This is a genomic window from Kitasatospora sp. CM 4170, from assembly GCF_032110285.1.
GTDB classification, from domain to species: Bacteria; Actinomycetota; Actinomycetes; order Streptomycetales; family Streptomycetaceae; genus Kitasatospora; species Kitasatospora aburaviensis.
In genome coordinates this window covers 4,119,959-4,174,341 of sequence record NZ_CP134877.1, presented here as the reverse complement: position 1 = coordinate 4,174,341, position 54,383 = coordinate 4,119,959, and the positions used below count along the sequence as shown (strand labels likewise).

The 54,383-nt window shown below is 73.0% G+C and carries 58 protein-coding genes (2 of these 58 running past the window's edge); 38 read left to right on the top strand and 20 right to left on the bottom strand.

All coding sequences use genetic code 11. From position 1 onward, the window contains the following. From RMN57_RS17580 to RMN57_RS17570, 3 genes are all read left to right on the top strand, one after another. Positions 1–271 carry the 3' portion of a cytochrome c biogenesis protein ResB gene (locus tag RMN57_RS17580; protein WP_313764307.1) on the top strand. Its footprint begins 1,541 nt before the window's first position, so 271 of the gene's 1,812 nt are visible here — the last part of the coding sequence; its start codon lies off the left edge, out of view; the stop codon is at positions 269–271. A 3-nt stretch (positions 272–274) separates the two neighbouring features. Further along, positions 275–1,411 carry a c-type cytochrome biogenesis protein CcsB gene (ccsB, locus tag RMN57_RS17575; RefSeq protein WP_313764306.1) on the top strand — a complete coding sequence of 379 codons (1,137 nt, stop codon included), beginning with the start codon at positions 275–277 and terminating at the stop codon, positions 1,409–1,411. Between the two features lie 141 nt (positions 1,412–1,552). Next, a complete protein-coding gene (locus tag RMN57_RS17570; RefSeq protein WP_238863710.1) occupies positions 1,553–1,939 on the top strand; it encodes a hypothetical protein in 387 nt (128 codons plus the stop codon). 22 nt (positions 1,940–1,961) lie between these two features. On the opposite strand, the gene RMN57_RS17565 is transcribed toward RMN57_RS17570, so the two are convergent. Continuing rightward, positions 1,962–3,002, bottom strand: a complete 1,041-nt coding sequence (locus RMN57_RS17565) for a ScbA/BarX family gamma-butyrolactone biosynthesis protein (protein WP_313764305.1) — start codon at positions 3,000–3,002, stop codon at positions 1,962–1,964. 349 nt (positions 3,003–3,351) lie between these two features. Between RMN57_RS17565 and RMN57_RS17560 the strand changes: the two genes are divergently transcribed. Then, positions 3,352–3,951, top strand: a complete 600-nt coding sequence (locus tag RMN57_RS17560) for a ScbR family autoregulator-binding transcription factor (RefSeq protein WP_313764304.1) — start codon at positions 3,352–3,354, stop codon at positions 3,949–3,951. Positions 3,952–4,021: 70 nt separating this feature from the next. Here RMN57_RS17560 and RMN57_RS17555 read toward each other — a convergent pair whose 3' ends face one another. The 4 genes from RMN57_RS17555 to RMN57_RS17540 all read right to left on the bottom strand — a co-directional run bounded on the left by RMN57_RS17555 (position 4,022) and on the right by RMN57_RS17540 (position 7,600). Further along, positions 4,022–4,684 (bottom strand): ScbR family autoregulator-binding transcription factor, encoded by a 663-nt coding sequence (locus RMN57_RS17555; protein ID WP_313764303.1) that lies wholly within the window; start codon positions 4,682–4,684, stop codon positions 4,022–4,024. 204 nt (positions 4,685–4,888) lie between these two features. Beyond that, positions 4,889–5,101: an acyl-CoA carboxylase subunit epsilon gene (locus RMN57_RS17550; protein WP_238863713.1), complete on the bottom strand. Its 213-nt coding sequence runs from the start codon at positions 5,099–5,101 to the stop codon at positions 4,889–4,891. A gap of 55 nt (positions 5,102–5,156) precedes the next feature. Beyond that, positions 5,157–6,758 (bottom strand): acyl-CoA carboxylase subunit beta, encoded by a 1,602-nt coding sequence (locus tag RMN57_RS17545; protein WP_238863714.1) that lies wholly within the window; start codon positions 6,756–6,758, stop codon positions 5,157–5,159. A gap of 437 nt (positions 6,759–7,195) precedes the next feature. Next, the gene (locus RMN57_RS17540; RefSeq protein ID WP_313764302.1) at positions 7,196–7,600 is read right to left on the bottom strand and encodes a PLD nuclease N-terminal domain-containing protein; all 405 of its coding nucleotides are present in this window, start codon (positions 7,598–7,600) and stop codon (positions 7,196–7,198) included. A 109-nt stretch (positions 7,601–7,709) separates the two neighbouring features. Between RMN57_RS17540 and RMN57_RS17535 the strand changes: the two genes are divergently transcribed. Both RMN57_RS17535 and mqnP read left to right on the top strand, forming a co-directional pair. Then, a complete protein-coding gene (locus RMN57_RS17535; RefSeq protein ID WP_313764301.1) occupies positions 7,710–9,167 on the top strand; it encodes a menaquinone biosynthesis decarboxylase in 1,458 nt (485 codons plus the stop codon). Further along, positions 9,164–10,072 (top strand): menaquinone biosynthesis prenyltransferase MqnP, encoded by a 909-nt coding sequence (gene mqnP, locus RMN57_RS17530; protein WP_313767866.1) that lies wholly within the window; start codon positions 9,164–9,166, stop codon positions 10,070–10,072. Before RMN57_RS17535 ends, mqnP begins: the two co-directional genes overlap by 4 nt. 14 nt (positions 10,073–10,086) lie before the next feature. Here mqnP and RMN57_RS17525 read toward each other — a convergent pair whose 3' ends face one another. Beyond that, positions 10,087–10,302: a DUF4287 domain-containing protein gene (locus tag RMN57_RS17525; RefSeq protein WP_313764300.1), complete on the bottom strand. Its 216-nt coding sequence runs from the start codon at positions 10,300–10,302 to the stop codon at positions 10,087–10,089. Positions 10,303–10,350: 48 nt separating this feature from the next. After that, on the bottom strand, positions 10,351–10,992 hold the full coding sequence (locus RMN57_RS17520; protein WP_380234370.1) for a DUF998 domain-containing protein: 642 nt from the start codon (positions 10,990–10,992) through the stop codon (positions 10,351–10,353). Positions 10,993–11,161: 169 nt separating this feature from the next. Between RMN57_RS17520 and RMN57_RS17515 the strand changes: the two genes are divergently transcribed. Together RMN57_RS17515 and RMN57_RS17510 are read left to right on the top strand one after the other, a co-directional pair. After that, on the top strand, positions 11,162–12,007 hold the full coding sequence (locus tag RMN57_RS17515) for a helix-turn-helix transcriptional regulator (protein ID WP_313764298.1): 846 nt from the start codon (positions 11,162–11,164) through the stop codon (positions 12,005–12,007). A 40-nt stretch (positions 12,008–12,047) separates the two neighbouring features. Next, positions 12,048–12,176 (top strand): DUF397 domain-containing protein, encoded by a 129-nt coding sequence (locus RMN57_RS17510; protein WP_313764297.1) that lies wholly within the window; start codon positions 12,048–12,050, stop codon positions 12,174–12,176. Between the two features lie 91 nt (positions 12,177–12,267). Here the strand turns inward: RMN57_RS17510 and RMN57_RS17505 are convergent, their stop codons facing one another. The 3 genes from RMN57_RS17505 to cpt all read right to left on the bottom strand — a co-directional run bounded on the left by RMN57_RS17505 (position 12,268) and on the right by cpt (position 13,576). Beyond that, entirely contained in the window at positions 12,268–12,573 is a 306-nt protein-coding gene (locus RMN57_RS17505) for an XRE family transcriptional regulator (RefSeq protein WP_313764296.1), read from the bottom strand. After that, positions 12,574–12,945: a type II toxin-antitoxin system RelE/ParE family toxin gene (locus RMN57_RS17500; protein WP_313764295.1), complete on the bottom strand. Its 372-nt coding sequence runs from the start codon at positions 12,943–12,945 to the stop codon at positions 12,574–12,576. It lies immediately after the preceding gene. A gap of 97 nt (positions 12,946–13,042) precedes the next feature. Beyond that, a complete protein-coding gene (gene cpt / locus RMN57_RS17495; RefSeq protein WP_313764294.1) occupies positions 13,043–13,576 on the bottom strand; it encodes a chloramphenicol phosphotransferase CPT in 534 nt (177 codons plus the stop codon). Between the two features lie 73 nt (positions 13,577–13,649). On the opposite strand from cpt, the gene RMN57_RS17490 reads away from it, so the two are divergent. From RMN57_RS17490 to RMN57_RS17480, 3 genes are all read left to right on the top strand, one after another. Beyond that, a complete protein-coding gene (locus RMN57_RS17490) occupies positions 13,650–14,129 on the top strand; it encodes a diadenosine tetraphosphate hydrolase (RefSeq protein ID WP_313764293.1) in 480 nt (159 codons plus the stop codon). Positions 14,130–14,477: 348 nt separating this feature from the next. Next, positions 14,478–15,329, top strand: coding sequence for a hypothetical protein (locus tag RMN57_RS17485; RefSeq protein ID WP_313764292.1), 852 nt, complete (start codon positions 14,478–14,480; stop codon positions 15,327–15,329). An 88-nt stretch (positions 15,330–15,417) separates the two neighbouring features. Further along, entirely contained in the window at positions 15,418–16,044 is a 627-nt protein-coding gene (locus RMN57_RS17480) for a DJ-1/PfpI family protein (RefSeq protein WP_313764291.1), read from the top strand. A gap of 6 nt (positions 16,045–16,050) precedes the next feature. On the opposite strand, the gene RMN57_RS17475 is transcribed toward RMN57_RS17480, so the two are convergent. Beyond that, a complete protein-coding gene (locus RMN57_RS17475) occupies positions 16,051–16,542 on the bottom strand; it encodes a GNAT family N-acetyltransferase (RefSeq protein ID WP_313764290.1) in 492 nt (163 codons plus the stop codon). 108 nt (positions 16,543–16,650) lie between these two features. Between RMN57_RS17475 and RMN57_RS17470 the strand changes: the two genes are divergently transcribed. Next, on the top strand, positions 16,651–16,932 hold the full coding sequence (locus tag RMN57_RS17470) for a type II toxin-antitoxin system Phd/YefM family antitoxin (protein ID WP_313764289.1): 282 nt from the start codon (positions 16,651–16,653) through the stop codon (positions 16,930–16,932). Between the two features lie 3 nt (positions 16,933–16,935). Then, a complete protein-coding gene (locus tag RMN57_RS17465) occupies positions 16,936–17,214 on the top strand; it encodes a type II toxin-antitoxin system RelE/ParE family toxin (protein WP_313764288.1) in 279 nt (92 codons plus the stop codon). A 69-nt stretch (positions 17,215–17,283) separates the two neighbouring features. Here RMN57_RS17465 and gcvH read toward each other — a convergent pair whose 3' ends face one another. Continuing rightward, entirely contained in the window at positions 17,284–17,679 is a 396-nt protein-coding gene (gcvH, locus tag RMN57_RS17460; protein WP_313764287.1) for a glycine cleavage system protein GcvH, read from the bottom strand. A 175-nt stretch (positions 17,680–17,854) separates the two neighbouring features. Here gcvH and RMN57_RS17455 point away from each other — a divergent pair, with 175 nt between their 5' ends. Both RMN57_RS17455 and RMN57_RS17450 read left to right on the top strand, forming a co-directional pair. Beyond that, positions 17,855–18,739, top strand: a complete 885-nt coding sequence (locus RMN57_RS17455; RefSeq protein ID WP_313764286.1) for a hypothetical protein — start codon at positions 17,855–17,857, stop codon at positions 18,737–18,739. Between the two features lie 49 nt (positions 18,740–18,788). Beyond that, entirely contained in the window at positions 18,789–19,157 is a 369-nt protein-coding gene (locus RMN57_RS17450) for a VOC family protein (protein WP_313764285.1), read from the top strand. Positions 19,158–19,264: 107 nt separating this feature from the next. Here the strand turns inward: RMN57_RS17450 and RMN57_RS17445 are convergent, their stop codons facing one another. The 3 genes from RMN57_RS17445 to RMN57_RS17435 all read right to left on the bottom strand — a co-directional run bounded on the left by RMN57_RS17445 (position 19,265) and on the right by RMN57_RS17435 (position 23,253). After that, on the bottom strand, positions 19,265–21,397 hold the full coding sequence (locus RMN57_RS17445) for an LPXTG cell wall anchor domain-containing protein (RefSeq protein ID WP_313764284.1): 2,133 nt from the start codon (positions 21,395–21,397) through the stop codon (positions 19,265–19,267). Positions 21,398–21,658: 261 nt separating this feature from the next. Further along, positions 21,659–22,369, bottom strand: coding sequence for an MOSC domain-containing protein (locus RMN57_RS17440; protein WP_313764283.1), 711 nt, complete (start codon positions 22,367–22,369; stop codon positions 21,659–21,661). A 140-nt stretch (positions 22,370–22,509) separates the two neighbouring features. After that, positions 22,510–23,253 carry a cyclase family protein gene (locus RMN57_RS17435; RefSeq protein ID WP_313764282.1) on the bottom strand — a complete coding sequence of 248 codons (744 nt, stop codon included), beginning with the start codon at positions 23,251–23,253 and terminating at the stop codon, positions 22,510–22,512. An 87-nt stretch (positions 23,254–23,340) separates the two neighbouring features. On the opposite strand from RMN57_RS17435, the gene RMN57_RS17430 reads away from it, so the two are divergent. From RMN57_RS17430 to RMN57_RS17405, 6 genes are all read left to right on the top strand, one after another. Continuing rightward, positions 23,341–23,997, top strand: a complete 657-nt coding sequence (locus tag RMN57_RS17430) for a UbiX family flavin prenyltransferase (protein ID WP_313764281.1) — start codon at positions 23,341–23,343, stop codon at positions 23,995–23,997. Between the two features lie 129 nt (positions 23,998–24,126). Then, a complete protein-coding gene (locus RMN57_RS17425) occupies positions 24,127–24,588 on the top strand; it encodes an Lrp/AsnC family transcriptional regulator (protein ID WP_313764280.1) in 462 nt (153 codons plus the stop codon). 5 nt (positions 24,589–24,593) lie between these two features. Then, on the top strand, positions 24,594–25,556 hold the full coding sequence (locus RMN57_RS17420) for a threonine/serine dehydratase (RefSeq protein WP_313764279.1): 963 nt from the start codon (positions 24,594–24,596) through the stop codon (positions 25,554–25,556). A 62-nt stretch (positions 25,557–25,618) separates the two neighbouring features. Further along, positions 25,619–26,782 (top strand): aminofutalosine synthase MqnE, encoded by a 1,164-nt coding sequence (gene mqnE, locus RMN57_RS17415; RefSeq protein WP_313764278.1) that lies wholly within the window; start codon positions 25,619–25,621, stop codon positions 26,780–26,782. Positions 26,783–26,930: 148 nt separating this feature from the next. Further along, positions 26,931–28,223, top strand: coding sequence for a L,D-transpeptidase family protein (locus RMN57_RS17410; RefSeq protein WP_313764277.1), 1,293 nt, complete (start codon positions 26,931–26,933; stop codon positions 28,221–28,223). Between the two features lie 173 nt (positions 28,224–28,396). Beyond that, positions 28,397–29,341, top strand: a complete 945-nt coding sequence (locus RMN57_RS17405) for a beta-ketoacyl-ACP synthase III (RefSeq protein WP_313764276.1) — start codon at positions 28,397–28,399, stop codon at positions 29,339–29,341. A 359-nt stretch (positions 29,342–29,700) separates the two neighbouring features. On the opposite strand, the gene RMN57_RS17400 is transcribed toward RMN57_RS17405, so the two are convergent. Continuing rightward, positions 29,701–30,348: a TetR family transcriptional regulator gene (locus RMN57_RS17400; protein WP_313764275.1), complete on the bottom strand. Its 648-nt coding sequence runs from the start codon at positions 30,346–30,348 to the stop codon at positions 29,701–29,703. A 430-nt stretch (positions 30,349–30,778) separates the two neighbouring features. Here RMN57_RS17400 and RMN57_RS17395 point away from each other — a divergent pair, with 430 nt between their 5' ends. Then, a complete protein-coding gene (locus RMN57_RS17395) occupies positions 30,779–33,157 on the top strand; it encodes a PQQ-binding-like beta-propeller repeat protein (protein WP_313764274.1) in 2,379 nt (792 codons plus the stop codon). A 154-nt stretch (positions 33,158–33,311) separates the two neighbouring features. Here RMN57_RS17395 and galE read toward each other — a convergent pair whose 3' ends face one another. Next, positions 33,312–34,298, bottom strand: a complete 987-nt coding sequence (galE, locus tag RMN57_RS17390) for a UDP-glucose 4-epimerase GalE (protein WP_313764273.1) — start codon at positions 34,296–34,298, stop codon at positions 33,312–33,314. A gap of 193 nt (positions 34,299–34,491) precedes the next feature. On the opposite strand from galE, the gene RMN57_RS17385 reads away from it, so the two are divergent. Next, on the top strand, positions 34,492–35,571 hold the full coding sequence (locus tag RMN57_RS17385) for a trypsin-like peptidase domain-containing protein (RefSeq protein WP_313767865.1): 1,080 nt from the start codon (positions 34,492–34,494) through the stop codon (positions 35,569–35,571). Positions 35,572–35,743: 172 nt separating this feature from the next. Here RMN57_RS17385 and RMN57_RS17380 read toward each other — a convergent pair whose 3' ends face one another. Next, positions 35,744–36,883, bottom strand: a complete 1,140-nt coding sequence (locus RMN57_RS17380; protein ID WP_313767864.1) for a sensor domain-containing protein — start codon at positions 36,881–36,883, stop codon at positions 35,744–35,746. Positions 36,884–37,324: 441 nt separating this feature from the next. On the opposite strand from RMN57_RS17380, the gene RMN57_RS17375 reads away from it, so the two are divergent. The 11 genes from RMN57_RS17375 (at position 37,325) to htpX (ending at position 48,571) form a co-directional block, all read left to right on the top strand. Next, a complete protein-coding gene (locus tag RMN57_RS17375) occupies positions 37,325–37,741 on the top strand; it encodes an NADH-quinone oxidoreductase subunit A (RefSeq protein WP_313764272.1) in 417 nt (138 codons plus the stop codon). Continuing rightward, a complete protein-coding gene (locus RMN57_RS17370) occupies positions 37,732–38,373 on the top strand; it encodes an NADH-quinone oxidoreductase subunit B family protein (protein ID WP_313764271.1) in 642 nt (213 codons plus the stop codon). The genes RMN57_RS17375 and RMN57_RS17370 overlap by 10 nt, the downstream gene beginning before the upstream one ends. After that, positions 38,370–39,596, top strand: coding sequence for an NADH-quinone oxidoreductase subunit C (locus tag RMN57_RS17365; RefSeq protein ID WP_313764270.1), 1,227 nt, complete (start codon positions 38,370–38,372; stop codon positions 39,594–39,596). The genes RMN57_RS17370 and RMN57_RS17365 overlap by 4 nt, the downstream gene beginning before the upstream one ends. 2 nt (positions 39,597–39,598) lie before the next feature. Then, positions 39,599–40,552: an NADH-quinone oxidoreductase subunit H gene (locus tag RMN57_RS17360; protein ID WP_380234374.1), complete on the top strand. Its 954-nt coding sequence runs from the start codon at positions 39,599–39,601 to the stop codon at positions 40,550–40,552. After that, complete coding sequence (locus RMN57_RS17355; RefSeq protein WP_313764268.1) at positions 40,549–41,121, top strand: NADH-quinone oxidoreductase subunit I; 573 nt, start codon at positions 40,549–40,551, stop codon at positions 41,119–41,121. Before RMN57_RS17360 ends, RMN57_RS17355 begins: the two co-directional genes overlap by 4 nt. Then, the gene (locus tag RMN57_RS17350) at positions 41,118–41,870 is read left to right on the top strand and encodes an NADH-quinone oxidoreductase subunit J (RefSeq protein ID WP_313764267.1); all 753 of its coding nucleotides are present in this window, start codon (positions 41,118–41,120) and stop codon (positions 41,868–41,870) included. The genes RMN57_RS17355 and RMN57_RS17350 overlap by 4 nt, the downstream gene beginning before the upstream one ends. Further along, positions 41,870–42,238: an NADH-quinone oxidoreductase subunit NuoK gene (gene nuoK / locus RMN57_RS17345; RefSeq protein WP_313764266.1), complete on the top strand. Its 369-nt coding sequence runs from the start codon at positions 41,870–41,872 to the stop codon at positions 42,236–42,238. Before RMN57_RS17350 ends, nuoK begins: the two co-directional genes overlap by 1 nt. Continuing rightward, the gene (locus RMN57_RS17340; RefSeq protein ID WP_313764265.1) at positions 42,235–44,283 is read left to right on the top strand and encodes an NADH-quinone oxidoreductase subunit L; all 2,049 of its coding nucleotides are present in this window, start codon (positions 42,235–42,237) and stop codon (positions 44,281–44,283) included. The genes nuoK and RMN57_RS17340 overlap by 4 nt, the downstream gene beginning before the upstream one ends. 81 nt (positions 44,284–44,364) lie before the next feature. Next, entirely contained in the window at positions 44,365–45,945 is a 1,581-nt protein-coding gene (locus RMN57_RS17335; protein ID WP_313764264.1) for an NADH-quinone oxidoreductase subunit M, read from the top strand. Between the two features lie 2 nt (positions 45,946–45,947). After that, on the top strand, positions 45,948–47,549 hold the full coding sequence (locus RMN57_RS17330; RefSeq protein ID WP_313764263.1) for an NADH-quinone oxidoreductase subunit N: 1,602 nt from the start codon (positions 45,948–45,950) through the stop codon (positions 47,547–47,549). 158 nt (positions 47,550–47,707) lie between these two features. Continuing rightward, the gene (gene htpX, locus RMN57_RS17325; protein ID WP_313764262.1) at positions 47,708–48,571 is read left to right on the top strand and encodes a zinc metalloprotease HtpX; all 864 of its coding nucleotides are present in this window, start codon (positions 47,708–47,710) and stop codon (positions 48,569–48,571) included. Positions 48,572–48,601: 30 nt separating this feature from the next. Here the strand turns inward: htpX and RMN57_RS17320 are convergent, their stop codons facing one another. After that, entirely contained in the window at positions 48,602–50,062 is a 1,461-nt protein-coding gene (locus RMN57_RS17320; protein ID WP_313764261.1) for a PLP-dependent aminotransferase family protein, read from the bottom strand. On the opposite strand from RMN57_RS17320, the gene RMN57_RS17315 reads away from it, so the two are divergent. After that, complete coding sequence (locus tag RMN57_RS17315) at positions 50,061–51,035, top strand: DMT family transporter (protein WP_313764260.1); 975 nt, start codon at positions 50,061–50,063, stop codon at positions 51,033–51,035. The genes RMN57_RS17320 and RMN57_RS17315 overlap by 2 nt on opposite strands. Positions 51,036–51,175: 140 nt before the next feature. On the opposite strand, the gene RMN57_RS17310 is transcribed toward RMN57_RS17315, so the two are convergent. Beyond that, positions 51,176–51,640: a hypothetical protein gene (locus RMN57_RS17310; RefSeq protein WP_313764259.1), complete on the bottom strand. Its 465-nt coding sequence runs from the start codon at positions 51,638–51,640 to the stop codon at positions 51,176–51,178. A gap of 336 nt (positions 51,641–51,976) precedes the next feature. Here RMN57_RS17310 and ctaD point away from each other — a divergent pair, with 336 nt between their 5' ends. The 3 genes from ctaD to RMN57_RS17295 form a co-directional block, all read left to right on the top strand. Then, positions 51,977–53,635, top strand: coding sequence for a cytochrome c oxidase subunit I (gene ctaD / locus RMN57_RS17305; protein ID WP_313767863.1), 1,659 nt, complete (start codon positions 51,977–51,979; stop codon positions 53,633–53,635). A gap of 139 nt (positions 53,636–53,774) precedes the next feature. Further along, positions 53,775–54,200: a BlaI/MecI/CopY family transcriptional regulator gene (locus RMN57_RS17300; RefSeq protein WP_313764258.1), complete on the top strand. Its 426-nt coding sequence runs from the start codon at positions 53,775–53,777 to the stop codon at positions 54,198–54,200. A gap of 3 nt (positions 54,201–54,203) precedes the next feature. Continuing rightward, positions 54,204–54,383, top strand: the start of a protein-coding gene (locus RMN57_RS17295) for a M56 family metallopeptidase (RefSeq protein ID WP_313764257.1). Its footprint extends 816 nt past the window's final position; the window shows 180 of its 996 coding nt (coding positions 1–180); its start codon is at positions 54,204–54,206; its stop codon lies off the right edge, out of view.

The window sequence follows — 54,383 nt, the reverse complement described above, 5'->3', positions numbered from 1 at the left end:
GGTGGAGCTGGCCGGTCTGGCCCGCAGCGAGTCGGCGAAGATCGCCGAGGAGCTGGCCGAACTGGCGGTGGACCTCCAGGACGACGCGCCCGCGGTCGACGACCCGGACGCGCCCGTCCCCGGGGACGAGCCCGTCACCGGGGACGCGCCCGCCGCCGAGGACGCGCCCGCCACCCCCGAGCCCGACGCGGCCCCGGCCGCCCCGGAGTCCGCGCAGCCCGCAGAGCCCGCACAGCCCGCAGTCCCCGCCGACCAGAAGTCCAAGGAGTAGACGGTGCAACTCGCCTCGGCGGTCGACCCCCAGCTGGCCGACCTCTCCAACAAGCTGATCTATTCGGCCATGGCCGTCTACCTGATCGCCATGTTCGCCCACATGTTCGAGTGGACGTTCGGCAGCAAGGGCGCCGTCGCCGTCCGCTCGACCGAGCAGGCCGGCCTGGCCGCGACGGTCGCCGCGGCCGGGGCCGCGAACGCCAAGAACGCCAAGAAGGTCACCGTCACGGTCGCCTCGGCGGGCGGGGGCACCACCACGCTCACCCGGACCGCCCTGGCGGGCGAGGGCGCGACCGTGGTCACCGGCGGCCGCGGCGAGGAGGAGACGGACGGCCCGGGTGCCGCCGGCACCAGCGAGCGGGCCGACCTGGCCGGCCGGATCGCGGTCTCGCTGACCGTGCTCGCGGTCATGCTGCACGCGGGCGGCGTGCTCACCCGCGGCCTCTCGGTCTCCCGCTGGCCGTGGGGCAACATGTACGAGTTCTCCTGCGCCTTCGCGCTGGCGATGGCCACCGCCTACCTCGGCCTGCTGGCCTCCCGGAAGAAGGTCCGCTGGCTCGGGCTGCCGGTCACCCTGGCCGTCCTGCTGACCCTCGGCGTCGCGGTCTCGGTGCTGTACACCGAGTCCGAGCAGCTCGTCCCGGCGCTGCACTCGTACTGGCTGGCGATCCACGTCTCCACCGCGATCGTCTGCGGCGGCGCCTTCTACGCGGCGTTCATCGCCACCCTGCTCTACCTGGGCAAGGACTCCTTCGACAAGCGGATGGCGGCCGGCCTGGCCACCGGCCCGCTGGGCACCTCGCCGTCCATCTGGCGCCGCCTGCCGGCCGCGTCGACCCTGGACAAGCTCTCCTACCGGATCAACGCGCTGGTCTTCCCGCTCTGGACCTTCACCATCATCGCGGGCGCGATCTGGGCCGAGGCCGCCTGGGGCAAGTACTGGGAGTGGGACCCGAAGGAGACCTGGTCGTTCATCACCTGGGTCGCCTACGCCTGCTACCTGCACGCCCGCGCCACCGCCGGCTGGAAGGGACGCAAGGCCGCCTACCTGGCGCTGGCCGCGTTCGCCTGCTGGCTCTTCAACTACTACGGCGTGAACATCTTCGTCACGGGAAAGCACTCCTACGCGGGGATCTGACCCGGGCACACCACGCTCCGGCCCGGCGCTCCGCAGATCGGAAGCCGGGCCGAGGTGTGACAGGGGTAGTTCGTGCCGGCCAACCCGAGCCGGCACGGGGAGGAACGAGGAGGAAATCGCGCAATGGAGTGCGACGAGGTCATGCTGACCGTCCGAATCACCGCCGCCGAGCGCACGCTGCTCCGCCGGCTCGCCCAGGGGCACCGCAGCGACGTCTCCGAGGTCGTGGCGGACGGCCTGCTGGACATCATCCCCACACTCAGTACGCAGGCGGACGCCTTCCGCCTGCTGGGCGCGCTCGCGGCCCCCGCGCCGTGCGCCCTGACGGTCTGGCTGCCGACGCCGCTGGCCGACCTGCTCGTCCCGGGCGCGGCCCGGATCGCCCAGGTCACCCAGGTCCGGGTCGGGTCGGCCAGCGCCATGCTCGGCGCCGCCCTGCGGCTCTGGCTGGCCCAGGACCCGAGCCGGCTGGCCGCCAACCTCAGCGTGATGCACGCCGGTCGGCCGGCCGCGCTGGTCGCGGCCTGACCCGGGCGGGGCTCCGTCGGTCTCAGCAGGCGAGCGGCAGGCCCGGATCGCGGTCCGGGCCTGCCGGCCGCCGGTCGGCGGCGCCGCCGTCGGCCGGGGCGGTCAGCAGCCGGCACTCGGCCACCGTCCGGCCTTCCTGCGTCAGCAGGACCCGGACCGGCACGGACGGGCCGTCCGCCCCGGCCCCGGCGGCGATCCGCGACTCCCGGACGGCCCGCACCAGGCACGGCCGGTCCAGCTCGATGAAGCCGCTGAACGACGACACCAGCTCCACCGGCACCACCGGATCGGGGTGGCGCAGCCGCTGGGCGGCCTGCCGGGCGGCCTCCAGGACGACCATGCCGGGTACGTGGTCCAGGGTCGGTTCGGAGAGCACCGGGTGGCCGGCGTCGGCGCGCAGCAGCCAGCTGCCCGGCACCGGCGACGGTCCGAGCACGACGTCGGCGGCCTGTTCGCGGCCGGCCATCTGGGGCTTGGTGCAGGCGGGCGGGAGCCAGGGCGCCGCCGGACGCCGGGCGGGCTCGCGCAGCCGGGCGTACGCGGCGGGGGAGAGCGCCCGGAGCTGGACGGCGGCACGGCCGACCGGGCGGCCGTCCCGCTCGACCTCGACGTGCACCCGCAGCGAGGCCAGCCGCCCGTGCCGCATCCGGACGTCCTGGCAGCTCGCCCGGAGCATCAGGGAGGCGGGGGCGCCGGCGATGGCGAGCCCGTCCAGCCCGTCCGGGCCGAGGGAGTAGCAGAGCTCGTCCAGTGCGAAGTGGTGCCCGCGGGGCACGCCGAAGCCGACGTGCCCGATCAGCAGCGCGGCCTGCCGGACGGTCTCGGCCATCAGCACCGGGTCGTGGTGGCGGTCGCCGGGCAGCCGGTAGAAGCCGTGCAGCCGGGGCCACTGGGCGCCGAGCAGGAAGTCGTAGGGGCCGGTGGACTGCCAGCCGGTGATGAGGACTTCAGAGACGGAGGAGCGGTGGACCAGGTGGCGGGAGACGGTCCGGTCGTGGAAGTCGTATCCGGCGACGGTATGAAAATACGGACCGTCAGCATCCGGTTCTGCGATCGCTGGCATGGCTGGCCCCACTCCCGGGTCTCGGTCGACCGGCCGCGCCGGCGGCCCCCTCACAAAACATACAAACCAACCGGTTTGCCTGTGGCGAGTGGGGTCCCCGCTGCCGGGACCTCGGCGTGATCACGTTACCCGCGCACCGGCCTGCGGGAACGTCCGGGCGGGCGATGCCGGACCTTGGGCGGGGGTCGATCCCCGCTGGACGGCGGGGGAGAGCGAGGAGCTAGATTAGATACCAACCATGCGGTTTCGGGCGGGCCGTCCGCATGCGAGGCGTCGCGCCACCGACGGCGGCGCCCTGACAGCAGCCGGGCGAGCCGGGATCTCGCCGAGGCCGAGGCCGGAGGGGCCAGTGGTCAAGCAGGAACGTGCGGGGAGGACGAGGCAGGCCGTGCTGCTCGCCGCGGCGGACGCGTTCGCGGAGGCCGGCTTCGAAGCGGCCAACCTGGTGGACATCAGCCGCCGGGCGGGCGTCAGCAAGGGCGCGCTCTACTTCCACTTCGTCTCCAAGCAGGCGCTGGCCGACGGCGTCCGCGCGGCGGCCGCGCGCGAGATCGGCTCGGCCGCGCTGCGCGCCCGGCGGGCCGGCGGCCCGGCCCTCCAGGGCCTGATCGACTTCTCGCACGAGCTGGCCCGGCTGCTGCGCGAGGACGTGCTGGTGCGGGCCGGCGTCCAGCTCGGCCAGGGCGCCCGGTTCGGGGCCGGGGCCGCCTGGCGGAGCCTCACCGAGGTGTTCCGCCGCCTGCTGGACCGCGCGGCGGACGCCGGTGAGCTGCACCCCGGGGTGGACCTGCGGCAGGCCGCCGACCTGCTCACCACCCTGGCGGCCGGCCTGGTGCTGTTCGCCCCCGAGGACGCCGGCCGGCTGCGGCCGGAGGCGGTACGCGGCCTCTGGGCCGCGGCCCTCCCCGCGCTGGTGCCGGCCGACCGCTGTTCCGCCTACCGCACCTGAGACCCGGTCGGCCGCACCCGAGTCCGGGCCTGCCGCACCCGAGGCCCGGCCGACCCCACCTGAGCCCGGCTCAGTCGCCGGTGCCCGCGGCCGGGGTGGGCGCCTGCCCGGGGCCGCCGCCCGGTGCCCGCTCGGCCACGCTGATCCGGGCCAGCGCGTGCGGCTGGACCAGCCCGGGCAGCAGCATCGTCCAGAGGTCGGCCATCCGCTGCAGCAGGTCGCGACGGCCGGTCAGCACCTGCGAGCTGAGCTGGATCCCGGTGACCGCGCCGGTGATCACCCCGGCGGCGGCCGCCGGGTCCAGACCGGGGTGCAGGTCGCCCGCGTCGCGGGCCTGCTCCAGCAGTGCGCGCGCCGCGTCCGACCAGCGCTGGTAGGCGGCGATCTGCGGCTGGGTGAAGCTGCCGTGCTCGATGGTCAGCCGGATGCTGCCGCGCACCATCGGGTCGTCCACCAGGGCGTGGGCGAACGCGTAGCCGAGGTCGATCAGGGTCTGCACCGGGCTGTCCGAGGTCGGCCGCCAGGTGGCGAGCCAGGCGCCCTGGCCCTCGATCACCGCGAGCGCGAGCTCCTCCTTGGAGCCGAAGTGGAAGTACAGCGCGCCCTTGGTGACGCCGGCCCGCTCCAGGATCTCCGACATGGTGGCGGCCGCGTAGCCGCGCTCGTCGAACACCTCGGCCGCGGCGAGGAGTACCGCCTGGCGCGTTGCCAGTGCCCGGGCCTGCCTGGCCATCGCAGCCTCCCTGGATTGCTCTCGTACTCGGCGGCGGCCGATCCTACGGGGGCCGACGGGGCGGGGAATCGCATACCGTCCAGTAGGTATTCTACCGAGCCGACCGTCACCGGACCGGTGTGCGAGGAGCCCGCCGGCGCCGGGAACGGCGACAGCCGGCCACCCGGAGGGGGTGGCCGGCCGTCGGTCGGATGCTGCGGGGCGTCAGGCGGCCTGCTGCCAGCTGACCGGCGAGAAGTACGCCGGACGGCGCTCCAGGCGGTGCCAGTTGGCGATCGGCTCGACCGGCGCCACGGCGGCTGCGGCCTGCTGGGCGGCCGCGGCACGGGCCATCAGCACGGCGGTCAGGGCGGCGAGCTCCTCGTCGGAGAGCGAGCCGCGGACGACGCGGACGAGAGGTTCGGCGGAAGCGGTCATGGTGTTGGTTTCTCCCCCGGCACGTTTCTGGTGAATGGTCAGCAGAACTGCGGTGCTACATGGGCGGGTTGCCGTGCTTGCGGCTCGGCAGGTCGGCGTGCTTGGTGCGGAGCATGGCGAGCGAGGAGGCCAGGACCTGGCGGGTCTCGGCGGGGTCGATGACGTCGTCCACGAGGCCGCGCTCGGCCGCGTAGTACGGGTGCATCAGCTCGGTCTTGTACTCCTTGATCTTCTGGGCGCGCATCGCCTCGGGGTCCTCGGCGCCGTTGATGTCGCGGCGGAAGATCACGTTGGCGGCGCCCTCGGCGCCCATGACGGCGATCTCGTTGGTCGGCCAGGCGAACGAGAGGTCCGCGCCGATCGAGCGGGAGTCCATCACGATGTACGCGCCGCCGTAGGCCTTGCGCAGGATCAGTTGGATCCGCGGCACGGTGGCGTTGCAGTACGCGTACAGCAGCTTGGCGCCGTGCCGGATGATGCCGTCGTGCTCCTGGTCGACGCCGGGCAGGAAGCCGGGGACGTCGAGCATGGTGACCAGCGGGATGTTGAAGGCGTCGCACATCTGGACGAAGCGCGCGGCCTTCTCGCTCGCGTTGATGTCGAGCACGCCGGCCAGCGACTGCGGCTGGTTGGCGATGATGCCGGTGACGTGCCCGTCGATCCGCGCCAGCACGCAGAGCACGTTGGTGGCCCAGCGCTCGTGGACCTCCAGGTACTCGCCGTGGTCGACGATCTCCTCGATCACCTTGCGCATGTCGTACGGGCGGTTGCCGTCGACCGGCACCAGGTCGAGCAGCGCGTCGTTGCGGCGGTCCACCGGGTCGTCGTTGACGACGGTCGGCGGCATCTCGCGGTTGTTCTGGGGCAGCAGCGAGAGGAGGTAGCGGACCTCCTCGATGCAGGACTGCTCGTCGTCGTAGGCGAAGTGCGAGACGCCGGAGACCCCGGAGTGGACGTCGGCGCCGCCGAGGCCGTTCTGGCTGATCTTCTCGCCGGTCACGGCCTGGACCACGTCCGGGCCGGTGATGAACATCTGCGAGGTCTCGCGGACCATGAACACGAAGTCGGTGAGGGCCGGCGAGTACGCGGCGCCGCCGGCGCACGGGCCGAGCATCACCGAGATCTGCGGGATGACGCCGGAGGCCCGGGTGTTGCGCTGGAAGATGCCGCCGTAGCCGGCCAGGGCGGTGACGCCCTCCTGGATGCGGGCGCCGGCGCCGTCGTTCAGCGAGACCAGCGGCGCACCGGCCGCGATGGCCATGTCCATGATCTTGTGGATCTTCTGCGCGTGGGCCTCGCCCAGCGCGCCGCCGAAGATCCGGAAGTCGTGCGCGTAGGTGAAGACCGTGCGGCCGTGCACGGTGCCCCAGCCGACGACGACGCCGTCGGTGTGCGGCTTCTTCGCCTCCAGGCCGAAGCCGGTGGCGCGGTGTCGCCGCAGCGGCTCCACCTCGCGGAACGAACCCTCGTCGAGCAGCAGCTCGATGCGCTCACGAGCGGTCAGCTTGCCCTTGGCGTGCTGGGCCTCGGTGGCCTTCTCGCTCGGGCCCCGGCGGACCTGGTCGCGCAGTTCGTGCAGCTCGGCGACCCGCCCGTGGGCGTCGGCCGGGATCTCGGGGATCTCGTCGCCGACCGGCGCCTCATGCACAACCGTCATCTCGAACCACTCCAAGGGTGAGGGAACTGTCCGACAGCCAACGTCTGCATTGCCCCCGGCTGCGAATCACTTCTTCACTTATGACTGTACGAGGGGCGCGGCGCTGGTTTCGGCGTCGATTCCGTACAAGGTCGCGTCCGTTTAGATGTCAGGGCTGCACAGAAACCGCGGGCGGGCGTCGTGATCGGACAGTGTCCGTTCGATTACCCGCAGCTGTCGCCCGAGTGGCGGTCCGATGATCTGAGCGGAAGGAAACGTGCAGGTCAGAGCGGGCGGGCGGGAGGCCGGACGGGGGGCCTCAAGGGGGTTGATAGCCGGACTTCAGCGGAGTGTGCTGGGCGGCCCGGAGCGGCTCCGGGCGCCGATCAGTCGTAGGGAAGCGCCAAAAACACCGAGGCCCACCCGGGAGCACCCGAGTGGGCCGTCCGAGGGAGGGCTCAGCTCTTGCGACCGTCCTCCGGCTCGTCCTTGCCCCGCAGCTCCTCCTCGCGGCGGCGCAGGTCGGCCTCCCACTGCTTGAGCATGTCCTCGTGCCTGTTGTTGTCCTTCTTCAACGAGGCGAGGAACTCCGGGTCGTCGTCCGGCGCGAGCGGCCGGCCGCCGCGCGGGCGCTCGTACTCGGGGTAGCCGGCGGTGCGGCCCGCCGGGCCGGCCTGCAGGGCGCCGCGCTGCTTGCCGGCCACCAGCCAGGCGATCGAGCCGACCAGCGGGAAGAGCAGCACGATGATCACCCAGACCACCTTGGGGAGGTGCTTCACCTCTTCTTCGGGCGTGGTCAGGCAGTCGATGAACGCCCAGACCCAGAGGGCGAGCGGGAGTACGAAGGTCAGAATCCTCAGCACGGCGGCGATCTCCCCCGGCGGCGGTGGCGGCGGGCGCCGCGAACCGGCGGACGGCTTCGACGGGGGCCCTTGACCGAGCCAGGCTATCGGGTGGCGGATACTGACTGGCATGGCATACGACGATCTCCGTTCGTTTCTGCGGGCCCTCGACCGCGAGGGCGATCTCAAGCGCATCAAGGCCGAGGTGGACCCTCATCTGGAGATCGGCGAGATCGTCGACCGGGTGCAGAAGGCCAAGGGCCCGGCCCTGCTGTTCGAGAACGTCAAGGGCTCCTCGATGCCGCTGGCGATGAACGTCTTCGGCACCGAGCAGCGGCTCGCCAAGGCGCTCGGCCTCAAGGGGCCGGACGACATCGCCGACAAGATCGCCGGGCTGCTGAAGCCCGAGCTGCCGCAGGGCTTCACCGGCTTCCGGGACGCCTTCGGCAAGCTCGCCTCGATGGCCCACGTGCCGCCGAAGCACGTGAAGTCCACCGACGCCCCGGTGCACGAGGTCGTGCTCACCGGCGAGGACGTCAACCTGGACGAGCTGCCGGCCCTCTTCACCTGGCCGCTGGACGGCGGCTCCTTCTTCAACCTCGGCCTCACCCACACCAAGGACCCGGACACCGGCGTCCGCAACCTCGGCCTGTACCGGCTCCAGCGGCACGACCGCCGGACCATCGGCATGCACTGGCAGATCCACAAGGACAGCCGCAACCACTACGCGGTCGCCGCCAAGCGCGGCGAGCGGCTGCCGGTCGCGATCGCCTTCGGCTGCCCGCCGGCCGTCACCTACGCCGCCACGGCCCCGCTGCCCGGCGACATCGACGAGTACCTCTTCGCCGGCTTCGTCGCGGGCGAGCGGGTGAAGATGGTCGACTGCAAGACCGTGCCGCTGCAGGTCCCGGCCGACGCCGAGGTGGTCCTGGAGGGCTGGCTGGAGCCCGGCGAGATGCTGCCCGAGGGGCCGTTCGGCGACCACACCGGCTTCTACACGCCGCAGGAGCCGTTCCCGGCGCTGAAGATCGACTGCGTGACGATGCGGCGCCGCCCGATCCTGCAGTCCATCGTGGTCGGCCGCCCGCCGACGGAGGACGGCCCGCTGGGCAAGTTCACCGAGCGGTTCTTCCTGCCGCTGCTGAAGGTGATCATCCCGGACATCGTCGACTACGACCTGCCCGAGGCCGGCGGCTTCCACAACTGCGTGATCGTCTCGATCGACAAGAAGTACCCCAAGCACGCCCAGAAGACGATGCACGCGATCTGGGGCGCGCACATGATGTCGCTGACCAAGCTGATCATCGTGGTGGACTCGGACTGCGACGTCCACGACTACCAGGAAGTTGCCTGGCGGGCGTTCGGCAACGTCGACTACAGCCGTGACCTCACCGTCGTCGAGGGCCCGGTCGACCACCTCGACCACGCCTCCTACCAGCAGTTCTGGGGCGGCAAGGCGGGCATCGACGCCACCCGCAAGCTGCCCGAGGAGGGCTACACCCGGGACGGCGGCTGGCCCGAGATGGTCTCCTCCGACCCGGCCACGGCCGCCCTGGTCGACCGCCGCTGGAAGGAGTACGGGCTCTGATGAGCACCGCCGCCGCCCTCCCCGAGGTCCCGCCCGGCAAGGTCAAGGCCTTCCTGCGGCTGGTGATGATCGAGCACTCGATCTTCGCCCTGCCCTTCGCCTACATCGCCGCGCTCACCGCGATGTACCTCGCCGACGAGCGGGTGCACTGGGGCGAGCTGTTCATCGTCACCGTCTGCATGGTCGGCCTGCGGACCTTCGCGATGGCCGCCAACCGGATCATCGACCGCGAGATCGACGCCCGGAACCCGCGCACCGCCGGGCGCGAGCTGGTGACCGGCGCCGTCGCGGTGAAGACCGCGTACGTCGGTTCGGCGATCGCGCTGGTCGTCTTCCTGGGCGCGGCCGCCCTGCTGAACCCGCTCTGCCTGGCGCTCGCGCCGGTCGCCGTGGTGCCGATGGTGGTCTACCCCTACGGCAAGCGGTTCACCGACTTCCCGCAGGCGATCCTCGGCCTGGCCCAGGCGATGGGCCCGGTCGGCGCCTGGCTGGCCGTCACCGGCTCGTGGTCCTGGGACGCGGTCGTGCTCGGCGCGGCGGTCGGGATCTGGATCGGCGGCTTCGACCTGATCTACGCCTGCCAGGACGTCGAGTCGGACCGCGAGGGCGGCGTGCGCTCGGTGCCGGCCCGCTTCGGCATCCCGGCGGCGGTGTGGGGAGCACGCGTCTGCCACGTGCTCACCACGCTGCTGCTCGGCTGGTACGCGGTGCTGACCGGCGCCGGCGTCGCGTTCTGGATCGGCCTCGCCGTCGTGGCCGGCGCCTTCGTCTACGAGCACACCATCGTGAAGCCGAACGACCTGTCGAAGCTGAACCGGGCGTTCTTCCAGACGAACGGGTTCGTCGGGATCTCGCTGTTCTTCTTCGCGCTGGTCGACCTGGTCGTGCGCGGCCTGGGGATCTGAGCCTCCCCGCGCGGCTACTTGGCGCCCTCGTCGAGCGTGTGCTTGACGAGGGCGTTCGCGTGTCCGTGGCCGAGGCCGTGCTCGGCCTTGAGCCAGGCCACGAGCTCCATGTGCTTGGTGAGCGGGGAGGAGCGGATCAGCTCCTTCCAGTGCGCGATCGGCTGGCCGTACTTCTTCTCGATGGACGGGAAGTAGCTGGCGGGGCCCTTGGCGGCGGCGTCGGTGCTCACGGTGGCGCTCCTGTCGGTTCGTCAGTTCGATCTTGCTGGGGGTGATTCTCACGCAGAGAGCCGGACGGCGACAGTGCTCAGCCAGGCGAGTCCGAGCGCCGCACCGGCGGTGAAGGCCATGACGGTGGCGCCGGAGCCGGCGAAGCCGGCCAGCACGCCGAGCGGCATCAGGCGGGAGGCGATCGCCCAGCCGCGGCGGCCGGTGGCCGCGAAGTGCCGGGCGAGGACGAGGAACGCGGCGCAGAGCGCGAGGTAGCCGACCGAGCCGCCGACCATGTGGACGGTGCCGTGGGCGCTCAGCTCGGTCACCCGGTCCTCGGGGGCGCCGACGGGGAAGCCGGCCCCGGGGTCGGCCTCGAAGGCCGAGCTGAGCAGGAACGACGCGCCGAACACCGCGATCAGCCGGGGCGCCCAGGTGCCGCCGGGGCGGTTGCGCAGGGCCTGGTGGAGGCCGGCGGCGCCGGCGAGGACCAGGATGCCGGCGAGGAGGAAGTTCGCGGTCTGGATCCAGCCGGCGTCCCCGAGGGCGAGCTGGCTGATGGCGTTGCGGGAGAAGTCGAAGCCCTCGCGGGCGAGGCCCTGGAGGAGGCCCGCGGTGAGGAACAGCGGGCCGGCGAGGGCGCCCGCGGTGAGGAGGGTCCGGGTCGCGGGGGCGGCGGCGAGCGGGGCGGCGGTGAGCGTGTTGGTCATGCCGGTAAGACCGGGGGAGTGGGCGGAACTCATCGGTGGCGAGGATGTGATCTGGGTCACGCACTGGTGTGACAAGCCCACTATCGCCGTTTGTGCTCCGAGCCTCGCGGGCGCTGGCTACTGTGGGCGGCCTGGAAGCCCAAACACCGGTTCCTTGAAGGAGCATGGCATGGCTGTCGAGCACGACCCCTCGCACTCGCCCCGCGCGTACTACGGCGCGGAGCTGCGGCGCCTCCGCGAGCTGGCCGGCCTGAGCCAGGAGGCTCTGGGGCAGCTGGTCTTCTGCTCGGGCGGCTACATCGGGCAGATGGAAGTGGCGGTGCGGAAGCCGCAGGAGGACCTGTCGAAGCGGTTGGACGAGGCGCTCAAGACGGACGGGCACTTCCTGCGGGTGTATCAGATGGTGCGGAAGGCGTCCCGCTACCCGGACTTCTTCGCGGACGCTGCCGAACTTCAGGCGTCGGCGCAGTCAATCAGCGAGTTCGGTCCGCTCCTCGTTCCGGGATTGCTGCAGACGCCGGACTACGCGCGGGCGGTCTTCGAGTCGGCCGACCCGCTTCGGAAGGCAGCGGACGCCGAGGCCCTGGTCGCTGCGCGAGTGGCGCGATCGGAGATCCTCGATCGCGCCAACGCTCCCTTGTACTGGGCTGTTCTCGATGAGTCGGTACTCCGCCGACCGGTCGGCGGGTCCGCTGTGATGTTCGGGCAGCTCAGGCACTTGGCCGAGCTGGTTCTGAGCAGAAAGGCCCTGATTCAGGTGGTCCCGTTCTCGGCTGGGGCACATGCCTTGATGGAGGGTTCGCTATGCCTGATGACGTTCGAAGAGGCGCCGCCCGTGGCGTACGTCGAAGGGCCTTACTCAGGGCAGTTGGTCGACAACCCGTCAACGGTGGCCGAATGCGCGCTGGCCTACGATCTCGTCAGGGCCGCCGCGCTGTCGCCGAAGGTGTCCCTGGCCCTGATCGACTCGGCGGCGGAGGACTACGCGAATGCACCGGACCGAGAAGTGGCGTAAGAGTAGTTACAGCGGCGGAAGTGGTGGCAACTGCATTGAGGTGGACGACGCCCGCCCGGGTTCGGTTCGTGACTCCAAGGACCCCGAGGGCCCGCGCCTCCGCTTCACCCCGGCCGCCTGGCAGGCTTTCGTGACCGCAGCCGTCGACGGCGAGTTCGGCACCGTCTGACCTGATAGCCCTTGCTCCGATCTTGAGGCGGCCGGTCGAACACAGGCCCCGCCCCGGCGAGCTGGGGCGGGGCCTGTCAGATGCGTTTGCGTTACTGGATGACGAGCTGGCGGTCGCCGAAATCGGCAACCAGGCGAAGCCTGCCTCCCAGGGCCTCCACGTAGGCGCGGATCGTGGCCAGCGCTGCGCTGTCGAGTTCGCCCTTCTCCAGCCGGGACACATTCGGCTGGGTCACGCCGATGATCGCGGCGACCTCAACCTGGGTGAGTGCCTGCTCCTTGCGGATCTCCGCGAGACGGTATGCGCGGACCTCGGCGTCGAGCTTGGCGCGGTGCGTGGCGACCCGGGCTTCATCAGTGACAACCTCGGGCCGGACCTCTTTCCAGGACCTGGCCATCTACTTCTCACCTTCGTTGAGTCTCTTGAGGTGCTCGTCGAATCGGGCGTCGGCGACTGGGACGTTCTCGTCGTACCACTTGTTCCAGGTGCCGGTCTTGTCGCCGGCCACCAAGAGGATGGCTTCGCGCTCAAGGTCGAAAGCGAACAGGATGCGGATCTCGGTCTCGCCGTCGGTGCGAGGCCGCAGCTCTTTCATGTTGTGGTGCTTCGACTGCTTGATCCGGTCGACCAGGGGGCGACCGAGGGTGGGGCCATCGGCTTCGAGCTTGTCGATGGCCGCTGCTACCTGGTCGGCGATCTCCGGCTCATCTTGGCTGAGTCGGACGAACCAGGAGTCGACTGCGTCGTGTAACGAGACTTCCCATGCCACGGGTCGATTATGCGCTACAAGCTATATGCGCTGCAAATTATTCCCTGGTGCTGTGGCACTGGCAAGGCGACTGCATCGAGCGCGTTGGCGTGTCTGCTCACCTCACCCGGGTGGCGATGGCTCGGGCGCAGTCCAGGGACTCGGTGTGGGTGGTGTCCACCTCCAGGTCGTAGACCACGCCCTCGTGGACGATCGGGGCCTGCTGGGCGGCCATGCCCGAGGTCCGGTCCCCGCGGGCGATCTCGCGGCCCGCGGCCACCGCGCTCTCGCACCGGACACCGACCCACAGCACGTCCAGGCCGTCGAGGACCTCCCGCCAGCGTGCCTGGGATTCCGCTCCGCCGAGGAACACGTCGTCGACGATGATCCGGGCGCCTGCCCGGGCCATCGCGGCGACCCCTGCCATCCAGGCGGCCTCCAGCTCGCGGAACGTCGATCCGACGGCCACAGCGCCGTCGTCGGCGATCTCGATCCCCAAGTCCGAGGCCTGCATGGAGGCCGGCATCATCTCGATCAGCGAGTCGATCGCCGCCGCGAGCCACGGATCCGGCAGGACTGCCTGGAGACACCGGACGATCCCGGACTTGCCGGAGCTCGATCCACCGTTCAGCACGATCACTTGAGTCGTCACCAGGTCACCGTAGAGGCGGGCGCCGGTCCGTCCGAAGCGGTTTTCGGAAAGCCGCGGCACTAGCATCGGCCGCATGATCGACAACACCACCGACTTCCGCTCGGACCGGATCGGCAGTGCCCTTCGCGGCGAGAACCCGACCGTCATGCGCCGCCTCGACGCCGGGTTCGCCGTGATCGGGGACGTCCAGTTCCTGCCCGGGTACTCGATCCTGCTCACCGACGAGCCCGGCGTCGAACGGCTCTCCGACCTGCCCCGCTCGCGCCGACTGGCCTACCTCGCGGACCTGGACCGGCTCGGCGAGGCCGTCGAACGCGCCTGCCGGGCCGCCGATCCGGCCTTCCGTCGGGTGAACCTGGAGATCCTCGGCAACAAGGACCCCTTCCTGCACGCCCACGTCTGGCCCCGCTTCGAGTGGGAGCCGGGGGACCTCGTGCAGATGCCGGTCTGGCTCTACTCGCCGGACCACTGGCGCGACGAGCAGTACGCCCTTGCCCCGCAGCACGACGCCATCCGCGCCGCCATCACCGCAGAGCTCGACGCCCTGCGCTGACGGGATCTCGACTGGCTGGGTCAGGAGGGGTTCGTCGGAGGCGTCGGACCTTTGGGGCCGAAGATCTCTGCGCGGGCCTGAGTCAGCTCTTCGTCGGTGAAGGCGCCGTGGTCGTCCTGGTAGTGGCGAAGATCCTCACCGAGAAGCTGACATCTGATCTGTCGAGTCGGATCCGCGGGACCGTTCGTGGCCACAATTTGCTGCCTTTGGCGAGGAGTTGACTGTTTCGCAGACCGACTACCGCGCTGCGTTATGGCCGTGTTACGGTCCGCGACGTAAGCAGAAAAGAAGAAGACCCCAGCGGTGCGCCAACACCCCGGGGTCTGGCATCAGGAGCGAACACTCCCCATGCAGATTCATCGTAGCGCGCACGCGCGCGGATTCTCCGTCCTTCCGAACGTCCTGCTGCAGGACCGCCGGCTCAGCTTCACCGCCCGCGGCCTCTTGGCCGACCTGCTCTCCCGGCCCGACGGCTGGCGCGAGGACGGACGGCAGATCGCCGACTCCAGCCCGCACGGGCGCGGGACCGTCCGACGGACCCTCAAGGAGCTCACCGAGGCGGGCTACTACCGCGTCGAGCTGATCCGGATGCCCGACGGCACCCTCCGCTCGGAGGCCCACGTCTACGACACGCCCCAGCCCCGCCGGTCGCCGGGTGACACCCCTCCGGACGTCGGTGGGCCGGAGGGTGGCGCCCCTGTCACCCCTCCCGTAAAGAACCCGGAACAAGAACCCACCCTCCCGGCCGAGTCGCCCGATCCGCAGACCGCCGCCGCGGTCGCCCTGCTGTTCCGGGTGATCCGCCCCGAGCCGCGCCTGCGGCTCGGGGCGCGCGAGGCGGCGGCCCTCGCGCCGCTCGTCGCCGAGTGGCTGCAGAGAGGCTCCACCGAGGCCGACTTGGCCCAGGCCCTGCTGCCCGGCCTGCCCCCGGCCGTGAGCTCCCCGGTCGGCCTGCTCCGCAGCCGCCTGGAGCGGAAGATGCCGCCCGAACGGGCGACCCCCGAGCCGCACCGGGCCGGGTACGCCGAATGCGCCAGGTGCCACGATCCGGTGCCCCGCCCCGGCATCTGCCGGGCCTGTGCGGGCCTGGCACCCAGGCCGCTCGCCGTCGGGCGCGGGGCCGCCGTGGTGGCTGCCGGGGTCGCCCGGGCCCGCCTCGCCCTGCGCGGTCCCCGGCCGGCCCCGGGAGTGCCGGGCTGAGGCGGCCCGGCACCCGTTCTCGTGAACTTGCCGCGCGTGCCCGGGCGTGCCCGGGCGTGTCCACGAACCCGCGCCTAGCCTCCCCGGCATGGACATTGTGATCCCACTCTTCAGGCTCTTCGAACCGCTCGACGCCGTCGGCCCGTACGAGCTCCTGGCGAACGTTCCCGGCGCCCGGGTGCACTTCGTCGCCCCCGAACCGGGGCGGGTCGCCGACGTGCTGGGCGCCATGAAAGTGGACGTGCGCACCCGGTACTCGGAGATCGAGTCCTGCGACGTGCTGCTCGTCCCGGGTGGTGCGGGGGCGCGACTGATGCTGAACGACACGGAGTTCATCGACTGGGTGCGCCGGATCCACGAGACGACCCGCTTCACCACCTCGGTCTGCACCGGGGCGCTCATCCTCGGGAAGGCGGGGCTGCTCAAGGGTCTCACCGCGACCACCCACTGGATGGCGATGGACGACCTGGAGACGTTCGGTGCCACCTACACCGCGGAACGCGTCGTCCGGCACGACAAGATCCTCACCTCGGCCGGGGTCTCCGCCGGTATCGACCTGGCCCTGGGGCTGTGCGCGCTGCTGAGCGACGAACTCACCGCCAGGGCCATTCAGCTCTTCACCGAGTACGACCCCCAGCCGCCGTACGACAGCGGATCCCTGGCCACCGCGACGCCCGAGGTCGTGGCCCGCGCCCGGGAGCTCGCCGCCGGCTGAGCCCGCTCAGCCGAGCAGGCCGCGCCGGTACCCGACACCCGGCCGGTCGTCGATCGTGACCTCGCCGACGGCGGTGAAGCCGGTGCGGCGGAGCACGGCCATGGAGGCCGGGTTGTCGAGGGTGGTCACGGCGGTGAGCGCGGAGAGCCCGTACTCGGCCGCCGCCAGCCGGCAGACCTCCAGCACGCCGGCCGTGGCCACGCCCCGGCCGGCGGCCCGTTCGCCGATCCGGTAGCCGAGTTCGGCCGAGCCGTCCTCGACGTCCACCAGGTTCACCCGGCCGAGCAGCGACCCGGCCTCGTCCAGGACGAGGTGGAAGTGGCACGTCCCGGCGTCCTGCTCGGCCAGCAGGGCGCGGTGCCGGTCGGCGAAGTACGCGAAGTACCCGTCTCCCCGGTCGGGCACCGAGCGGGCGAAGTACTCCCGGTTCGCGCGCTCGAACTCCAGCAGGGCGTCCGCATGGTCGGCCCGCAACCGCTCAATCCTGATCGCGATCATCCCGCCAGCATAGGAACACCACTGTCGTCCGGCTGCCTGTGGCCCCCGGCCATGGGACGACCGGGTGGTCCGGAGGCCGAACTGATGTACATCCCGTACATTGGTTGCATGAGCGAGCCCGTGATTGCCTCCATGGCCGAGGTCCGGAGCCACCTTGCGGACGTCATCGACCGCGCTCGTAGGGGCGAGACGCCGACCATCATCACCAGGCGGGGCAAGCAAGAGGCTGTGGTGATCGACATCGACGAGTACCGGCGTCTGAGCCGGCTCGCCGACGACGCCGAGGACGCCTGGCTCAACCAGCTGGCGGACGAGGCGGAGGCCGAGGGGACGGAAGGCTCGGTCTCGCTGGAAGAGATGGCCGCCATGCTGCGGGCGCAGCACGGCTGAGCCATGGGGTACGTCACGCGATTCACTCCGCACGGCCAGCGGGACCTCCTGAAGATCCCGCGCGCCGATGCACTTCGGATCATGTATCGCCTCACCGAACTCCAGCGGGCGCTGGACGCGGGTGATGTCGAAGCGTTCGACGTCAAGCCGCTCCAGGGGCACGATGCCCGGTGGCGGCTGCGGGTCGGCGACTACCGGATCGTCTACACGATCGAGGACGGCCGGCTCATCGTGTGGGTCCTCGCTGCCGGGCATCGCCGCGAGGTCTACCGGCGCTTCTGACCTGAGCCGGCCGGGCCGGGCCCGGGTCGGCCGGGTGGCGGCCGACCCGGGGCAGGGCGGGGAGTGCTGCTAATCGGCGCTCTGGGCGATGTACGCCTCGTACTGGGCGGCGGTGAGCAGGTCGTTCAGCTCGGCGGGCTTGGTGAACGTGATCTCGATCATCCAGCCGTCGCCGTACGGGTCGTCGTTGACCTGCTCGGGCTCGTCGTGCAGGCCCTCGTTCACGGTGGCGACGGTGCCCGTGAGCGGCATGTAGGTCTCGCTGACCGACTTGACCGACTCGATGCTGCCGAACGGCTCGGTGATCTCGAAGCGGTCCCCCTTCTTGGGGAGTTCCACGAAGACGATGTCGCCGAGCTGGCGCTGTGCGTAGTCGGTGATGCCCACGCGGGCCGTGTCCTTCCCCGAGGTCGCCACCCACTCGTGGTCCTTGGTGTACTTGCGGTCGGTCGGGATGTTCGCCATGGGGGCCTCCGGAGATCGCCGGGCGGGTCGGCTGACGGTGTGTCAGCTGCGAGAAAAGAGCCTGCCGCAGATTCCGGTCACCGGGCAGGATGTTCACCCGGACGTGTGAGCCCCCTGCTCACCACGGCCGTCCCCACACCGAGGATCCCCCGGGATCCGGACCCAGGAGAGTCGCGTGAGCACTGCCAGGATCGCCGTCGTGACCAGCCTCACCCACGCGGAGTACGACCCCGATCTCGCGCTGGTCGTCGAGGCGCTGCGCGCCGAGGGGCTGGCGGCCGAGCCGGTGGCCTGGGACGCGGACCGCCCGGGGTGGGAGGCGTTCGACCTGGCGGTCGTCCGCTCGACCTGGGACTACTCGGAGCGGCTCGGCGAGTTCCTGGCCTGGGCCGACGCGACGGCCCGCGCCACCCGGCTGTTCAACCCGGCGCCGGTGGTGCGCTGGAACAGCGACAAGCGCTACCTGCTGGAGCTGGCCGGGCGCGGTGTCCCCGTGGTGCCGACGCGGATCCTCGAACCGGGCGCCCCGCACGCCGAGGCCGACTTCGACCGGGCCGCGGGCGTGGTGGTCAAGCCCGCGGTCTCCGCGGGGGCCCGCGACACCGCGTGGTACCAGCCCGGCCGGTCCGCGGACGCCCTGCGCCACGCCCGGATGCTGCTGGACGAGGGCCGCACGGTGATGGTGCAGCCGTACCTCCCGCTGGTGGCGGAGGGCGAGCGCGCCCTGGTCTTCGTCGACGGCGCGTTCAGCCACGCGATCCGCAAGGGGCCGGTGCTGACCGAGCCGGGCGTCATCGACAACGACCGGGTCGCCCACCCGGGCATCGCCGCGTACCAGCCGACCGAGGCGGAGCTGCGCACCGCCCGGGCCGCCCTGGCGGCGGCCCCCGCCCCGGACGCCCTGCTCTTCGCCCGGGTCGACCTGGCCCTGGACGAGGCCCGGGAGCCGGTGGTGATGGAACTGGAGCTGATCGAGCCGAACCTCTTCCTCGGCCACACCCCGCAGGGCCTCCAGCGGCTCGCCGCCGCCGTCGCCGCCCGCGCTGCCACCGCCCGCTGACCGCCGGCCGACCGGGAGAATCGGCTCACCCGACTCTTGGAGGAGACACGTGATCGGCAAGCTGCAGTGCATCGTGCTCGACTGCCCGGACCCGGCCGCACTGGCCCGGTTCTACGCGGGGCTGCTGGGCGGTGAGGTGGACCGGCCGGACCGGCGCTGGTCACTGGACGCGGACTGGTCGACCCTGCACACGGAGGACGGGACGGTGATCTGCTTCCAGCGGGTGGCCGACCACCGGCCGCCGCGGTGGCCCGACCCGGCCCACCCGCAGCAGGTGCACCTGGACATCGACGTGGCCGACCTCGATGCGGCCGAGCGCGAGGTGCTCGCGCTCGGCGCCACCCGGTTGAGTGACGCCGGAGGCTGGCGGGTCTACGCGGACACCGCCGGCCACCCGTTCTGCCTGATCCCCGGCTGAACGACGGAGAGGCTGACGGCCCGGCCGCCGGCCCGTGCCCGGAAAGGGCCGAGCCCCGGCCTCCCGGGTGGGGGCCGGGGAGGCCGGGGCTCGGCATGGGGGGATCGTCAGGCGGAACGGCGGCGGCGCGAGGCGAACAGCGCACCGATGCCGGCCAGGAGGAGCGCGCCGGCACCCATCGCGGCCTTCTCCATGCCGTCCGAACCGGTGTGGGCCAGCTCGCCGCCGACCGCCGCCGAGGTGGTGCCACCGGTGGTGCTGGTGGTGAAGCCGGCGTTCCGGACGGTGCCGGTGGTGCCGTTGCCGGTGGTGCCGGTGGTGCCGGTGGCCTCCGGGGCGGAGGTGAGCTCGATCTGGCTGCCCTGCGGGCCCGCGGTGGTGGCGTGCGTGGTGCCCTCGTTGATGGCGGCGACCGGGTTGATGAAGGTCTTGCCGAGCTTGGCCTCGGCCGTGAACGCCAGGCGGACGTGCTTGGTGGTGCCCGCGTTGGCCGCCAGGTCGTCGTTGCCGACGCGGTAGCTCACCGGACCGCCGGACTGGCGGCTCGGGGTGGCGGTGACGTTCTCCCAGGTGCCGTCGGCCTTCTGCACCTGCAGGGTGCTGTGGGCGTCCGCGTACAGGAGGGTGGCGACCTTGGCGAAGGAAGAGGCACTCGGGTTGTTCACGGTGATGTCGAACTCGGCCGGGGCGCCGCCGGCGACGGCGGTGGTCGGCGCGTTCTTGAGCTGGACGGCCAGGGACTTCACGGTGACGTCCTTGGTGGTCTCGGCGAACACGGTGCTCTCCGCCGGGTCGACGACGGCCGAGTAGAGCTTGACCGGCTGGTTGTAGCCGCCGGCGTCGTTGTTGCCCACGGCGGCGAGCCGCAGCTGGACCGTCTTGGTGGTGTTGGCCGCGACGTCCAGGCCGGTGATCTTGCCGGAGAAGTCGAAGGCCCAGGCGGACTGGCTGTAGGTCAGCTCGACCGGCTTCCAGGTGCCGTCGGTGTCGCGGTACTCGATGGAGAACGCGTCGCGCACCCGGGCGTGGACGTTGCTCGCCTTGAGCTTCAGGGTGAACGGCACCGCGGTGCCGGTGGGGTTGTTGACGGTCTCGGTGAACTCGACGGGCGCGCCGCCGTAGCCGATCGACGACGGCTCCTTAACCGTCAGCTCCGGCTTGCCGGCGACCGGGGCCGCGGTGAGGTTGATCTCGACGTACTGCGGGCCGCGGGCGGCGTCCATGTAGCCCGGGATGTGCTGCACGGCCAGCGGATTGATGTAGGCCTTGCCGAGCGGGGCGTCGGCGGCGAAGGCGAGGCGGACGTGCCGGGTGTCGCTGCCGCCGGGGGCGAGGGTCTTGTCCTCGGTGAGGTGGTAGGTGACCTGCTTGGAGCCGGGCTGGCGGCTGGGCTCGCCGGTGATGTTCTCCCAGCTGCCGTCGGCCTTCTGCACCTGGAGCGTGCTGCGCCCGTCGGCCTCCACGACCTTGTCGACGTCGGTGTAGCGCGAGGCGCTGGCGTTCGTGAAGGTGATGTCGAACTCGGCCGGGGCGCCGCCGGCCACCATGCCGGTCGGCGCGTTCTTCGTCTGTACGGTGAGGGCCTTCGCCGTGAACTCCTTGGTGCTCTCGGCGAGGACGGTCTTCGCGGCCGGGTCGAGCACGGCGGAGCTGAGCGTGACGGGCGAGTCCCAGTTGCCCCAGTCGTTGTAGAGCGGTGCGGCGATGCGCAGCTGGACGGTCTTGGTGGCGCCGGCGGCGACGGTCACACCGGTGATCTCGCCGGTGAAGTGGGGCGAGGCGAAGGCCAGGGCGACGGGCTTCCAGGAGCCGTCCGCGGCGCGGTACTCGATGCTGATGCGGCCCGTCCCGCGGGCGCCGGGGGCACTCGCGTCGAGCTTCAGGGCGAAGGACGCCTCGGCGGTGCCGGGGTTGGTGATGGTCTCGGTGAACTCGACCGCCTGGCCGCCGTGGCCGATCGACGCCGGCGGGTTGACCGTCAGCTGCGGCTTGCCGGCCTCGTCCGCAGCCTTGCCGGCCTCGTCCGCAGCCTTGGCGGCCGGGGCGGCCGGGGCGGCCTTGGCAACCGGAGCGGCCGGAGCGGAAGGCGCGGTGGTGGCCGGGGCGGTGGCGGCCGGCGGGACCTCGGCGGCGAACGCGGCGGGGGCCGAGACGACCGCTCCGGTGGCCAGCAGCACGCCGAGGGTGGCGGCGGTCAGGACCGTGGAGCGGGAACGGCGGCTGCGCGCGGTGACAGACATTCTGATGATCCCCCAGGGTGGTTCCGGCTGCGGACGTGCGTCGGCAGCCGTGGTACGGATGCGGTGGCCGGACTCGCGGACTGAGCGCTGTCTCGGCGCCACGTGCGATCCCCGTCGGCGGGCGGGCTTCCCCGCCGCTCACTTACACAGACGTGTGGGGCCCGTGGGGGTTGCAGGTGGGTTCCAAACTTTTTCGAGAATCTTCTGCGACCGCTCTGACCTGCGGTTCTCTGTCTGCGGTTCGCTGTCTCCGGAGGTGGCCTACCCGAGCGAGAGGGCGTCCCCGACGCAGAGCCGCCCGGGTGCGGCCACCTCGGCGAGGGCGTCGAGCCGGCCGTCGTGGGCGTGGACGACGGCCTTGAGGATCTCCGGCGCGTGCGGCAGTCCGGGCTGGGCGGCGGCGGTCATCGCACAGCGCTCGCTGGCCCGGACGAAGGCGAGCCGGACCCCGGTGCCGCCGCGGCCCTCCCGGCCGAACCAGGTGTCCTCGACGAAGGGCGGGGTGCCGGGCGGGGTGCGGAGCAGGACGTTGGGGCGGAACCGGCGCTCGTCCACCACGGCGGACGGCACGGCCTCGCGCACCCAGTCCAGGGTGGCGGTGGTGAGCACGCTGACCGGCAGCTGGTCGAAGTGGGAGACGGCGTCCTCGCGGGCGAGCGCGACGTCCGGGCGCTGGAGGTAGGCGCGCAGGAAGGCGGTGGGATCGGCGACCGGTCGGCCGAGCGGGTCGAGGAGCTCGGGGCGGTCGAGCCGGTGGCCGAGCCGGGAGGAGAGGCGGAGCAGGCCGTCCATCCGGCGGAAGCGCCGGGTGTTCTTCCCGGAGCCGAGCTTGCCGGCTCCGTCGCGGACGGCGTAGAGGCGGTCGCCGGCCAGGCCGCGGTCGTCGACCTCGACGGAGTCGAGCCGCTCACCGCCGGTGGACTTCACGGGGTAGCGCCAGAGCTGCTCGACCACTCCGATGATCTCTGCCATGGGCTGACAGCGTAGCGGCGCCCGCCGGGGATGGTCTAGACCAAGTGCCGACGGGCCTTCAGCCCGGGCACGCCTTCGAGCCGGGCGCGCCATCGCTCCGGGCCCGCCTTCGAGCCGGGCGCCCCGGCCCGAGCACCCCCTCAGCCCAGCCGTGCCACCGCCCGGACCGGCGCGCCGTCGGCCGCCACCAGCCGCAGCGGGAAGAGCGAGACCTCCACCGGCCGTCCGGCCTGCTGGGCGTCCAGCAGCTCCCGCAGGTCGGTCAGGTTCTCCGCGATCACCCCGCCGCCGGGCGCCCCGAGCAGCACCCGGTGCGCGGCCAGCGTGGGCTCCGCAGCGCCCGGCTGGTCGTGCTCGTCGGTCAGGTCGGCCAGCAGCGCGGCCACCGCCGGGTCGCCCGGCCCCGGGTCGGGGGTGGGGTCGACGCTGAGCGCGTCCACCCCGACCGTCCGCACCCCGGCCGCGACGATCGCCTCGGCCGCCTCGGCGGTCAGGCTGGGGTGGGCGAGGTAGGCGTCGGTGCCCCAGTGCCGGGCCCAGCCGGTGGCCAGCAGCAGCACGGTGCCGGCCCCGGCCCGCTCCAGCGCGGGGGCGAGCAGCTCCGGTGTCAGCTCGGCGCGCGGCTCCAGGCCGCGCAGGTCGGCCACGACCGCAGGGCCGGTGAACCGCTCCAGCGGCAGGCCGTCCAGGGTGGGCCAGGTGACGTCCACGTGGTACGGCGCGTCCACGTGGGTGCCGGACTGTGAGCCGAGGTGCAGGGCCAGCACGTTCACCCCGGCCGTGGCGGTGGTCAGGGCCGGCTCCAGGAGGACGGCCGGGTCGCCGGGGTAGACCGGCATCGCGGTGGTCACCTGGTGGGTGAGGTCGACGAGGGTCGCTGCCATGCCGCCCATCCTCCCAGGGGTGACGCCGGATGGAGCCGCCGCGGGGCCCGCCGTATAGAAGCGGGGCCCGCCGTATAGAAAGGGGGCATGGGAACAGCGAAGCGTCAGCCGTGGGTGGTAGGGGTCTCGGGCGCGTCCGGAACGCCGTACGCCGCCTCCGTGATCCGGGCGCTGCTCGCCGCGGGGGAGGCGGTGGACCTCGTGGTCAGCCGGGCGGCCCGGCTCACCATCCTGGACGAGACCGGCATCTCCTTCCGCGACGCGCACTGGCGTGCCGACCTGGCCGCCTGGCTCGGCACCGACCCCGGTGAGCTCGACGACGTGCGGTACTGGTCGGCCGGGGACTTCGCGGCCGGCCCGTCCAGCGGCTCCTACCCGGCCAAGGGCATGCTGGTCGTGCCCGCCACCACCGGTGCGGTGGCCGGGATCGCGCTCGGCCTGAGCAAGGACCTGCTGCAGCGGGTCGCCAGCGTCACCCTCAAGGAGCGCCGCCCGCTGGTGGTCTGCGTCCGTGAGGCGCCGCTCAACGGGGTCACCCTGAAGCACCTGGTCGAGCTGGACGCGCAGGGCGCCGTCGTGCTCCCCGCCTCGCCCGGTTTCTACGCCGGCGGCTCCACCGTCCGCGAACTGGTCGATTTCGTGGCCGGCCGGGTGCTGGACGCCGTCGGCGTGCCGCACACGCTGTACCGCCGCTGGGAGGGCGAGTTGGGCGCGGCCGCGCGCGACGCCGCGCCACCGGAGTGAGGGGGCGTGAGCGGGCTGAAACCGGGAGAGTATGTTCTCTGCGATATCCGGGTTGTTCCGCGCATGGCGCCTTTGAATCCGGATAATGATCTGTGGGTCTGGTGAGGTTCGGAAGGACGCGGACGGTATATGGACACGGTGGACAGACAGCTCATCCAGGCGCTCCGGGAGAACGGCCGTGCGTCCTACGCCGAGCTGGGCCGACTGGTGGGCCTGTCGGGCCCCAGCGTCACGGACCGGATCAACCGGCTGGAGCAGGCCGGGGTCATCACCGGCTACCGGGCGACGGTCAACCCGGCCTCGCTCGGCTTCGGCGTCACGGCCCTGATCGGCCTTCAGCTCACGGACGCGGCCGACCACGAGGACGTCGCGTTCCGGCTGAAGGACCTCAGCGAGGTCGAGGACTGCTGGTTCATCGCCGGTGACGACTCGTACATGCTCAAGGTCCGGGTGGCCGACGTGGCCGGCCTGGAGTCGGTGGTGAAGCGGATCTCGGGCACGAAGGGCGTGGCCCGGACCCGCACCACCGTCGTACTCTCCACGAAGTGGGAGAACCGGGTCAGCGAACTCCCGCTCGTCGAAGGGGAGTGAACACGATGGCACTGGTCGGACTGGAGGAGCTGCGGGCGGCTCGGCAGCGGATCGCCGGGGTCGCCGTACGGACCCCGCTGGTCCCCGCCCCCTGGGCGGGCTCCGGGGAGCGCCGGCTCTGGCTCAAGCCGGAGAACCTCCAGCCGACCGGCGCCTTCAAGACCCGCGGCGCCTACAACCGGCTGGCCGCGCTCACCGAGCAGGAGCGGGCCCGCGGCGTGGTCGCCCAGTCCAGCGGCAACCACGCGCAGGCGGTGGCGTACGCGGCCGGGCTGCTCGGCATCAAGGCCGTCATCGTGATGCCGGACACCTCGCCGGCGGTGAAGGTCGACGCGACCCGCGCGTTCGGCGCCGAGGTGGTCGTCGTCGCGCCGGAGGAGCGGGACACGCTGCCGGTCGAGCTGGCCGAGCGGCACGGCTACGTCTGGGTGCCGCCGTACGACGACCCGTACATCATCGCGGGCCAGGGCACGGTCGGCCTGGAGATCGCCGAGGACGCCCCGGCCGAGCTGGACACCGTGCTGGTGCCGGTCAGCGGCGGCGGCCTGATCTCCGGGACGGCGGCCGCGCTCAAGCTCACCCGTCCGGGCGTCCGGGTGGTCGGCGTCGAGCCCGAGCTGGCCGCCGACGCCCAGGCCAGCCTGCGGGCCGGCGAGCGGCTCAGCTGGCCGGTCGCCGACACCTACCGGACCATCGCGGACGGCCTGCGCACGCCGTCCGTCGGCGAGCTGCCGTTCCAGCACCTCACCGCCTACGTGGACGACATCGTGACGGTCTCCGAGGAGGAGATCCGGGCCACGGTGGCGCTGCTGGCCCGGCGCGGCCGACTGGTCGCGGAGCCCTCCGGCGCGGTGGCGCCCGCCGCGTACTTCCACCGGTCGGCGGAGGTCGGCGGCCAGGTGGTGGCGGCGGTGGTCAGCGGCGGCAACATCGACCCGGCGTTGCTCTCGGAGCTGCTCGCAGTCTGAGCGGGGCATAGGCGTACGCTCGTTCCGGCATTGATTCGAAGTCGGAGGAGGCGGGGCACCGCATGGACGCAGGGCTCAAGCGCGAGCTGGAGGCGAAGGTCTACGCGGGTGAGCGGCTGACCCGTGAGGACGGGATCGCGCTCTACGAGAGCGACGACCTGGCGTGGCTGGGCGGGCTCGCCCACCACGTGCGGACGCAGAAGAACGGCGACGTCGTCCACTTCAACGTCAACCGCCACCTCAACATGACCAACGTGTGCAGCGCGTCCTGCGCGTACTGCTCGTTCCAGCGCAAGCCGGGCGAGAAGGACGCGTACACCATGCGCATCGAGGAGGCCGTCCGCCTGGCCAAGGCCATGGAGGTGGACTCGCTCACCGAGCTGCACATCGTCAACGGGCTGCACCCGACCCTGCCGTGGCGCTACTACCCGCGCTCGCTGCGGGAGCTGAAGGCGGCGCTGCCGAACGTCTCGCTGAAGGCCTTCACCGCCACCGAGATCCACTGGTTCGAGCGGATCAGCGGCATGCCGGCCGACGAGATCCTGGACGAGCTGATCGACGCCGGCCTGGAGTCGCTGACCGGCGGCGGCGCGGAGATCTTCGACTGGGAGGTCCGCCAGCACATCGTCGACCACGACACCCACTGGGAGGACTGGTCGCGGATCCACCGGCTCGCCCACAGCAAGGGCCTCAAGACGCCGTCGACGATGCTCTACGGCCACATCGAGGAGCCGCGCCACCGGGTCGACCACGTGCTGCGGCTGCGCGAGCTGCAGGACGAGACCGGCGGCTTCCAGGTCTTCATCCCGCTGCGCTACCAGCACGACTTCCACGACTCCAAGGACGGCGTCGTGCGCAACAAGCTGATGGCCCGCACGGAGATGGCCACCGGCGCCGAGGCGCTGAAGACCTTCGCGGTCTCCCGGCTGCTCTTCGACAACGTGCCGCACGTCAAGGTCTTCTGGGTGATGCACGGCGTCACCACCGCTCAGCTGGCGCTCAGCCACGGCGCGGACGACATGGACGGCTCGGTGGTCGAGTACAAGATCACCCACGACGCGGACAACTTCGGCACCCCGAACAAGCTCGGCCGCGACGACCTGCTCGGCCTGATCCGGGACGCCGGCTTCCGACCGGTCGAGCGGAACACCCGTTACGAGGTCATCCGGGAGTACGACGGCCCGGATCTGACGCGTCGGGAGACCCCGCAGGCCATGCGCCTCTGACCCGCTCCCACCAGCGCCTTCCACCGCCCCCCGGGCCCGCGTCGCGGCCCGGGGGGCGGTGCGTCTCCACGGTGTCGGCACAGCCTTCACCGCCCCCGCACAGGCCCCGGGTTTCCCTACGGGCCGTTGGTTTGGCAGGATCGGCCACATGTCCGGTTCCCATCGCGCCACCACGTACCCGCCGTACGAGCCGATGCACGAGCCGGGATACGAGGTGCCGCAGCCGTCCTACGGGGTGTACGAGCAGGCGTCGTACCCGGCGTACGACGCCTCGGAGCAGTACGGGACGGGCGGGAACCAGTCGTACGGCGCGTACCAGACGTACGACGGCCAGGCGGGCCACCAGGGCTACGGCGGTTACGAGAGCCACGACGCGTTCGACGCCTACGACCAGCCGTTCGGGCCGTACCCCGGCCGGGCGCCGGTGGACGCCCACGAACCGGACCCCGGCCACGAGCAGGGTCCCTCCTACGACCCGGACTCCGTCTTCGCGCCGGCCCCCGCCCCGGTGCCCGGGCCGTCCACCGCACCCGCCGCGCCGGACGCCCCGGCCCCGGTCGGCTCCCGGACGGCCGCCCGCGGCCACCGGCGCAAGCCCAAGAAGAAGCGCCACGGCAAGGCCATCACCGCCGGCACCGCGCTGCTGCTCGCGGCCGCCGCCGGCTGGTACACCGTCGGCCAGGACGGCGCCAAGCCCGGCGTCACGGCCGCCGACGGCCCCGGCCCCGAGGGCGTCTCCACCCCGGACCAGCCCGCCCCGCAGGCCGCGGCGCCCGCCGCCCAGGCCGCCGCCGACCGGCAGGCCGAGGCCCCCGCCGCCGCCCGCAGCGAGGCCCGGCCGGACGCCTCGGTGGCCGCGATACCCGGGCTCGGCGCCGCCTTCACCGCCCGGATACCCGCCGAGACCACCCAGGTGGTGCTGGCCTCCGGCGAGGACAAGAACGCCAACAAGAACACCGTCACCCTCTGGACCCGCACCCCCGAGGGCCGCTGGCTGGCCGGCGAGACCTGGCACGGCCACAACGGCAACAGCGGCTGGACGACCGATCACAAGGAGGGCGACCTGCGCAGCCCGATCGGTGTCTTCAGCCTCACCGACGCGGGCGGTCGCAAGGCCGACCCGGGGGGCAAGCTCCCGTACGACAAGGACCCGGCCTTCGTGGTCTCCGGGACGGGCTTCTTCGGCGACCAGCTGGAGGGCTCCTTCGACTACGTGGTCGCGATCAACTACAACCGCGTCGCCGGGAACTCGCCGCTGGACCCGCGCCGCCCGATGGGTTCGAAGAAGGGCGGCGGCATCTGGATCCACGTCGACCACGACGGCCCCACCCACGGCTGCGTCTCGATACCCGAGGACAAGATGGCCGAGCTGATCCGGACCCTCGACCCGGCCGCCCACCCGGTGATCGTGATGGGCGACGCGGCCTCGCTGGCCGCCTGAACGACCCGCCGGACGCCCTCCGGAGCCCTCCGGACGCCCGGCGCGCGCCCGCCGCGACCACCCCACGACCCGGGCGCCGCAACGCCTCTTGTGGGCCTCCTACAGCTTCCCGGGTCGGATCCTGTAGCCGGTCGCGCCCCGCTGACCAGCGGGTAACCCGGTTGAGTGGCTTTATGAGCGGTTCGCGCATTGTGGCACTCGGGCACTACCAGCCCCCCAAGGTCCTCACCAACGACGACCTGGCGGTGTTGGTCGACACGGACGACGAGTGGATCCGCAGCCGGGTCGGGATCCGGACCCGCCACATCGCCGAGGGCGAGACGCTGGTCGACCTCGCGACCGAGGCGGCCCAGAAGGCGCTGGCCAACAGCGGCCGCACCGCCGCCGACGTCGACCTCGTCGTGGTCGCCACCTGCACCGCGATCGAGCGCAGCCCCAACACGGCCGCCGCCGTGGCCGCCCGCCTGGGCGTGCGCGCGCCGGCCGCCTACGACATCAACACGGTCTGCTCGGGCTTCTCGTACGCGCTGGCCACCGCCGACCACGCGATCCGGGCCGGCGCGGCCCGCGTCGCGCTGGTGATCGGCGCCGAGCGGATGTCGGACACCATCGACTGGACCGACCGGTCCACCTGCGTGATCTTCGGCGACGGCGCCGGCGCCGCGGTGGTGGAGGCCCAGGAGGAGGGCGCCGAGCCCGGCATCGGCCCGGTGGTCTGGGGTTCGGAGCCGGAGCGGGGCGACGCCGTGGTGATCACCGGCTGGGACCCGGTCATCAGCCAGCAGGGCCAGTCGGTCTTCCGCTGGGCGACCACCCAGATCGCCCCGCTGGCCCGGCAGGCCTGCGAGAAGGCCGGGATCGATCCCGCCGAGCTCAAGGGCTTCGTGCCGCACCAGGCCAATCTGCGGATCATCGACGCCATCGCGTCCAAGCTGGGCGCCACCGACGCGGTGGTGGCCCGGGACGTCGTGGACTCCGGCAACACCTCGGCCGCGTCGATCCCGCTGGCGTTCTCCAAGCTGGTCGAGCGCGGCGAGCTGTCGCCCGGTGACCCGGTGCTGCTGTTCGGCTTCGGCGGCGGGCTCGCGTACGCCGGCCAGGTCGTCCGCTGCCCCTGAGACCCGCTGCCCTGAGCTGCTGCTCCTGAGCGCTGCTGCCGCCGATGGCCGCCGGGCCTGGTCGCCGCGGCCCCGAGGGGCGCTGAGCGGCGCTGAGGCCCGCTGGAGCCCCGCCGGGGCTCCCGGGCGCCCCGGGAGCCCCGGGAGGGCTCCAGCGGGCGCGGAAAGGCGCACACACCACCTCGGAACGCGAACATGCCGGTGGGCGGGCACCCTCGACGGGGTGCCCGCCCACCGGCATGTCGGGCGCGCTGCGGACCGCCGGCGGACCTCCCCCGAGGACACGGCCGCCGTCCGTCGTTCCCCGGACAGGAGGCCGGGGCTGCGCGCGGAGCGGATGGGTGGGTAGGCGGATCGGTCTACTTGGGCGGCTTCTTGCCGGTGACGCCCAGGTACACCAGGGGAGCGAGGTTGGGCTTGAGGTCCTTGACCTTGACGCCCCAGGAGGTGAAGGCCTTCTGATGCTCGGCCGCCGAGGCGAGCAGCGAGACCAGAGACCCGGCGACGGCGGCCGCGTCGAGCGACTTGTCGGCCTGGCCCTTCGCCTGGAGTTCCTTGACGGCATCCGTGAGCGGCTTGGCGACCGCGTTGAGGACCGTCATGCGGATCTTGAAGAACCGCTTGTCCCCTTCGGCGGCACCGAGCGTGACCACTCGGAGAATGGCGTCGTTCTTGCGCCAGAAGGCGAGGAATCCGTCGACCAGTTCTTCCGAAGTGGCCGTGCCGGACTTCCCTGCCCAGGACTTTCCGGCCACCAGCTCTTTGAGGGTGTCGGCGTCCTTGGCCATTTCCTCGGCGATTTCGAGGACAGCGCCCTCGACATCCGGGAAGTACTGGTAGAAGGTCGCGGGGGAGGTACCCGCCATACGGGCGACGTCGATGACCTTGACGTCCCGATAGGGCGACGTGCTGAGCATCTCGCGGAGGCAGTCGAGCAGCTTCTGCCGCGTCTCCTGTCCGCGTCGCCCGGCGACGCGACCGTCGACGGTGCGAACTTGTCCTGTCATGCCGTCAGCTTACCGCGGCACGATCTTGGCGCGATTCGGTGATGTGACAATTACTCCGCTCGGGGGTTCGGCCGGGGGGTCCGAAGCAGTTCGGACGGATATTCACCGCGATCGGGCGGCCCGGTATGGAGCCCCCCCGTGTGCTTTTGACCCCACAGCGTGACGGACCCTTCGCTGAGGGGCGGTCCGGTGACAGGGCGTGACGATTTCGGGGGCCGATCCGCCCGTGCCGCGCGAGAGCGCCGGAGGCGCCGTGCGCAAGCCGCCGACGGAGCGGACGTCAGAATCCGGCCGTTCTGCCCCCACTGGCCGGACGGTGACCGGCCTGTGCAGGCCTCTGGGCGGGGGAGGTTGGAGATGGACCCGGCGGCATTGGAGAATCGGGTCCGGCACCACGCGGCGGGTGCGGAAACGGGGAGGTGGCAGCGGAGTGGACCAGCTGACGGCGCACGATCCGAGGCGGATCGGGCCCTTCGAGGTGCTGGGGCGACTCGGCGCGGGTGGGATGGGGCTGGTCTACCTGGCGCGGTCGCCCGCCGGTCGACGGGTGGCCATCAAGACCGTCCGGGGGGAGCTGGCGGAGGACGAGCTGTTCCGGGTCCGTTTCGCCCGGGAGATCGCGGCCGCCAAGACCGTGGGCGGTTTCTACACCGCGGCCGTGGTCGACGCCGACGCCGACGCGCGGGTGCCCTGGCTGGCCACCGCGTACGTCCCGGCGCCGTCCCTGGAGGACCTGGTCGGCGAGTGCGGGCCGCTGCCGGTGGACGCGGTGCGCTGGCTGGTCGCCGGCATAGCGGAGGCACTGCAGTCCATCCACGCGGCCGGACTGGTCCACCGCGACCTCAAGCCCTCGAACGTGCTGGTGGTCGAGGACGGCCCGCGGGTGATCGACTTCGGCATCGCGGCCGGCGTCTCCAGCACCCGGCTCACCATGACCAACGTCGCGGTCGGCACCCCGGCGTACATGTCGCCCGAGCAGGCCCGGGACAGCCGCGGCGTCACCGGCGCCAGCGACGTCTTCTCGCTCGGCTCGCTGCTGGTCTTCTGCGCCACCGGCCACCCGCCCTACCGGGGCGCCAACCCGGTCGAGACGGTGTTCCAGCTGCTGCGCGAGCAGCCCGACCTCTCCGGCCTGCCGGCCGAGCTGGTGGACCTCGTCCGCGCCTGCATGCGGCCCTCCCCGGAGCACCGGCCGACCCCGGCCCAGATCCAGGCCGAGCTGGCCCCGCACCTCTTCTCCCGGGACGACGCCTCGGGCGAGGCGGGCGACTGGCTGCCGGTCAACGCGCTGGAGCTGATCGAGCGCAAGCGCGGCCGCCGCCAGACCCCGGCCGCCCCGCCGCCGACCCCGCCGGTGCCGCCCCGGCCGGTCCCGCCCGGTCCGGAGCAGCAGCCGCCGCAGCCCGCGCCGCCGCGCGTCCCGGTCCAGGAGGACCCGCGGACCAGGCACCCCGTCGGCCGGCACGCCCCGCCCGGGACCGGGCCGGTGCACGCCGCGCCGGCCCTGCCGGGGCCGGAGACCGAGGCCGCCACCGAGAAGATCGCCGCCCCCCGCAGCCACCGCGCCCCCGTCGCCGGGGGGAGCGCGGCCGAGGTCAAGCTGCCGGGCGCCTCGGTACGGATAGGCCCGGGGCCGCGGGCCGAGCAGGCCGGGCCCGTCACCGCGCCCGCCGAGACCGACTGGGTCCGCCGGGCCACCCCGCCGCCGGTGCGGGCCGCCCGCTGGCGCCCGTGGCGGTTCCGGATGTCGAACGACGTCTGGGGCACCCCGGTCGTCGCCGACGGCACGCTGTTCGTCTCCAGCTTCGAGGTGCACGCCCTCGACATCGCCTCCGGCCAGCGCCGCTACAAGACCCGGGACGTCGCCTGGGCGCTCGCGGTGGACGCCGGCCGGGTGCACGCGGCCGACGGCCCGCACCTGTACACGGTGGACGTCGCGGACGGCACCGAGCGCTGGCGCCACTCGCTGGACGGCTGGGTCTACTCGCTGGACGCCGCCGACGGCGTGCTCTGCTGCGGCGTCCGGGGCGGCGGGGTGCAGCTGCGCTCGGCGGCGAACGGCGCCGAGCTCTGGCGCGCCGACGACGCCCAGCAGGACTACGAGAACCCGCAGTCCGGCCCGGCCCTGGTGGGCGGCGCCGCGTACTACTACGGCGGCGGGCGGCTGCGCTGCGTGGACCCGCGCGGCGGCGGCCTGCGCTGGTCCTTCCCGGTGGGCGAGGACGTGCCGTCCCGCCCGGTGGAGCGGGCCGGAGTGCTGTACGTGACGGCCGGCACCCGGGTGTACGCGCTGGACGCGGCGAGCGGCACCGAGCGCTGGCGCTTCGACGCGCCGGTGGTGCTCTTCACCCCGCCCGTCCTGGACGCGGACGCGGTGTACGTCGCCGACTACCTCGGCACGGTGTACGCGCTGGACGCGGCCTCCGGCCGGGACCGCTGGCGCGGCGTCACCGGCAACCGGCAGGGCGCCGAGCCGGTGGTGGTCGGCGACGGCATGGTGCTGGTCGGCAGCGGCGAGGTGCTGTACGCCTTCGAGGCGGCCGGCGGCCGGGAGCGGTGGCGGTACACCGCGCGCGGCGAGATCGTCGGCTCGCCGGCGGTGGCCGACGGCCTGGTGCACCTGGGCAGCCGGGACCACTCGCTGCACACCCTGGACCTGGCGAGCGGTCAGCTGCGCTGGGAGCTCGGCACCAAGGGCGAGCTGACCGGCTCGCCGGTGGCCGTCGGCGGGAAGGTCTTCGTCGGCAGCAAGGACCGCTGCGTCTACGCGCTCGACGCCTTCTACGGCACGGCGGTGCCCTCGCACTGACCGGCACCGGCACGGGGCGGAGGCGGGTGCGCACCCCGCCCGAGCCGCCCCGAGCCGCCCCGAGCCGTCCCGGAGGCGAGGGGCCAACAACAGCGAGGGGCGGGAGCCGTCGTACGGCTCCCGCCCCTGCCTGTGCGGCGTTACGGCCCCGGTGCTACTTCTTGCGGGCCTCGGGGTGGCGGCTGCACCAGCCCTCCCACGCCGAGGCCACCATCTCCTCGACGCCGTAGCGGGCGGTCCAGTCCAGCTCGCGGCGGATCAGGTCGGCGGAGGCGACCACCCGGGCCGGGTCGCCGGGGCGGCGCGGGGTGACCTCGCCGGTGGCGTCGTAGCCGGTGACCTTGCCGATCACGTCCAGCATCTCCTTGACGCTGACGCCCTCGCCGCGGCCGATGTTGAGGACCAGCGAGGTCTCGCCGGCCGGGTCGGACGCCAGCCGCTTCGCGGCCGCCACGTGGGCGGAGGCGATGTCGGAGACGTGGATGAAGTCGCGCACGCAGGTGCCGTCGGGCGTCGGGTAGTCGGCGCCGAAGATGCGCGGGGCCTGACCGGCGGTGAGCCGCTCGAAGACCATCGGGATCAGGTTGAAGACCCCGGCGTCGGAGAGCTCCGGCGAGGCGGCGCCGGCCACGTTGAAGTAGCGCAGCGCCACGGTGGAGATGCCGTGGGCCTGCCCCGCGGCGGCGACCAGCCACTCGCCGGCCAGCTTGGTCTCGCCGTACGGGCTCATCGGCGCGCACGGGGTGGACTCGGTGACCAGGTCGACGTCCGGCATGCCGTAGACGGCGGCGGAGGAGGAGAAGAGGAAGCGCTTGACGCCGCCCTCGGCCGCGGCCTCCAGCACGGTCTGCAGGCCGGTGACGTTCTCGCGGTAGTAGAAGAAGGGCTTCTCGACCGACTCGCCGACCTGCTTCTTCGCCGCGAAGTGCAGGATGCCCTCCACCGCGTGGTCGCGGATGGCCGCGTCGAGGACGGCGCGGTCCAGGGTCGAGCCCTCGATCAGGGCGACCCCCTCCGGCAGCCGGGTGCGGTCGCCGGTGCTGAAGTCGTCGAGGACGGCGACGCGCTCGCCGGCCTCGATGAGCTGCTGTACCACGTGCCCGCCGATGTATCCGGCGCCGCCGGTGATCAACCAAGTCATGGCCGCATCTTACGGGCCCGTCCCCGCCGGGAAGGTGGCCGGGCGAGTCGGTGCGCGGCATTCGGACATTTCGGTGAAATGCTGACAAAGATCTCTGTGCAGGGACTCGGAGGGAGCCAAGGTGAACCGTAAGAAGGAGCCCACCCGCCCGATCCCGGCCGGGCCGAGGCCGACCGGGCCCAAGGCTTTCGGCGTGAGCACGGCCGTCCTGGCGGCCGTCGCCGTGCTCACCGCGTCGGTCGTGGCGGGCTGCAGCAGCGGCTCGTCGTCCGCGTCGTCCCCGGCCGCCGCCACCACGGGTGCCACCGCCACCGCGCCCGCCCAGCCGACCGGCCCCGCCAACCAGCTGGAGGACGCCTACCGGAAGGTGATCACCGACGTGCTGCCCTCGGTGGTGCAGATCACCACCGGCAGCGGGCTCGGTTCCGGGATCGTCTACGACGACAAGGGCGACATCGTCACCAACGCCCACGTGGTCGGCAACGCGACCAACTTCACGGTCACGCTGGCCAACAGCACCAAGCCGCTGGACGCCACCCTGGTCGCCAGCTACCCGGACTCCGACCTCGCGGTGATCCGGCTGACCAGCCCGCCGAGCGGTCTCAAGCCGGCCGTCTTCGCCGACTCCGGCAAGGTCCAGCTCGGGCAGATCACGCTGGCCATGGGCAGCCCGCTGGGGCTCTCCAGCAGCGTCACCGACGGCATCGTCTCGGCCACCGGCCGGACCGTCTCCGAGCCCGACAGCCCCGGATCGCCGGGCGCCACCATCGGCAACATGGTGCAGACCTCGGCCGCGATCAACCCCGGCAACAGCGGCGGTGCGCTGGTCAACCTGAACGGTCAGGTGATCGGTATCAACACGCTGGCCGCCACCGAGCCCGAGAGCAACGGGACCGCCGCCGCGCCCGGGATCGGCTTCGCCATCCCGGCGGCCACCGTCACCCGCATCGCCGACCAGCTGATCAAGGACGGCAAGGTCACCAACTCCGGCCGGGCCGCGCTCGGCATCACCGCCCGGACCTACTTCGACCAGGAGTTCCGCCCGGCGGGCGCGGTCATCGTGGCGGTCTCCGCCGGTGGCGCGGCCGAGGCGGCGGGCCTCCAGGCCGGCGACGTGATCACCAAGGTCGGCGACACCACGGTGGACTCGCTGAACGCGCTCACCACGGCGCTGGCCTCGCTCTCCCCGGGCGACAAGACCACCGTCACCTACACCCGGGACGGCCAGTCCAGGACCGCCGAGGTCACCCTCGGCACCCTGGCGACCCCCTGAGGCCCCGCCGGAGGCCGCCCGCCCGCCGCGCAAGGGTCCGCGGGCGGCCGCCGGACGGGTCGCGGCCGGGACCCCGCCCACTGCCTCGGTGGGGTCCCGGCCGCTTCGGCCTCCCGGTGCCAGCCCTGGGCCCCGGCGGGCCGGTGCCGGTGCCGGGGCTCAGTGGCCGGGCTCAGCGGCGGGCCGCCCGGGTCCGCCAGGGGAGCTCGATGGTCACCGTCGTCGGGCCGCCGTGCGGGCTCTCCACCAGGAAGACCCCGTCCACGGCCCGGATCCGCTCGGCCAGCCCGGCCAGGCCGCTGCCCGGGTACGGGGCCGCGCCGCCCTTGCCGTCGTCCTGGACCAGCACCATCAGCTGCTCGCCGGCCCGCCAGACGTCCACGGTGGCGGACGTGGCGCCGGAGTGCTTGGAGACGTTGGTCAGCAGCTCGCTCACGGTGAAGTAGGCGATGCCCTCGACCGCGGAGTCCGGGCGCTCCGGCTCGCCGTTCCCGTTCCTCAGCTCGACGTGCACCTTGACCCCGCCCGGCACGGTGCAGCGGGCGGCCACCGAGGAGAGCGCCGCGTCCAGGCCGCGGTCGGTGAGCACCGCCGGGTGGATGCCGCGGGCCAGGTCGCGCAGCTCCTGGAGGGCGAGCTTCACCTCGCCGTGCGCGTTGTCGACCATCTGCGCGGCGGCCCGCACGTCCTCGGGCGTCTCGGTCTCCCGCAGCCGCTCCTTGGCCATGCCGAGGTCCATCGCCAGTGCCACCAGCCGGGCCTGGGCTCCGTCGTGCAGGTCGCGCTCGATCCGGCGCAGGTCCGCGGCGGCGGTGTCGACCACCGTGCCGCGGTCGTCCTCCAGCTCGCGGACCCGCTCGGAGAGAGCCCCGGGGAAGAGCAGGATCTCCACCAGCATCCGGTCGACCGCCGACTCGAAGCGGATCACCCAGGGCAGCACCGGCCAGCCGACGATCACGCAGACCAGCGTCAGGGCGAAGCTCAGCACGCCCCAGGGCAGCAGCAGGACGCAGTAGAGGGCCGAGCGCCAGCTCAGCCCGTCGGTCAGGTGGGCGATCGCGAAGCCGGTGGCCCCCGGGCGGGTCCGGTGCACCGGCGGCGGCTCGCTCACCCCGGAGCCGTGCACCGACCGGGCCCGGCGGCGGGCGACGCCGCCCAGCGCCCGGCACCCGGCCAGCCCGGCGGCGAGCAGCGGCAGCCCGACCACGGTGACCGACAGGGCCAGGCCGATCGAGAGCAGCGCGACGGCGAAGACGAACCCCGCGATGCCGATCGGCAGGTTGAGCATCAGCTGCCCGGCCTGCCGCCACATCCGCGCGCCGTACAGCGGGGTGCGCTCGGGGCGCGTGCCCTGCTCGTCGCTGGCGTCCGCGGTGCCGCGGTGCTCTGGCTTCATCTGGATCTACCGTCCCTCTCGGTCGAGCTGGTGGTCCAAGCTTCCCGGGTCGGCGGCGGTCGGGGCCATGGGGGTGCTCCGTCTTCCCGGGCGGGGGTTATCCCCACCCCCGCCTCCCTCCCGGTGCGGACCCCCCGGGCCGTCCCGGTGCCCGGCCCCTGCGCCGTCCCGGTGCCCGGCCCCGCGTCCGCCGGGCGTCACCGGCTGTCCACGGGTTGTCTTGCGGATCGGGCAGGGTGCGGTGGTCCACGGCCGTGCACTTAGACTCACGCATTGGCGATGGTTATGACCGTGTAAAGAAACGTCGTAGAACTGCCTTGAGGGGCGGTTTCCACGGCCGATGTGGAGGCGAGTGGCATGGAGGGGCAGCAGGCGGCTGCCGTCGCTGCCGACCCGGCGGTCGGTAGCGGCTACTTCGACGCGTACGCCGCGATGGGCCTGCTCGCGGTGGTCGGCGTGCTGTTCGTCGCCGTGGCGTTCACCGCCAACCGGCTGCTGCGGCCGGTGGTGTACTCGCCGGAGAAGCTCCTCGCCTACGAGTGCGGCGTGGACCCGGTCGGGGGGGACTGGGCGCACACCCAGATCCGGTACTACGTCTACGCCTTCCTGTACGTGATCTTCGCAGTCGACGCGATCTACCTGTTCCCGTGGGCGACCGTCTTCGCCGCCCCCGGGTACGGCGCCGGGACGCTGATCGAGATGTTCGTCTTCATCGGCTTCCTCGCGGTCGGGCTGCTCTACGCCTGGAAGAAGGGCGTTCTGGAATGGACGTGACCCACAACCACTCGCACGGCGCCGGAGGCCCCGTCCCGCTCGGCCTGCCCGACCCGTCCCGCCCCGGCGCGGCCGTCGAGCGCCGCGGCATCGGCCCGCTGGCCCGCCTCGCGCCGGACCCGGTCAAGGTCGTCCTCAACTGGGGGCGGCGCTACAGCCTCTGGTGCTTCAACTTCGGCCTGGCCTGCTGCGCGATCGAGTTCATCGCCGCGTCCATGGCCAAGCACGACTTCATCCGGATGGGTGTCATCCCGTTCGCGCCCGGCCCCCGCCAGGCCGATCTGATGATCGTCTCGGGGACGGTCACGGACAAGATGGCGCCGGCCGTCAAGCGCCTGTACGAGCAGATGCCCGAGCCGAAGTACGTCATCTCCTTCGGTGCCTGCTCCAACTCCGGAGGCCCGTACTGGGACTCCTACTCGGTCACCAAGGGCGTGGACCAGATCATCCCGGTCGACGTCTACGTGCCGGGCTGCCCGCCGCGGCCGGAGGCGCTGCTCCAGGGCATCCTCAAGCTCCAGGAGAAGATCGCCGCCGAGTCCCTGCCGGGCCGGTACGCCGCGCCCGCCGCCGCACTGCGCCGCCCGCTGGTGGCCGGGCCGGACACCGCTTCGGACGGAGGAGGCGCATGAGCACCGCAGAGGAGTACGCGGCGTCGGTCGGCGAGTGGGCCACCGGCGCCGAGGCGTACGGGCTGATCACCGTCGACGTGCCCGCCGAGCACTGGATCGAGGCCCTCACCGCGGCCCGCGACGTCCTCGGGCTCTCCTTCTTCGACTGGCTGAGCGCGGTGGACGAGCTCGCCGAGGGCTTCTCGGTGGTCGCCCACCTCGCCTCCGCCGACGTGCCGGGCGTGCGCCACCTCGCTGTGCGCACCCGCGTGCCGCGCGACGGGGCCGCGCTGCCCACGGCCGTCCCGGTGTACGCCGGCGCCGCCTGGCACGAGCGCGAGACGCACGAGATGTTCGGCATCGACTTCCCCGGGCACCCCTACCTGGCCACCCTGCTGCTGCCGGACGGCTTCGAGGGGTACCCGCTGCGCAAGGAGTTCGTGCTCGCGGCCCGGGTCGCCAAGGCCTGGCCGGGCGCCAAGGAGCCGGGCGAGTCCGACCACGGCGACGGGCCGGCGCGGCGCAAGATGCAGCCGGCCGGCGTGCCGGACCCGAACGAGTGGGGGCCGCTCAAGGGCACCCTGCCGCCGGTCGCCGAGCGGCCCGCGCGCGGTGCGCGGGCGGCGGGCGCGGCCCGGGTGCCGCGAGCGGGTGCCGGTGCCGGTGCCGCTGCGGGTGCCGCTGCCGGTGCGGCCGAGGGTGCTGCCGCGGTGCGGGCCGACCGGCCGCGGCGGACCAGGTCGGTCGCCGAGGGCTCCACGAGCCAGGCCGCCGAGGCGGTCGAAGGCGCGGCGGCCGCGGGTGCGGCCGCGGAGAGCGCGGCCGTCGAGGGTGCGGCTGTCGAGGGCGCGCCGGTCGCGGGTGCGGCGGAGACCGCCGCGCCGCCGGTGCGGGCCGACCGGCCGCGCCGGACCAGGACGGCCTCGGACGGCTCCGCGAGCCAGACGACCGGCGCGGGGGCCGACTCCGGCGCCGCCGGGGCGAGGCCCGAGCGGCCGGCGCCGGCCCGGCCGCAGTCCGCGGACGCGCCCTGGCACAACCCCGTGCCCGCGCACGACGAGCCTGCGACGGCGACCGGGGCGAAGCCCGAGGTGAAGCCCGAGGCGGCGACCGAGCCGGCGACCGAAGCGGCGACCGAAGCGAAGCCCGCGCCGAAGGCCGGGCCCCCGGCGGACGGGACGACAGACGGGACGACCGACGAGACGCCGGCCGATCAGGCCGGCCAGGACGGAGACAGCACGTGAACCTGCTCGACACGTTGCTGCGCTGCGCCGCCACGCTCGTCGTCTTCCTCACCTTCCCCCTGATCATCGGCCAGACCGAGCACAAGGTGATGGCGCACATGCAGGGCCGGCTCGGCCCGATGTACGCCGGCGGCTTCCACGGCTGGGCCCAGCTGATCGCGGACGGGGTGAAGTTCGCGCAGAAGGAGGACATCGTCCCGGCCGGCGCGGACCGCCGGATCTTCCAGGTCGCCCCGGCCGTCTCGCTGCTGCCGTACCTGTTCGTCCTGCTGGCGATCCCGGTCGGCCCGGACGGCTTCGTCGGACAGGCGGTCGACGCCGGCCTGTTCTTCGTACTGGCCGTGATGGGCGTCGGCGTGATCGGCAAGCTGATGGCCGGCTGGGCCTCGGCGAACAAGTTCTCGCTGCTCGGCGGTCTGCGCACGGCCGCGCAGCTGATGTCCTACGAGCTGCCGATGGTGCTCGCCGCCGCCTCCGTGGCGATGGCCGCAGGCACTCTCTCGCTGCCCGGGATCATGGACGCCTGGGAGTGGTACTGGCTCCCGTGGCAGCTCATCGGCGCGTTCGTGTTCTTCACCGCCGGCCTGGCCGAGCTGCAGCGCCCGCCGTTCGACATGCCGGTGGCCGACTCCGAGATCATCTTCGGCGCGTACACCGAGTACACCGGCCTGCGCTTCGCGTTCTTCCTGCTCTCCGAGTACGCGGGCATCCTGGTGGTGTCCGGGCTGACCGCGGTGCTGTTCCTGGGCGGCTGGCACGGCCCGCTGCCGGACCAGCTCGGCTGGCTCTGGACCGTCCTGAAGACCTTCGCGCTGGCCTTCGTCGTCATCTGGCTGCGGGTCACCTACCCGCGCCTGCGTGAGGACCAGCTGATGAAGTTCGCCTGGACCGTGCTGATCCCGCTCGCCCTCGTCCAGCTCGCCCTCACCGGCGTCATCAAGGTGGCGATCTCATGACCTTCCCCGGCTCCGGCCTGGCCAAGGGCCTGGCCGTCACCCTGCGGACGATGACGAGGAAGAGCGTCACCGCGCAGTACCCCGACGTGCAGCCGGTGCTGCCGCCGCGCTCGCGCGGCGTCATCGCGCTGCTGGAGGAGAACTGCACGGTCTGCATGCTCTGCGCCCGTGAGTGCCCGGACTGGTGCATCTACATCGACTCCCACAAGGAGACGCTGCCGGCCGCCGACCCGAACGCCCGCGCCCGCACCCGCAACGTGCTGGACCGGTTCGCCATCGACTTCTCGCTCTGCATGTACTGCGGGATCTGCATCGAGGTGTGCCCGTTCGACGCGCTGTTCTGGTCGCCGGAGTTCGAGTACGCGGAGACGGACATCCTGGAGCTGACCCACGAGCGGGAGAAGCTCCGCGAGTGGATGTGGACGGTGCCGGCGCCGCCGGCGCTGGACCCGGGGGCCGAGGAGCCCAAGGAGATCGCCACCGCGCGTAAGGCGGCGGACAAGCTGGCGGCAGCCGCCGCCGCGGCCGCCGCGTCGGAGGAGTCGGACGGGAAGGAGGACGCCGAGTGAGTGCCGCCCTGATCGCCGCGACCGGGTCGCTGGACCCGGCCGCCCGTTCGTTCCTCTCCCCGACCGGGGCCGAGATCGTCTTCCTGCTGGTCGGCATCGCGGTGCTCGGCTCCGCCGTGGTCGCCGTCACCACCAAGCAGCTGGTGCACGCCGCGCTCTGGCTGGTCGCCGCGCTCGGCGGGCTGGCGGTGGAGTTCCTGCTGCTCACCGCCGAGTTCATCGCCTGGGTGCAGGTGCTGATCTACCTCGGGTCGGTGGTCGTACTGGTGCTGTTCGGGCTGATGCTGACCAAGGCGCCGATCGGGCGCTCGCCGGACGCCGACTCGAAGAACCGCTGGGTCGCCCTGGTGGTCGCGCTGGCCTCGGCCGGCACCCTGGTGACCCTGGTCGTGGACGCCTTCCGGAAGTCCTGGATCGACCTCGGCGCCGGCGGCGGCTCGGCCGCGGTGACCGGGACCAGCCTCTTCCGGACCTGGGTGCTGCCGTTCGAGGCGCTCTCGGTGCTGCTGCTGGCGGCGCTGATCGGCGCGATCGTGCTGTCCCGCGGGGCCAAGCGGCGGGTGCCGCCGCCCCGGGCGGGCCGGATCCGGGCCGGCCGGCCGGTGGGCGGCAACGGGACGGTCGCCGCCACCGCGCCGCGGGCCGCGGAGCCGAAGGCCGCCGCCGCTGCCGACACGTCGAAGGCCGCCGCCGCTGCCCCGGCCGCCGCTGCCGCCGCGTCCGGGACCACCCCGGCGGAGGAGAGCTGATGCACCTCGCCTACCCCGTCGTGCTCGCCGTGCTGCTGTTCAGCGTCGGCGTCTACGGCGTGCTCGCCCGGCGGAACATCATCCTGGTGCTGATGTCCGTCGAGCTGATGCTCAACGCCGTCAACCTGAACCTCGTCGCCTTCGACGTCTGGCTGCGGGACTCCCTGCACGCCGGCCAGGCGCTCACCCTGTTCACCATCACCATCGCCGCCGCCGAGATCGGTCTCGGGCTCGCCATCGTCCTGCTGCTGTTCCGGGCCCGGGGCACCGCGGACGTCGACCGGGCCACCGAGCTCGGCGACCCGGCCGAGACCGCCGAGGAGGCGCCGACCGGAGCCGAGGCGCTGAAGGGCCAGGCCGCCGCATGAACCTCGCCCTGCCCGCCCTCGTCCCCGCGCTGCCCGCGATCGGTGCCGCCGCCACCCTGGCCACCGGCAAGAGGGCGCCCGGGCTGGCCAAGCCGCTGGCGATCGTGCCGGTCGCCGCCTCGGCCGTGCTCGCCCTGGTGGTCGCGCTCCAGCTCGGCACCGGCCAGGTCCTGGACGCCGCCACCCGGCTCACCCCGACCGGCGGCCCCGAGATCTCGCTGGGCTTCTACCTGGACGGCTACAGCTCGCTGATCTCCGTCCTGGTCGGCCTGGTCGCCACCTGCGTGCAGGTCTACTCGACCGCCTACCTCAAGGGCGACCCGCGCTACCCCTCGTACGCGGCGCTGGTCTCGCTCTTCACCGCGGCGATGTTCCTGGTCGTCTACTCGGGCGACCTGATCGTGCTGCTGGTCGGCTGGGAGGTCATGGGCATCTGCTCGTACTTCCTGATCGGCCACCACTGGGAGACCGCCGACGCCCGCTCGGCCTCGCTGAAGGCCTTCCTGGTCACCAAGCTCGGCGACGTGCCGTTCCTGTTCGGCATCTTCCTGCTCGGCGCCGACGCCGGCAGCTTCCGGATCCCGGACGTGCTGGCCGCCGCCACCGACGGCCGGCTCGGCCACCCGACGCTGACCGCGCTGCTGCTGCTCGCCGGGGTCGCCGGCAAGAGCGCGCAGTTCCCGCTGCACACCTGGCTCCCGGACGCGATGGCCGGCCCGACGCCGGTCTCCGCGCTGATCCACGCCGCCACCATGGTTGCGGCCGGCATCTACCTGGTGGCCCGGCTGCTGCCGGTCTTCCTGCTCTCCGGGGCGGCGCTGGTCGTACTGGCGGTCATGGCCGCCGTGACGATGATCGGCTCGGCGCTCTGCGCACTCGCCCAGGACGACCTGAAGCGGGTGCTCGCCTACTCGACCGTCGGCCAGCTCGGCTACATGGCCGGCGCGCTGGCCAGCGGCGACCGCGAGGCGTCCGTCTTCCACCTGGTCACCCACGGCGTCTTCAAGGCGCTGCTGTTCCTCGCCGCCGGTGTGGTGATCCACGCCGCGCACACCAACTCGATCTCCGCGATGTCCAGGATCCCCGGGCTGCGCAAGCGCGTCCCGGACGCCTACTGGACGATGGGCATCGCGCTGGCCGCCCTGATCGGGCTCCCGCCGTTCTCCGGCTTCTTCAGCAAGGAGGCGGTGCTGACCGCGGCCGAGCACGCCGCCGACGGCGACGCGCTGACCAACGGCCTCGGCCCGGCCTCGGCCGTCCCCGAGGCGGCCGGCTGGATCGTGCTGGTCTCGGCCGGGCTCACCGCACTGCTCACCGCGGCCTACGCGGCCCGGATGTTCCTGATCACCTTCCACACCCCGGTGGCGGCCGTCGCCGCCGTCGCGGCCGCCGCCCCCGCGGCCGGCCGGCCGGACCACGAGGCCGACGCGCCGTACTCGCCCGAGGTGGACGAGGCCGACCCGGCCACCGCGGAGCCGCCCGCGATGCGCTGGCCGCTCTGGGTGCTGGCCGTCCCCACCATGGGCCTCGGGGTGCTCGGCCTGCGCTCCGGCTGGCTGCCCGCGCTGCTGGACGGCGGCTCGCTGCGCCCCTCGCCCGTCACCGCGGTGATCGGCACCGGCCTCGCCGTGATCGGCGCGCTGCTGGCGTACGGGGCCTGGCGCTCCGCCACCGCGCGGGTCGCGGCCGGCCGCCCCGAGCCGGCCGAGGCGGGCCGGGTGCCCGAACAGGCCGGAGCCCCGGCCGCCGAGGTGATCATCGGCGACCCCGGGCGCGCCCTGCTCGGCCCGCTGTTCGGTCCGGCCCGGCACGGTTTCGGCGTCGACCGGCTCTACAGCGCGCTGTTCGTCCGCCCGGTGGCCGCCGCCGCGCAGCTGGTCCGCTTCCTCGACCGCGAGGTCATCGAGACCTACGTGCGCGGCAGCGGGCTCGGCGCCAACCTGCTCGGCCGGGCCGTCCGGCTCGCGCAGACCGGCAACGCGCAGACCTACCTCAGCGCCCTGCTCGCCGGCGTCGTCCTGCTGGCCGTCCTGGTGGCGGTGTAACCGGATGCCCTACCCCGCCCCGCCGGTCCGCCCGATGTCCACCGCCGCCCGAACCGCCCGTACCGCCCGTAGGAGCCTCCGATGAACGCAGTCCTCATCGCCCTCCTGCTGCTGCCGCTGGCCGGCGCCGCGCTGACCCTGGCGCCGGTGTTCGGTGCCGACGCGGCCGCCGCCGACCGGCGCGCGCTCCGGCTGAACAGCGTCGTCACCGGCGCCGTGCTCGTGCTGACCGTCGTGCTGGCGGCCGGCTTCGACCACGACGAGCCCGCCCGGATGCAGGCCACCACGGACGTGTCCTGGATCCCGGCCATCGGCGTCCGGTTCCACCTCGGCGTGGACGGCGTCTCGCTCCCGCTGATCGTGCTGACCTCGCTGCTCACCTTCCTCTGCGCGCTCTACTCGGAGCGGCGGCCGCCCTCGGGCGGCGCCCCCGGTGGCGCCCCCGGTGCGGGCCGTCCGTCGGCGCAGTCCTTCGTCGGGCTGTTCCTCCTCCTCGAAGTGGGCATGCTCGCCACCTTCGCGGTGCTGGACCTCCTGCTCTTCTTCCTGGCCTTCGAGATCGTGCTGATCCCGATGTACTTCCTGATCGCCCGCTGGGGGAGCGGGGCGAAGGTGCCGGCCGCCAACCGGTTCATCCTCTACACCCTGCTCGGCTCGGCCGTGATGCTGCTCGGTTTCCTGCTGGTCGGCAGCAAGGCGGGCACCTTCGACATGCAGGCCCTGGCCGCCGCGCACGGCAACGGCCTGAGCCACACCACCCAGGTGACGGCCGCGCTGGCGATCATGGTCGGCCTCGCGGTCAAGGCCCCCGCCTGGCCGCTGCACAGCTGGCTCCCGGACGCGCACACGGCGGCCCCGACCGTCGGCTCCGTGCTGCTCGCCGGCGTGCTGCTGAAGATGGGTACGTACGGTCTGGTCCGCGTCCTCCTCCCGGTCGTGCCGGACGGCACCACGACGCTCGCCCCCTACCTGGGCGCGTTCGCCGCCGTCGGCATCGTCTACGGCTCGCTGGCCTGCCTCGCGCTCGCGCGCCCCGGCGCCAAGGGCGACCTCAAGCGCCTGATCGCGTACTCCTCCGTCGGCCACATGGGCTTCGTCCTGCTGGGCATCGCCTCCCTCACCACGGTGGGCGTCAACGGCGCACTGTTCGCCAACATCGCCCACGGCCTGATCACCGGTCTGCTCTTCTTCCTGGTGGGCGCGCTCAAGGACCGCTACGGCACGGCGGACCTCGACACCCTGGCCGGCTCCACCGGCGGCGCCCTCTACGGGCGGGCCCCGCGGATCGGCGCCCTGCTCGCCTTCGCCGCCGTCGCCAGCCTCGGCCTGCCCGGCCTGGCCGGCTTCTGGGGCGAGCTGCTCGCGATGTTCGGCGCGTTCGACCCGGCCGACGGCCTCTCGCGCCCCGCGTTCCTCACCTACATGGTCCTGGCCGGCCTCGGCACCCTCCTCACCGCCGCGTACCTGCTGGTCGTGGTCAAGCGCGTCTGCATGGGCGACCCGAAGCAGCCGGCCCCGGTGGCCGAGCTCGCCGACCTGCGCCCGTACGAGGCGGTCAGCTGGACGCCGCTGGCCGCGCTCACCCTGCTGGCCGGACTCTGGCCCGCGCTCCTGCTGAGCCTCTCCGAACCCGCCGTCAAGCTCCTCCTCGGGGGTGGCTGAGCATGCTCGGACCCCAGCTCGCCGCACTCGGACCTCACTCCACGGGGCAGCACACTGTGACCTCCCTCGCCGTAGCCAATCCGGGCAGCCTGATCCAGTCCGTGGACTGGGTGGCGATCGCGCCCCCGCTGATCGCCGCCGTGGCCGCCCTCGCCGTGCTGGTCACCGATCTCTTCCTGCCCGAGCGCCACAAGAAGCTCCTCGGTCTGCTCACCGCGGCCGGACTCGCCCTCGCGCTCATCTCGCTCCTCCCGCTCACCGGAGGGTCACCCCGGGCGACCTTCTGTGCGCAGAACGTAACAGGCGCCACTGACAACGCCGGCTGCTCGTACGTCGCCGACCACTTCGCCCTGGTCTTCCAGCTGCTCGCGCTCGGCGGTGCGCTGATCGCCGCGCTGCTCTCGGTGCACACCGTCGAGGACGAGAAGCTGCCCGGCGGCGAGTACTGGTTCCTGCTGCTCTCCAGCGCCACCGGCGCCGCCCTGCTGCCCGCCTCCCGCGACCTCGCCACCCTGGTGATCGCCCTGGAGGTGGCCTCGCTGCCGGCCTTCGCGCTGGTCGCGCTGCGCCGGGACGGCCGGGGCGCCGAGGCGGCGCTCAAGTTCTTCCTCACCTCCGTAACCGCGACCGCCGTGATGCTGCTCGGCGTCGGGTTCGTCTACGCCGCCTCCGGCAGCCTCCACCTGGGCGCGGTGGCCGAGGGCCTGGCGCACGCGCCGGCCCAGCTGAAGCCGCTGGCCGAGGTCGGCGCGGTGCTCACCCTGGTCGGCTTCGCCTTCAAGGTCGCCGCCGTCCCGTTCCACTTCTGGGTGCCCGACACCTACACGGGCGCCCCGCTGCCGGTGGCCGGCTACCTCTCGGTGGTCGGCAAGGCGGCCGGCCTCTCCGGCCTGGCGCTGGTCACCGTGATCGCCTTCCGGCCGTACGCGCACACCTGGGGCCTGGTGCTCGCGGTGCTGGCCGCCGCCACCATGACGGTCGGCAACGTGGGCGCGCTGCGCCAGCGGTTCGACACCCGGTACAGCGCCGTCCGGCTGCTCGCCTGGTCCTCGGTCGGCCAGGCCGGCTACCTGCTGGTCCCGCTGGCCGCCGCCGGCTACGCGCCCACCGGCACCGACCCGCTGGGCGCCACCGCGGCGTACGCGCTGATCTACGGCGTGGTGAACCTGGGCGCCTTCGGCGTGGTCGCCGCCGTCGGCCGCCGGGCCGGGACCAGCGTCGACGACTTCCGCGGCCTGTTCGCCCGCCGCCGCTGGACCGCCCTGGCGCTCGCCTTCTTCCTGCTCTGCCTGGCCGGCCTGCCGCCGGGCGTGATCGGCCTCTTCGGCAAGGTCGTGGTGTTCCGCGCCGCGGTCGACGCCGGGCTGGGCTGGCTGGCCGTGGTGATGGCCGTCAACGTGGTCGTCGCGCTCTACTACTACCTGCTCTGGACGGCGCGGCTGTTCGCTCCGGTGGCGGCCGGGGAGCCGGTCGGCGAGGCTGTCACCGAGCGCCGGCTGCCGGTCCCGCTGGCGGCCACGCTGGGGCTCACCGCCTCCGCGGCCGTGGTGCTCTCGGTGGCCCCGGAGCTCGTCCTCCAGGTGGTGGGCGGCACCCTGTTCTGACCCTCCCGCCGGCCGGGCCCGCCCCGGCCGGCCAGGGCGGGTGCGGCGGTGGTCACAGGCGGAGGTCACAAGGGAACCGGGCCCACGGCCCCGCCCGTTGAGCGGGCAGAGGGACGAGGCAGAGAGGGCTTCCCCACCGCACCATTGGAGGGCCTGCCGTGCACCGCCGGCACAACGGACTGAGGACCGCCGCACTGCTCGGCGGCCTCTCGGCACTGATCCTGCTGATCGGCAGCTTCTTCGGCCGCACCGGCTTCGTGATCGCCCTGGTGGTCGCCCTCGGGACCAACGCCTACGCGTACTGGAACAGCGACAAGCTCGCCCTGCGCGCGATGCGGGCCCGGCCGGTGAGCGAGATCGAGGCGCCCCGGCTGTACCGGATCGTCCGCGAGCTCTCCACCTCGGCCCGGCAGCCGATGCCGCGGCTCTACATCTCGCCCACCCCGGCGCCGAACGCCTTCGCCACCGGCCGCAACCCGCGCAACGCGGCGGTCTGCTGCACCGACGGCATCCTGCAGCTGCTGGACGAGCGCGAGCTGCGGGGCGTGATCGGGCACGAGCTGAGCCACGTCTACAACCGGGACATCCTGATCTCCTCGGTCGCCGGGGCGCTCGCCTCGGTGGTGATGTTCCTGGTGAACTTCGCCTGGCTGATCCCGTTCGGGCGCAGCGAGGACGAGGACGGACCCGGCCTGTTCGGGACGCTCGCGATCCTGATCCTCGGGCCGCTCGCGGCCTCACTGATCCAGCTGGCCGTCAGCCGCTCGCGCGAGTACCAGGCCGACGCCGACGGCGCCCGGATCACCGGGGACCCGCTCGCCCTGGCGAGCGCGCTGCGGAAGCTGGAGGCCGGCACCCGGCAGCTGCCGCTGCCGCCCGAGCCGCAGCTGCAGACGGCCAGCCACATGATGATCGCCAGCCCGTTCCGGCCGGGCGAGGCCGGTGCCCGGCTGTTCTCGACGCACCCGCCGATGGCGGAGCGGATCGCCCGCCTGGAGCAGTTGGCGGGCCACCGGCGCTGAGCACCGCGGCCCGGGGCGTCGGTTCCGGGCTCAGCCGGCGGCGGCCTCGTCGTACGCCCGGCGCAGCCGGTGGACGCCCTCGACGGCGTGCGCGGGGCTGTCCACCCCGGCGTAGCTCAGGCGCAGGTGCGGGGCCGGCGGCTCGGCCGCGTAGTAGGGGCGGCCGGGGGCGACCAGGACGCCGGCCCGGAGCGCGGCGGCGGTGAGCGCCGTCTCGTCGGTGCCGTCGGGCAGCCGGAGCCAGAGGTGGTAGCCGCCCGGCCGGTACGCGCCGAGCAGACCGGGCAGCTCGCGGCGGAGCGCGGCGATGGTGGCGGTGCGGCGGTCGCGCAGCTCGGCGCCCAGGGTGCGCAGGTGGCGGGCCCAGCCGGGGTCGGCGACCAGCTCCAGCGCGGCCTCCTGGAGCGGCCGGGAGACGAAGAAGCTGTCCACCACCTGGGTGGCCCGCAGCCGCTGACGGGCGGGGCCGCGGGCGGTGAGCGCGCCGACCCGGAGGTTGGGCGAGGCCGCCTTGGTGAGCGAGCGCAGGTGGACCACCACGCCGTCCGGGTCGTCCGCGGCGAGCGGGCGGGGCAGCGCGGGGGAGTCGGAGTGCGCCAGACGGCGGGCGAAGTCGTCCTCGACCACGAAGGCGCCGGCGGTCCGGGCGATCCGCAGCACCTCCGCCCGCCGCTCGGCGGAGAGCACTGCGCCGGTCGGGTTCTGGAACAGCGGCTGGCAGACGAAGAGCCTGGCCCGGGTGGCGTCGAAGGCCGCCGCCAGCAGGTCGGTGCGCACGCCGTCCGCGTCGACCGGGACCGGCACCACCCGGAGTCCGGCGGCCCGCGCGGCGGCCAGGGTCCCGGGGTAGGTCGGGGACTCCACCAGGACTGCGGCGCCCGGGGCGACCAGCGAGCGCAGGGCGATGGTGAGCGCGCTCTGCCCGCCGGCGGTGATCAGCACGTCGCCCGCGTCGAGCGGCCCGCCGTTGCCGCCGATGTCCCGGGCGAACCAGCCGCGCAGCTCGGGCAGCCCCTCGACCGGCGGGCGGTCCCAGGCACCGGGGCGCCGTCCGGCCCGGGCCAGTGCGGCGGCCAGCAGACGCTCCGGCAGCAGCGAGGCGTGCGGGTATCCGCCGGTGAGGTCGACGACCCCGGGCGCGGGGACGTTCAGGGTGGCGAGCAGCGGCTCCGCCGAGGGGGTGCGCGGGCCGGCGTCGGCGCTCAGCGCCACCTCCTGCCAGGAGAGGTCGCCGGAGCGTCCGGGCGGTGGGGCGGTGGCGGGCGCGGCGGGCGGGGCGAAGGCCGCGGCGCGGAAGACCCCGGCGCCCGGCCGGGAGACCACCAGACCCTCGGCGGCCAGCACGGCGATCGCACGGGAGACCGTCACCGGGCTGACCTGGTGGCGTTCGACCAGCGCCCGGCTGGACGGCAGCTTCCGTCCCTCTGGATAGCGCTCCACTTCCCGTCGAAGGATGTCGGCGAGTTCGGTGACGCTGCTACGCTCGTTCATGACGGCACAAGATAGCGCTACTCAGTCCCTGGCGATAGCACCCGAGCGGCCGGCGTCCGCCCCCGGTGCCCGCGCTGCCCGCGGCCGCACCGGCTCCTCCGACCGCACCCGTTCCCTCGGAAGCTCCGGCACCGTGCTGGCGGGGTTCGGGGTGCTCTCCTTCTCGTTCAGCTTCCCGGCCACCGCCTGGGCCCTGACCGGCTTCGGCCCGTGGACGGCGACCGGGCTGCGCGGCGTCCTGGCCGGGCTGCTCGCCGCGGTCTGCCTGGCGGCCGCCCGCGTGCCGGTCCCCGAACGCCGCCACTGGCCCGGGCTGCTGGTGGTCTCGGCCGGGTGCGTGCTGGGCTTCCCGCTGCTCACCACCCTGGCCCTGCGGACCTCCTCGACGGCGCACTCGGCCGTCGTCATCGGGGTGCTGCCGGTCGCCACCGCCTCGGTCGCGGCGCTGCGGACCGGCCGGCGTCCGTCCCGGGCGTTCTGGGGCGCTGCGCTGACGGGGGCGGCGGCCGTGCTGGTGTTCACCCTGATGCAGAGCCACGGCCGGCCGACCGTCGCGGACCTCTACCTGTTCGCCGCCCTGCTGATCTGCGCGGCCGGGTACGCGGAGGGCGGGCGGATCTCGCGGGAGCTGCCGGGCTGGCAGGTGATCGGTTGGGCGGTGGTCGCGGCGCTGCCGGTCACGGTGGTGACCACCGCGTTGGCGCTGCCCGCGGAGCCGGCCCACCCGGGTGCGAAGGCGCTGGCCGGGCTGGCGTACACGGCGGTGGTCTCGCAGTTCGGCGGGTTCGTGGTCTGGTACCGGGGGATGGCGGCGATCGGGGTGCCGAAGGCCAGTCAGCTCCAGCTGGCGCAGCCGCTGCTGACGCTGGTCTGGTCGGTGCTCCTGCTGGGCGAGGACCTGCCGGCGGCGGCGCCGGTCACGGCGGTGGTGGTGCTGGTCTGCATCGCGGTCACCCAGCGCGCCCGCAGCTGAGGCCGGGACGGCCCGCCGCGCCCGTACCGGGCATCGGGTAGGGGCGCGGCGGTGGTCCGGTGGTCCGGTGGTCCGGCCGTTCGGCGGTCCGGCCGTCCGGCTCGGCAACGGTGGCGGGCCGGAAGGGGCACGGCGGACGGTCAGGTGCGTTCGGGGCGGTACACGCAGAGCGCCCAGATGATGAAGACGTCCGCCGCGATCACGATGATCGACCAGAACGGGTAGTAGGGGAGATCGAGGAAGTTCTCCAGGGCGCTCAGCGAGACGACGACGACGGCGGCCCATCGGGCCCAGCGGGCGCCCGCGAGGAGGAAGCCGCCGACCAGTGCGACCACCGCGCCGGTGATGACGTGGACCCAGCCCCACCCGGTGAGGTCGAAGCGGAAGACGTAGCGCGGCGTGGTGAGGAAGACGTCGTCGTCGGCGATCGCCATGATGCCGCGGAAGGCCTCGAAGAAGCCGTTGATCAGCATCAGGACACCGGCGAAGATCACCAGCCCGGGTGCCCATTCGCTGAACTGGTTGACCGAGGTCGGCGGCGGTGGCTGCCCGGTGCCGGAGCGCCAGGGCGGGGGCTGGTCGGGGGTGGGCGACGCGCTGCTCATGGGACTCCTCCTGGGCCGTGCGCCGGGGCCGGCGGTGCGGCGCACGGTCGCGACGCGCCGAGGGCCCGAACCGGCGTACGGAAAGGCGTTCGGACTTCGACCGTCCGCCGAACCCGGGTGGCGGGCAATCGGTCGCACCTGTTCGGGTGACGGGCTTCGCGCGCCGCCGGAGCGCGCGAACGGGGGCTGGTAGTGGTTGTGCGACCACTGTCCGGGCCCGGTCCGCCCGCCTCGGCGGGGGCCGCCGCCCGGCCCCGAGCACGGAAGGCGCGCCGCGTGACTCTTCTGCCGAAGGACGTCGTGGAGGAGGCCGCGCGCCCGCCGCGCACTCCGCGGCTGGCCCGTTTCCTGGCCGCCGCGCGCCGCCGCCGCGGCCGGGCCCTGGTGGGCTGGCTGACCACCACCGACCACAAGCGGATCGGCACCCTCTACATCACCACTTCGTTCCTGTTCTTCCTGGTCGGCGGGCTGATGGCGATGCTGATCCGGATCGAACTGGCCCGCCCGGGGATGCAACTGCTCGACAACGTGCAGTACAACCAGCTCTTCACCATGCACGGCACGATCATGCTGCTGATGTTCGCGACGCCGCTGTTCGCCGGCTTCGCCAACTGGATCATGCCGCTGCAACTCGGCGCGCCGGACGTGGCCTTCCCCCGGCTGAACGCGCTCGCCTACTGGCTCTACCTGTTCGGCTCGCTGATCGCGGTCTACGGCTTCCTCACCCCGGACGGGGCGGCCGACTTCGGCTGGTTCGCCTACGCGCCGCTCAACAGCGCCGAGTACAGCCCGGGCCTCGGCGCCGACCTCTGGATCATGGGCCTGGCCTTCTCCGGCTTCGGCACCATCCTGGGCTCGGTCAACTTCATCACCACGATCGTCTGCTTCCGCGCCCCCGGGATGACCCTGTTCCGGATGCCGATCTTCGTCTGGAACGTCCTGCTCACCGCCGTGCTGGTGCTGTTCGCCTTCCCGGTACTCGCGGCCGCGCTGCTCTGCCTGGAGTCGGACCGCAGGTTCGGCTCGCACGTCTTCGACGCCGCCAACGGGGGCGCGATGCTCTGGCAGCACCTGTTCTGGTTCTTCGGGCACCCGGAGGTGTACATCATCGCGCTGCCGTTCTTCGGCATCATCACCGAGGTGATCCCGGTCTTCAGCCGCAAGCCGGTCTTCGGCTACTCCGGCCTGATCGCGGCGACCATCACCATCACCGGTCTGTCGATCACGGTCTGGGCGCACCACATGTTCGTCACCGGGCAGGTGCTGCTGCCGTTCTTCTCGATCATGACGATGCTGATCGCGGTGCCGACCGGGGTGAAGTTCTTCAACTGGATCGGCACCATGTGGCGCGGTTCGCTGAGCTTCGAGACCCCGATGCTCTGGACGGTGGGCTTCCTGGTCACCTTCCTGTTCGGCGGTCTGACGGGCGTGCTGCTGGCCGCGCCGCCGATCGACTTCCACGTCTCGGACTCGTACTTCGTGGTGGCGCACTTCCACTACGTGGTGTTCGGGACGGTCGTCTTCGCGATGTTCGCCGGGTTCCACTTCTGGTGGCCGAAGATGACGGGGCGGATGCTGGACGAGCGGCTCGGCCGGGTGCACTTCTGGACGCTGTTCGTCGGCTTCCACGCGACCTTCCTGGTGCAGCACTGGCTGGGCGCCGAGGGGATGCCGCGGCGGTACGCCGACTACCTCGCCTCGGACGGCTTCACCACGCTGAACACCGTCTCCAGCATCGGCTCGTTCCTGCTGGGGCTCTCCACGCTGCCGTTCCTGTACAACGTCTGGTACACCGCCCGGTACGGCGCGAAGGTGACGGTGGACGACCCCTGGGGGTACGGGCGTTCGCTGGAGTGGGCCACCTCCTGCCCGCCGCCGCGGCACAACTTCACCACCCTGCCGAGGGTCCGCTCGGAGTCGCCGGCCTTCGACCTGCACCACCCCGACATCGCCGAGCTGGACCGGCGTCAGAACGCCCGCGAACCGCTGGTCTGAGCGCGGCGGAGCGGCTTCGGACGCCGGCGGACGCCGGCGGAGCGGCCGCGAACCACCCGGTCCGGGCGGCGGCGCGGTGGGCCGGGCGCTCCCCGGGCGGCCTCCGGGCTCTCTCGGGGCGCTCGTTAGGATGGCCGCCATGGCAGAGGAGACCAACGCCCCGGCGGCAGGGGACCTGCGGGGCCGGCGGCGCGGCCAGGGCGAACTGGAGGCCCAGGTGCTGGCGGTGCTCCAGCGCGCGCCCGGTCCGGCCACGGCCGGCTGGGTGCAGGAGCACCTGGACGGCGGGCTCGCCTACACCACGGTGATCACCATCCTCTCCCGGCTGCACGCCAAGAACGCCGTCTCCCGGACCCGCTCCGGCCGCTCCTACCTCTGGCAGGCCGCCTCCGACGCGGCCGGCCTCGCGGCGCTGCGGATGCGGCGCGTCCTGGACGGCGAGCCCGACCGGGACGCCGTGCTGGCCAGCTTCGTCACCGCCCTGCTGCCGCACGACGAGGAGCTGCTGCGGGCCCTGCTGGACAGCGCGTCCGCCGACCCGGCAGTGGCCGACCGTGAGAGCTGACCCGTGGGCGTCTTCGTCTTCCTCCCGCTCTTCCTGCCGCTGACGGCGGTCCCGATCGCCCGCCTCGCCGAGCAGCACCTGCACCCGCGCGGCGCGGCCCGGCTGCTGACCTCGATCGGCGCGGTGATGGCGCTGTGCAGTGCGGTCTGCCTGGGGCTGACCGGAGTGGTGGGCACGGCCCAG

What these genes read in the sequence shown, in the direction of transcription:
- RMN57_RS17355 (WP_313764268.1), top strand. Translation starts at nt 40,549, where the DNA reads ATGACCTTCCCCGGCTCCGGCCTGGCCAAGGGCCTGGCCGTCACCCTG.
- RMN57_RS17565 (WP_313764305.1), bottom strand. Translation starts at nt 3,002, where the DNA reads ATGCCAGCGATCGCAGAACCGGATGCTGACGGTCCGTATTTTCATACC.
- galE (WP_313764273.1), bottom strand. Translation starts at nt 34,298, where the DNA reads ATGACTTGGTTGATCACCGGCGGCGCCGGATACATCGGCGGGCACGTG.
- RMN57_RS17340 (WP_313764265.1), top strand. Translation starts at nt 42,235, where the DNA reads ATGAACCTCGCCCTGCCCGCCCTCGTCCCCGCGCTGCCCGCGATCGGT.
- RMN57_RS17380 (WP_313767864.1), bottom strand. Translation starts at nt 36,883, where the DNA reads ATGTGGCGGCAGGCCGGGCAGCTGATGCTCAACCTGCCGATCGGCATC.
- RMN57_RS17505 (WP_313764296.1), bottom strand. Translation starts at nt 12,573, where the DNA reads ATGGCCAGGTCCTGGAAAGAGGTCCGGCCCGAGGTTGTCACTGATGAA.
- RMN57_RS17315 (WP_313764260.1), top strand. Translation starts at nt 50,061, where the DNA reads ATGACGGCACAAGATAGCGCTACTCAGTCCCTGGCGATAGCACCCGAG.
- RMN57_RS17425 (WP_313764280.1), top strand. Translation starts at nt 24,127, where the DNA reads ATGGACACGGTGGACAGACAGCTCATCCAGGCGCTCCGGGAGAACGGC.
- mqnE (WP_313764278.1), top strand. Translation starts at nt 25,619, where the DNA reads ATGGACGCAGGGCTCAAGCGCGAGCTGGAGGCGAAGGTCTACGCGGGT.
- RMN57_RS17320 (WP_313764261.1), bottom strand. Translation starts at nt 50,062, where the DNA reads ATGAACGAGCGTAGCAGCGTCACCGAACTCGCCGACATCCTTCGACGG.
- RMN57_RS17535 (WP_313764301.1), top strand. Translation starts at nt 7,710, where the DNA reads ATGGCATACGACGATCTCCGTTCGTTTCTGCGGGCCCTCGACCGCGAG.
- RMN57_RS17410 (WP_313764277.1), top strand. Translation starts at nt 26,931, where the DNA reads ATGTCCGGTTCCCATCGCGCCACCACGTACCCGCCGTACGAGCCGATG.
- RMN57_RS17375 (WP_313764272.1), top strand. Translation starts at nt 37,325, where the DNA reads ATGGAGGGGCAGCAGGCGGCTGCCGTCGCTGCCGACCCGGCGGTCGGT.
- RMN57_RS17465 (WP_313764288.1), top strand. Translation starts at nt 16,936, where the DNA reads ATGGGGTACGTCACGCGATTCACTCCGCACGGCCAGCGGGACCTCCTG.
- RMN57_RS17300 (WP_313764258.1), top strand. Translation starts at nt 53,775, where the DNA reads ATGGCAGAGGAGACCAACGCCCCGGCGGCAGGGGACCTGCGGGGCCGG.
- RMN57_RS17485 (WP_313764292.1), top strand. Translation starts at nt 14,478, where the DNA reads ATGCAGATTCATCGTAGCGCGCACGCGCGCGGATTCTCCGTCCTTCCG.
- RMN57_RS17435 (WP_313764282.1), bottom strand. Translation starts at nt 23,253, where the DNA reads ATGGCAGCGACCCTCGTCGACCTCACCCACCAGGTGACCACCGCGATG.
- RMN57_RS17570 (WP_238863710.1), top strand. Translation starts at nt 1,553, where the DNA reads ATGCTGACCGTCCGAATCACCGCCGCCGAGCGCACGCTGCTCCGCCGG.
- RMN57_RS17555 (WP_313764303.1), bottom strand. Translation starts at nt 4,684, where the DNA reads ATGGCCAGGCAGGCCCGGGCACTGGCAACGCGCCAGGCGGTACTCCTC.
- RMN57_RS17470 (WP_313764289.1), top strand. Translation starts at nt 16,651, where the DNA reads ATGAGCGAGCCCGTGATTGCCTCCATGGCCGAGGTCCGGAGCCACCTT.
- RMN57_RS17400 (WP_313764275.1), bottom strand. Translation starts at nt 30,348, where the DNA reads ATGACAGGACAAGTTCGCACCGTCGACGGTCGCGTCGCCGGGCGACGC.
- RMN57_RS17430 (WP_313764281.1), top strand. Translation starts at nt 23,341, where the DNA reads ATGGGAACAGCGAAGCGTCAGCCGTGGGTGGTAGGGGTCTCGGGCGCG.
- RMN57_RS17440 (WP_313764283.1), bottom strand. Translation starts at nt 22,369, where the DNA reads ATGGCAGAGATCATCGGAGTGGTCGAGCAGCTCTGGCGCTACCCCGTG.
- RMN57_RS17370 (WP_313764271.1), top strand. Translation starts at nt 37,732, where the DNA reads ATGGACGTGACCCACAACCACTCGCACGGCGCCGGAGGCCCCGTCCCG.
- RMN57_RS17330 (WP_313764263.1), top strand. Translation starts at nt 45,948, where the DNA reads ATGCTCGGACCCCAGCTCGCCGCACTCGGACCTCACTCCACGGGGCAG.
- RMN57_RS17445 (WP_313764284.1), bottom strand. Translation starts at nt 21,397, where the DNA reads ATGTCTGTCACCGCGCGCAGCCGCCGTTCCCGCTCCACGGTCCTGACC.
- RMN57_RS17545 (WP_238863714.1), bottom strand. Translation starts at nt 6,758, where the DNA reads ATGACGGTTGTGCATGAGGCGCCGGTCGGCGACGAGATCCCCGAGATC.
- nuoK (WP_313764266.1), top strand. Translation starts at nt 41,870, where the DNA reads ATGCACCTCGCCTACCCCGTCGTGCTCGCCGTGCTGCTGTTCAGCGTC.
- RMN57_RS17515 (WP_313764298.1), top strand. Translation starts at nt 11,162, where the DNA reads ATGGCTGTCGAGCACGACCCCTCGCACTCGCCCCGCGCGTACTACGGC.
- RMN57_RS17520 (WP_380234370.1), bottom strand. Translation starts at nt 10,992, where the DNA reads ATGACCAACACGCTCACCGCCGCCCCGCTCGCCGCCGCCCCCGCGACC.
- gcvH (WP_313764287.1), bottom strand. Translation starts at nt 17,679, where the DNA reads ATGGCGAACATCCCGACCGACCGCAAGTACACCAAGGACCACGAGTGG.
- RMN57_RS17490 (WP_313764293.1), top strand. Translation starts at nt 13,650, where the DNA reads ATGATCGACAACACCACCGACTTCCGCTCGGACCGGATCGGCAGTGCC.
- RMN57_RS17310 (WP_313764259.1), bottom strand. Translation starts at nt 51,640, where the DNA reads ATGAGCAGCGCGTCGCCCACCCCCGACCAGCCCCCGCCCTGGCGCTCC.
- RMN57_RS17365 (WP_313764270.1), top strand. Translation starts at nt 38,370, where the DNA reads ATGAGCACCGCAGAGGAGTACGCGGCGTCGGTCGGCGAGTGGGCCACC.
- RMN57_RS17550 (WP_238863713.1), bottom strand. Translation starts at nt 5,101, where the DNA reads ATGACCGCTTCCGCCGAACCTCTCGTCCGCGTCGTCCGCGGCTCGCTC.
- RMN57_RS17480 (WP_313764291.1), top strand. Translation starts at nt 15,418, where the DNA reads ATGGACATTGTGATCCCACTCTTCAGGCTCTTCGAACCGCTCGACGCC.
- RMN57_RS17475 (WP_313764290.1), bottom strand. Translation starts at nt 16,542, where the DNA reads ATGATCGCGATCAGGATTGAGCGGTTGCGGGCCGACCATGCGGACGCC.
- RMN57_RS17335 (WP_313764264.1), top strand. Translation starts at nt 44,365, where the DNA reads ATGAACGCAGTCCTCATCGCCCTCCTGCTGCTGCCGCTGGCCGGCGCC.
- RMN57_RS17420 (WP_313764279.1), top strand. Translation starts at nt 24,594, where the DNA reads ATGGCACTGGTCGGACTGGAGGAGCTGCGGGCGGCTCGGCAGCGGATC.
- RMN57_RS17405 (WP_313764276.1), top strand. Translation starts at nt 28,397, where the DNA reads ATGAGCGGTTCGCGCATTGTGGCACTCGGGCACTACCAGCCCCCCAAG.